At 72.0% G+C, this 40,538-nt stretch carries 37 protein-coding genes and 1 pseudogene (1 of these 38 running past the window's edge); 17 read left to right on the top strand and 21 right to left on the bottom strand.

What is annotated here, in order from left to right; translation table 11 throughout:
• Window positions 1-546: 546 nt before the first annotated feature.
• Complete coding sequence (locus C2865_RS38465; RefSeq protein WP_232836053.1) at window positions 547-1,248, top strand: nitroreductase family protein; 702 nt, start codon at window positions 547-549, stop codon at window positions 1,246-1,248.
• Between the two features lie 4 nt (window positions 1,249-1,252).
• On the opposite strand, the gene C2865_RS38460 is transcribed toward C2865_RS38465, so the two are convergent.
• Together C2865_RS38460 and trxA are read right to left on the bottom strand one after the other, a co-directional pair.
• Window positions 1,253-2,074, bottom strand: a complete 822-nt coding sequence (locus C2865_RS38460; RefSeq protein ID WP_106403715.1) for a putative RNA methyltransferase — start codon at window positions 2,072-2,074, stop codon at window positions 1,253-1,255.
• A gap of 20 nt (window positions 2,075-2,094) precedes the next feature.
• A complete protein-coding gene (gene trxA / locus C2865_RS38455) occupies window positions 2,095-2,451 on the bottom strand; it encodes a thioredoxin (protein ID WP_106403714.1) in 357 nt (118 codons plus the stop codon).
• A gap of 158 nt (window positions 2,452-2,609) precedes the next feature.
• Here trxA and C2865_RS38450 point away from each other — a divergent pair, with 158 nt between their 5' ends.
• Both C2865_RS38450 and C2865_RS38445 read left to right on the top strand, forming a co-directional pair.
• The gene (locus C2865_RS38450; protein ID WP_106403713.1) at window positions 2,610-3,623 is read left to right on the top strand and encodes a sigma-70 family RNA polymerase sigma factor; all 1,014 of its coding nucleotides are present in this window, start codon (window positions 2,610-2,612) and stop codon (window positions 3,621-3,623) included.
• 120 nt (window positions 3,624-3,743) lie between these two features.
• Window positions 3,744-5,090, top strand: coding sequence for a class II 3-deoxy-7-phosphoheptulonate synthase (locus C2865_RS38445; protein WP_106403712.1), 1,347 nt, complete (start codon window positions 3,744-3,746; stop codon window positions 5,088-5,090).
• Between the two features lie 76 nt (window positions 5,091-5,166).
• On the opposite strand, the gene C2865_RS38440 is transcribed toward C2865_RS38445, so the two are convergent.
• The 3 genes from C2865_RS38440 to C2865_RS38430 are packed head-to-tail and all read right to left on the bottom strand — an operon-like array spanning window position 5,167 to window position 7,031.
• Window positions 5,167-5,565: an ATP-binding protein gene (locus C2865_RS38440; RefSeq protein ID WP_106403711.1), complete on the bottom strand. Its 399-nt coding sequence runs from the start codon at window positions 5,563-5,565 to the stop codon at window positions 5,167-5,169.
• The gene (locus tag C2865_RS38435) at window positions 5,565-5,876 is read right to left on the bottom strand and encodes an STAS domain-containing protein (RefSeq protein ID WP_106403710.1); all 312 of its coding nucleotides are present in this window, start codon (window positions 5,874-5,876) and stop codon (window positions 5,565-5,567) included. Before C2865_RS38435 ends, C2865_RS38440 begins: the two co-directional genes overlap by 1 nt.
• 21 nt (window positions 5,877-5,897) lie before the next feature.
• Entirely contained in the window at window positions 5,898-7,031 is a 1,134-nt protein-coding gene (locus C2865_RS38430; RefSeq protein ID WP_232836052.1) for a PP2C family protein-serine/threonine phosphatase, read from the bottom strand.
• A 110-nt stretch (window positions 7,032-7,141) separates the two neighbouring features.
• Here C2865_RS38430 and C2865_RS38425 point away from each other — a divergent pair, with 110 nt between their 5' ends.
• The 4 genes and pseudogenes from C2865_RS38425 (at window position 7,142) to C2865_RS38410 (ending at window position 13,251) form a co-directional block, all read left to right on the top strand.
• On the top strand, window positions 7,142-10,693 hold the full coding sequence (locus C2865_RS38425) for a hybrid sensor histidine kinase/response regulator (protein ID WP_106403708.1): 3,552 nt from the start codon (window positions 7,142-7,144) through the stop codon (window positions 10,691-10,693).
• A 3-nt stretch (window positions 10,694-10,696) separates the two neighbouring features.
• Window positions 10,697-11,122, top strand: a pseudogene (locus C2865_RS38420) (response regulator); the annotation flags it as partial.
• A gap of 170 nt (window positions 11,123-11,292) precedes the next feature.
• Window positions 11,293-12,273, top strand: a complete 981-nt coding sequence (locus tag C2865_RS38415) for a DUF3616 domain-containing protein (RefSeq protein WP_232836051.1) — start codon at window positions 11,293-11,295, stop codon at window positions 12,271-12,273.
• A gap of 51 nt (window positions 12,274-12,324) precedes the next feature.
• Window positions 12,325-13,251: an urease accessory protein UreH domain-containing protein gene (locus C2865_RS38410; RefSeq protein WP_198653894.1), complete on the top strand. Its 927-nt coding sequence runs from the start codon at window positions 12,325-12,327 to the stop codon at window positions 13,249-13,251.
• A gap of 39 nt (window positions 13,252-13,290) precedes the next feature.
• Here the strand turns inward: C2865_RS38410 and C2865_RS38405 are convergent, their stop codons facing one another.
• Both C2865_RS38405 and C2865_RS38400 read right to left on the bottom strand, forming a co-directional pair.
• The gene (locus C2865_RS38405; protein WP_106403705.1) at window positions 13,291-14,001 is read right to left on the bottom strand and encodes an SGNH/GDSL hydrolase family protein; all 711 of its coding nucleotides are present in this window, start codon (window positions 13,999-14,001) and stop codon (window positions 13,291-13,293) included.
• Window positions 13,998-14,537: a TIGR03086 family metal-binding protein gene (locus C2865_RS38400; protein ID WP_106403704.1), complete on the bottom strand. Its 540-nt coding sequence runs from the start codon at window positions 14,535-14,537 to the stop codon at window positions 13,998-14,000. The genes C2865_RS38405 and C2865_RS38400 overlap by 4 nt, the downstream gene beginning before the upstream one ends.
• Window positions 14,538-14,619: 82 nt before the next feature.
• Between C2865_RS38400 and pdxR the strand changes: the two genes are divergently transcribed.
• Window positions 14,620-16,002, top strand: a complete 1,383-nt coding sequence (gene pdxR / locus C2865_RS38395) for a MocR-like pyridoxine biosynthesis transcription factor PdxR (RefSeq protein ID WP_106403703.1) — start codon at window positions 14,620-14,622, stop codon at window positions 16,000-16,002.
• On the opposite strand, the gene galT is transcribed toward pdxR, so the two are convergent.
• Together galT and gltX are read right to left on the bottom strand one after the other, a co-directional pair.
• On the bottom strand, window positions 15,999-17,057 hold the full coding sequence (gene galT / locus C2865_RS38390; RefSeq protein WP_106403702.1) for a galactose-1-phosphate uridylyltransferase: 1,059 nt from the start codon (window positions 17,055-17,057) through the stop codon (window positions 15,999-16,001). The two genes, pdxR and galT, sit on opposite strands and share 4 nt — an antisense overlap.
• Before the next feature lie 38 nt (window positions 17,058-17,095).
• On the bottom strand, window positions 17,096-18,481 hold the full coding sequence (gene gltX / locus C2865_RS38385; RefSeq protein WP_106403701.1) for a glutamate--tRNA ligase: 1,386 nt from the start codon (window positions 18,479-18,481) through the stop codon (window positions 17,096-17,098).
• Window positions 18,482-18,585: 104 nt separating this feature from the next.
• On the opposite strand from gltX, the gene C2865_RS38380 reads away from it, so the two are divergent.
• The 3 genes from C2865_RS38380 to C2865_RS38370 all read left to right on the top strand — a co-directional run bounded on the left by C2865_RS38380 (window position 18,586) and on the right by C2865_RS38370 (window position 22,409).
• On the top strand, window positions 18,586-20,661 hold the full coding sequence (locus C2865_RS38380; protein ID WP_198653893.1) for a DUF6421 family protein: 2,076 nt from the start codon (window positions 18,586-18,588) through the stop codon (window positions 20,659-20,661).
• Window positions 20,662-20,737: 76 nt separating this feature from the next.
• Complete coding sequence (locus C2865_RS38375; RefSeq protein WP_106403699.1) at window positions 20,738-21,358, top strand: SDR family NAD(P)-dependent oxidoreductase; 621 nt, start codon at window positions 20,738-20,740, stop codon at window positions 21,356-21,358.
• A complete protein-coding gene (locus tag C2865_RS38370; protein WP_232836050.1) occupies window positions 21,342-22,409 on the top strand; it encodes a threonine aldolase family protein in 1,068 nt (355 codons plus the stop codon). The genes C2865_RS38375 and C2865_RS38370 overlap by 17 nt, the downstream gene beginning before the upstream one ends.
• A gap of 6 nt (window positions 22,410-22,415) precedes the next feature.
• Here the strand turns inward: C2865_RS38370 and narI are convergent, their stop codons facing one another.
• From narI to C2865_RS38345, 5 genes are all read right to left on the bottom strand, one after another.
• The gene (gene narI / locus C2865_RS38365) at window positions 22,416-23,180 is read right to left on the bottom strand and encodes a respiratory nitrate reductase subunit gamma (RefSeq protein ID WP_106403698.1); all 765 of its coding nucleotides are present in this window, start codon (window positions 23,178-23,180) and stop codon (window positions 22,416-22,418) included.
• Window positions 23,177-23,857 (bottom strand): nitrate reductase molybdenum cofactor assembly chaperone, encoded by a 681-nt coding sequence (narJ, locus tag C2865_RS38360; RefSeq protein WP_106403697.1) that lies wholly within the window; start codon window positions 23,855-23,857, stop codon window positions 23,177-23,179. The genes narI and narJ overlap by 4 nt, the downstream gene beginning before the upstream one ends.
• Window positions 23,854-25,581, bottom strand: a complete 1,728-nt coding sequence (gene narH / locus C2865_RS38355) for a nitrate reductase subunit beta (protein WP_106403696.1) — start codon at window positions 25,579-25,581, stop codon at window positions 23,854-23,856. Before narH ends, narJ begins: the two co-directional genes overlap by 4 nt.
• Window positions 25,581-29,297: a nitrate reductase subunit alpha gene (locus tag C2865_RS38350; RefSeq protein WP_106403695.1), complete on the bottom strand. Its 3,717-nt coding sequence runs from the start codon at window positions 29,295-29,297 to the stop codon at window positions 25,581-25,583. Before C2865_RS38350 ends, narH begins: the two co-directional genes overlap by 1 nt.
• A 68-nt stretch (window positions 29,298-29,365) precedes the next feature.
• A complete protein-coding gene (locus C2865_RS38345; protein WP_198653892.1) occupies window positions 29,366-30,583 on the bottom strand; it encodes an MFS transporter in 1,218 nt (405 codons plus the stop codon).
• A 92-nt stretch (window positions 30,584-30,675) separates the two neighbouring features.
• On the opposite strand from C2865_RS38345, the gene C2865_RS38340 reads away from it, so the two are divergent.
• The 6 genes from C2865_RS38340 to hypF all read left to right on the top strand — a co-directional run bounded on the left by C2865_RS38340 (window position 30,676) and on the right by hypF (window position 35,795).
• A complete protein-coding gene (locus C2865_RS38340) occupies window positions 30,676-31,503 on the top strand; it encodes a 1-aminocyclopropane-1-carboxylate deaminase/D-cysteine desulfhydrase (protein WP_106403694.1) in 828 nt (275 codons plus the stop codon).
• A gap of 159 nt (window positions 31,504-31,662) precedes the next feature.
• On the top strand, window positions 31,663-32,049 hold the full coding sequence (locus tag C2865_RS38335; RefSeq protein ID WP_232836049.1) for a helix-turn-helix transcriptional regulator: 387 nt from the start codon (window positions 31,663-31,665) through the stop codon (window positions 32,047-32,049).
• Complete coding sequence (locus C2865_RS38330; protein ID WP_232836048.1) at window positions 32,046-32,597, top strand: D-sedoheptulose-7-phosphate isomerase; 552 nt, start codon at window positions 32,046-32,048, stop codon at window positions 32,595-32,597. Before C2865_RS38335 ends, C2865_RS38330 begins: the two co-directional genes overlap by 4 nt.
• Window positions 32,594-32,815: a HypC/HybG/HupF family hydrogenase formation chaperone gene (locus tag C2865_RS38325; RefSeq protein WP_106403692.1), complete on the top strand. Its 222-nt coding sequence runs from the start codon at window positions 32,594-32,596 to the stop codon at window positions 32,813-32,815. The genes C2865_RS38330 and C2865_RS38325 overlap by 4 nt, the downstream gene beginning before the upstream one ends.
• Window positions 32,812-33,483: a D-sedoheptulose-7-phosphate isomerase gene (locus C2865_RS38320; RefSeq protein ID WP_106403691.1), complete on the top strand. Its 672-nt coding sequence runs from the start codon at window positions 32,812-32,814 to the stop codon at window positions 33,481-33,483. Before C2865_RS38325 ends, C2865_RS38320 begins: the two co-directional genes overlap by 4 nt.
• Window positions 33,483-35,795 carry a carbamoyltransferase HypF gene (hypF, locus tag C2865_RS38315; RefSeq protein WP_198653891.1) on the top strand — a complete coding sequence of 771 codons (2,313 nt, stop codon included), beginning with the start codon at window positions 33,483-33,485 and terminating at the stop codon, window positions 35,793-35,795. The genes C2865_RS38320 and hypF overlap by 1 nt, the downstream gene beginning before the upstream one ends.
• Here the strand turns inward: hypF and hypE are convergent.
• The 7 genes in view from hypE to C2865_RS38285 are tightly spaced (at most 28 nt apart) and all read right to left on the bottom strand, a layout consistent with a single transcriptional unit that may run on beyond the window.
• Entirely contained in the window at window positions 35,760-36,833 is a 1,074-nt protein-coding gene (gene hypE, locus C2865_RS38310; RefSeq protein ID WP_106403690.1) for a hydrogenase expression/formation protein HypE, read from the bottom strand. The genes hypF and hypE overlap by 36 nt on opposite strands.
• Window positions 36,830-37,957 (bottom strand): hydrogenase formation protein HypD, encoded by a 1,128-nt coding sequence (gene hypD / locus C2865_RS38305; protein ID WP_106403689.1) that lies wholly within the window; start codon window positions 37,955-37,957, stop codon window positions 36,830-36,832. Before hypD ends, hypE begins: the two co-directional genes overlap by 4 nt.
• A gap of 28 nt (window positions 37,958-37,985) precedes the next feature.
• Window positions 37,986-38,258 (bottom strand): HypC/HybG/HupF family hydrogenase formation chaperone, encoded by a 273-nt coding sequence (locus tag C2865_RS38300; RefSeq protein ID WP_106403688.1) that lies wholly within the window; start codon window positions 38,256-38,258, stop codon window positions 37,986-37,988.
• A 5-nt stretch (window positions 38,259-38,263) separates the two neighbouring features.
• Window positions 38,264-38,377 carry a DUF6893 family small protein gene (locus C2865_RS41955; protein ID WP_408608353.1) on the bottom strand — a complete coding sequence of 38 codons (114 nt, stop codon included), beginning with the start codon at window positions 38,375-38,377 and terminating at the stop codon, window positions 38,264-38,266.
• Window positions 38,365-38,958: a DUF5947 family protein gene (locus tag C2865_RS38295; RefSeq protein WP_106403687.1), complete on the bottom strand. Its 594-nt coding sequence runs from the start codon at window positions 38,956-38,958 to the stop codon at window positions 38,365-38,367. Before C2865_RS38295 ends, C2865_RS41955 begins: the two co-directional genes overlap by 13 nt.
• Window positions 38,955-39,476: a hypothetical protein gene (locus tag C2865_RS38290; protein ID WP_106403686.1), complete on the bottom strand. Its 522-nt coding sequence runs from the start codon at window positions 39,474-39,476 to the stop codon at window positions 38,955-38,957. The genes C2865_RS38295 and C2865_RS38290 overlap by 4 nt, the downstream gene beginning before the upstream one ends.
• Window positions 39,469-40,538: the 3' portion of a nickel-dependent hydrogenase large subunit gene (locus C2865_RS38285; RefSeq protein ID WP_106403685.1), read on the bottom strand. Its footprint extends 727 nt past the window's final position; the window shows 1,070 of its 1,797 coding nt (coding positions 728-1,797); the start codon falls outside the window, past its right edge; its stop codon occupies window positions 39,469-39,471. The genes C2865_RS38290 and C2865_RS38285 overlap by 8 nt, the downstream gene beginning before the upstream one ends.

Here is a 40,538-nt window from a genome sequence, read left to right as displayed (position 1 = left end):
ACTTTTAGCACGCTGTTGAGTTCTCAAGAAACGGACTCGCTCTTTCGTCCACCCTCGCGGGCTTCCTCCGGAGCAACTCGTTTAACTTATCAGGTCTTTCTTCCCTGTCAAATCCGTTCTTTCGACCGGATTCCCTGGAATGGGACCCTCGCAGTTCGTTCTGCGCCTTTCGGCGTTTCCCTCGCTGCGATGTTTCTAATTTAGCAGGCCCTTCCGGAGTGTCAAATCAGCGCTTTCCCGCTTCATTTCCACATCCCAGCCCATTCCCACGGACAGCAGTAATCCCGAACTTCGAGGAGTTCGCGCTCTGCTGCTGAAGTGGAGTCCTACCGGGGCCGGCCGCCGCTGGCGTCCTGCATCCCCTCAACGGGCTGACCTGAACCAGGGTAACCCCGCGAACGAACATCCGCATGGGGTTTTCCGTAGTTCGGCTCACCGAGCGTACGTATGTTCCCCGAGGACGTCAAACCGGAAGCCCCTGTGGTGGCGGACGCCACAGGGCGTCCAGTAACTTCTACCGACCCAGTCGACGTTCCGGGAGGCACAGTGGCGACGCCGATCGTCGCGGGGGCCCTCAACGAGCACAACGCCAGCAGGTTCGTGGTCGCCGGAGCGCTCGCGCCCGCGCTGCACGACATCCGGGCCTCCCGGCTCCGGGCGCTGCCGGGGCTGGTGGAGGTGCACGCGGATCCGGTGCGGTTCCGAGCCGCCGCCGACCCCCGCGCCCGCGGTCTCCATCTGAGTTGCGGCGCCGCTCTCTTCAATCTGCGGTTGTCCTCGGTTCAGGTGGGTTACGAGCCCGTCGTCAGGCTGCTTCCGGACCGGGGCCATCCGACGCTGCTGGCGTCGGTGCGGCTGGCGGGCCCCAGGCGTTCCCGTCCTGAGGAGCGCCTCCTGTACGCGGCGAGTCTGCGTCCGCTTCCCGGCCGCCAGCCCTACGGGGACCAGCGCCCGCCGCTTCCGGTGCTGCAGGAGTTGCAGGAGGCGGCGCGGCTGGAGGGTGCCGCCCTCCATCTGCTTCCGCGGAGCGGCGGTCCTCAGACCGCGGTGCTCGTCACTTCGGGGGACGGGCCGTCCGCGTGGTTGCGTGCCGGCCAGGCATTGCAGAGCCTGTTGCTGCATGGAGCGGTCCGTGCGGTCTCCGTGTCCTTCCTTTACGACGTGACGCGGGTGCCGCGGGCGCTGGAGAGGCTCCATCCGGGTGAGGTCCCGCAGATCGCGGTGGAGCTGGCGCGCACCGGCCTGTGACCGTTCAGCGTTCGGGGAGGTAGACGGCCACCCTCACCTGGGCGGTGGCATCGATCTCCGTTCCCAGGCCTGCGAGCCGTTTCCGCAGTTCCCCTTCGGGTACGTGGTGCGCGCTGGGGGTCATCCCGACGAGGGTGGCGGCTTCTTCCGAGGTGAGCCGCAGGGCGATGGTCACCAGGTCGGCGGACTCCAGGCGGAAGGTTCCCGCGAACGTCTCGGCGAGCCGTTCGTCTTTGCGCTCGTCGACTGACAGCAGTCCCAGCGGCCCTACGAGTTCGGCGAGGTGGGCCGCGGTCGGCGTCGCCACCAGCAGGCGGCCGCCCGGACGCAGGACGCGGCGGAACTCGGGGGCGTTGCGGGGGGCGAAGACGTCGTAGACGGTGTCGACCACCGCGTCGCGCACCGGCAGGTCGCGCCACAGGTCGGCCACGACCGCGCCGATCCCCGGGTGGGCGCGTGCCGCACGGCGCATGGCGTGTTTCGACAGGTCCAGGGCCAGGCCCCGTTCGGCGGCGCCGGAGCGGAGCGCGGCGGCGAGGTAGTGCCCGGTGCCCGCTCCGGCGTCCAGCACGGTGCCGGAGGCCAGTTCCGCCAGGGCGGACGCCAGCGGCGTGTAGTGGCCGGCGTCGAGGAAGCCCGCACGGGCCTGGACCATGGCCGCGGTGTCCGCGGTGCCGGTGGCGGCGCCGCCCGCCAGCAGGCTGGCGTAGCCCTGGCGGGCGACGTCGAAGGAGTGCCCCGCGGGGCAGCGCAGCGCGCGCTCCCCCGCGGTGAGATCGCCCCGGCACAGGGGACAGGCCAGGAGGTCCTCGACGTCGCTCAGCACCCGACCAGGGTAGGGCGTGCTCAGCTCTGGCCGAGCTTGCTCCTGATCTCGTCCATGTCCAGCGCGCGCACCTGCTCGATGATGCTCTCCAGCGCCTGCTCGGGCAGGGCGCCCGGCTCGGCGTAGACGATGACGCCGTCGCGCACCGCCATGATCGTGGGGATCGAGCGCACGTCGAAACGGGCGGAGAGGCCGGGCTGGTCCTCGGTGTCGACCTTGGCGAAGGTGACGTCGGGGTGGAGCTCGGAGACCTTCTCGTAGACCGGACCGAAGCGCATGCACGGGCCGCACCAGGAGGCCCAGAAGTCGATCAGCACGATGCCTTCGCCCTGCGCGACCTCGTCGAAGGTGTCCTCGGTCAGCTGGACCGTCGCCATGCCTGGGTTCTCCCGTTCTGCAACGTATTGGAAGCCTGTGAAATGGGCACCCCGTAGAGCAACGGAGCGGCTACGGCTATTCCCCGGCCGATCCGGGAATCACAGAGCCGTAATTAACGTTGGCAGTGTAGGGAACCCTCGACCGGAGAAGGGGCAGGATGGCTGCAACTCGTGGCGCGATCGCGGACCACCCCGACAAGGATCTCGTCGGCGCCTACCTCGACAGGATCGGGCGCCGGCCGCTCCTCGACGCCGTCGAGGAGGTCGAACTGGCCAAGGCCATCGAGGCGGGCCTGTACGCCCGGCAGCTGATCGAGACCGGTGAGCTGCCCGAGGGGGTGACGCCGGCGGAGCTGCGGGAGATCGCCGAGCAGGGGCTGGCCGCCAAGGAGCGGTTCGTCGAGGCCAACCTGCGGCTGGTGGTGTCGATCGCGCGCAAGTACCCCACCGAGTCCCTGCCGCTGATCGACCTGATCCAGGAGGGCAACCTCGGCCTGATGCGGGCGGTCGAGAAGTTCGACTACCGGCGCGGCTACAAGTTCTCCACCTACGCCACCTGGTGGATCAGGCAGGCGATCGGCCGGGGGCTCAGCCACACCGCGCGCGCCATCCGGCTGCCGGTGCACGTGGAGGAGGAGCTGTCCCGGTTGCGCCGGGCCGAGCGCACGCTCGGCCGGGAGCTGGGGCGCGACCCGCTGCGCGAGGAGCTGGCGGCCCTGCTGGACACCACGCCCGAGCACGTGGACGAGCTGCTGGGCTGGCGGCGCGACCCGGCCAGCCTCGACGCCAGCGTGGACGACGAGGGCGAGACCCCGATGGGCACCCTGCTGCAGGACCCGGAGGCGATCACGCCGGAGACCGAGGTGGTCGCCGCCGACGACCTGGTGGGCCTGGCCCGCATGCTGGAGCGGCTGCCCTCCCGGGAGCAGGCGATCCTGCGCGCCCGGTTCGGCATGGAGAGCGGCGAGCCGCAGTCCTACGCCCAGATCGGCGCCCGCTACGGCCTCTCGCACAACCGGGTGCGCCAGATCACCGACCGTTCGCTGCGGCGGCTGCGCCAGCTGGTGCTGGAGTCCGACGCCGAGGGCGGGATCCCGGTGCAGGCCGCCGCCCCGGTCGGCGCCCGCAAGGCGCCCGAGCGCGCGAGCCGCGCCACCCCCGCCGCGGCATGATCTTTTCCTGTCCGCCCGGTGACGGGATTCTGTCGGCCGGGGCCTGACCTCGGCCGACATGAAAGATCTCCGCGGGTGGACGGTGCCTTCATCCCGCACACTGTTCTACTCTGATATGTCGTGAGCACCCAGAGCAGCACCTCGTTGGATCTCGACGCCTGGCGCGGGCTGACCGCCCTTCAGCAGCCGGAGTGGGCCGATCCCGCCGAACTCCAGACCGTCACCACCGAACTGGCCCAGCAGCCGCCGCTGGTCTTCGCCGGCGAGTGCGACCAGCTGAAGGACCGGCTGGCCGCGGTCGCCCGCGGTGAGGCCATCGTGCTGCAGGGCGGCGACTGCGCGGAGACCTTCGAGGGCTCCAACGCCGACGCCGTCCGCAACAAGATCAAGACCCTGCTGCAGATGGCCGTGGTGCTGACCTACGCGGGCAGCGTCCCGGTCGTCAAGATCGGCCGGATGGCCGGCCAGTTCGCCAAGCCGCGCTCCAAGCCGACCGAGACCCGCGACGGGGTGACGCTCCCGGCCTACCGCGGCGACATGGTCAACCGCCTCGAGTTCACCCCCGAGGCCCGGCGCAACGACCCGCAGCGCCTGCTGCGCGCCTACTACTCGGCGGCCACCACGCTGAACCTCACCCGCGCCTTCACCAAGGGCGGGTACGCCGACCTGCGCCAGGTGCACGCCTGGAACCAGGACTTCGTCGCCGGCAGCCCGGCGGGCCAGCGCTACGAGCTGCTCGCGGGCGAGATCGACCGGGCGCTGACGTTCATGCGCGCCTGCGGGGCCGACCCCGAGGAGTTCGCCGAGGTCGACTTCTACTCCAGCCACGAGGCGCTGATCCTCGACTACGAGCGGGCCCTCACCCGCATCGACGCCCGCACCGGCCTGCCCTACGACGTGTCGGCGCACTTCCTGTGGATCGGCGAGCGCACCCGCCAGCTCGACGGGGCGCACGTGGAGTTCCTGCGCCACATCCGCAACCCGATCGGCGTCAAGCTCGGCCCGACGACCACGCCGGACGACGCGCTGGCGCTGGTGGACAAGCTCAACCCCGAGGGCGAGCCCGGCCGCCTCACCTTCATCACCCGGATGGGCGCCGGCAAGGTGCGCGACGCGCTGCCGCAGCTGGTGGAGAAGGTCAACGGCTCCGGAGCGCCGGTCGTGTGGCTGTGCGACCCGATGCACGGCAACACCTTCGAGGCCGAGTCCGGGCACAAGACGCGGCGGCTGGACGACGTGGTCGACGAGGTCGCCGGCTTCTTCGAGGTGCACCGCGCGCTGGGCACCCACCCGGGCGGCGTGCACCTGGAGTTCACCGGCGACGACGTGACCGAGTGCATCGGCGGCGGGCACGAGATCGCCGAGAGCGACCTGCACGAGCGGTACGAGACCGCGTGCGACCCGCGCCTGAACCGCCAGCAGTCCCTCGACCTGGCATTCCTGGTCGCGGAGATGTACCGGGGCTGAGACCGGCCGTGACATGTGCGAGGGGCGCGCCGCGGCGCGCCCCTTCTCCCGTTCCCGGTGTCCGGCGGGCCGGCCCTCAGCCGGCGATGGCCGCCCGGGAGGTGACGTCGATCTCGGCCCAGACCATCTTGCCGCCGTCCGGGGCCGGCTCGGCCCCCCAGGACCTGGCGTAGCAGTCGACCAGGAACATGCCGCGGCCGCCGTCGGACAGCGGGTGGAGATCGCGCAGGACGGGCAGCCGGTGGTCGCGGTCGCGCACCTCGACCCGGACGTGTCCCTCCCCGCGCACCAGCCGCAGCTCGAACGGGGTCGCGGCGTGGGTGACGGCGTTGGCGACGAGTTCGGCGACGATCGCCGTCACCGGCTCCTCCCCCGCGCTCATGTTCCAGGCGCGCATGGTCCTGGCCACCAGCCTGCGGGCCTGCTCCACCGCCTCGGTCAGCGGTGCGGCGCGCAACGTGGTCTCGTCGTACATCACAGCTCGCGTATCAGGTATTTGTCCAGACCGGTGGTGCGCAGGACGTTCTCCACCCGCCCCTGGGCCCCCGTCACGACCAGGGCGGCGTCGGTCACCCTGGCGTGCTTGTAGGCCCTCACCAGCACGTTCAGCCCCGAGGAGTCGCAGAAGTCCACCGCGGCCAGGTCGACGACGATCTGGCGATCGCCTTCGTCGAGCAGGCCGATCAGGTGGGTCTGCAGGCTCTCGGAGGAGTGCAGGTCGATGGAGCCGCGGGCGGTCACCAGCGTCCGGTCTTCGTCTCGTCTCGTGTCCAGGGCCAGCCTCACCAGACAAACATAACCCGAGCGTCAATCCAGTGCGCGCAGCACGACGATGGCCATGTCGTCGTGGCCGGGCTCGGCGGAGAAGTCCCGGACGGCCTGGTCGACGGCCGCCGCCACCGCGCCGGCGCTGAGCCCGGCGCAGGCGGCGAGCAGCTCCTCCAGGCCGTGGCCGTCCCCGAGCAGGACGTCACCGTCGCGGCGCTCGGTGACGCCGTCGGTGCAGGAGAAGAGCACGTCGCCCGGCTCCAGCTTGGTGGTGTCGACGGTGAAGTCGATATCGTCCACCACGCCGAGCAGCGGCTGCGGGGAGGCGCACTCGGTCACCTTGCCGTCGGGCGAGAGGATCAGCGGCAGCGGGTGCCCGGCGCACACCAGGGACAGCTCGCCCTGGTCGGTCAGCTCGCCGTGCAGGAGCGTGAGCAGGCGGCCGCGCTCGCCCTCGGCGAGGATCAGCCGGTTCAGGCGCTCCACGACGTCCGGCAGCGGCATGCCCTCGGCGCCGAGGATGCGCAGGGCGTGGCGGGCCAGGCCGGTGACGGCGGCCGCCTCGGGGCCGGTGCCGCAGACGTCGCCGATGGCGAACCGCCAGCGGGTGCGGCCGTCCTCACCCGGCGGGCAGGCGAACACATCGTAGAAGTCACCGCCCACCTCCGCGCCCTCGCCGGCGGGCAGGTAGGTCACCGCCAGATCGAATCCGGGGAGGTCCGGTAGTTCCGGGGGCAGGAGGCTGCGTTGGAGCGCTAGGCTTGTGGACTTCTGTTCCGCATAAAGCCTGGCATTGTCGAGCGCCAGCGCCGACCGCCGGACGAGCTCCTCCGCCAGCTCGAAGTAGTCTGGTGGGAACCGTCCGGCCCGGCCGATGGCGATCGCGCCCAGCTCCCTCCCCCGGGCGACCAGGGGAATCGTGCAGGCCAGGTCGTCGCCCCACGGAACGGGCGGCCCCGACGGTGGCCGCCCCTCCAGCTGCAGGAGGTGTTTCAGGTCATCCGAACAGTCTTCATCGGTGTGCCAGACATAGACCGGCGGCTGATCCTCGTCAGTGTAGGCCGCGCACCAGGTGGCGAGCCGCGGTACGACCAGTTGCGCGGTCAGCGCCAGGATCCCCTGGGGATCCAGGGTTCCGGCGAGCAGCTCGCTCGCCTCCGCGACGAAGGTCATCCACCCTCGCCAGGTCCTCTCGTTGAACTCAGCCGAAGAGGGCATTACTCGGTCCTGTCCGTTCGCTCGACCAGTGACAGACTCCCCACCGGATGTACTAGGAGCACCCTATGCCTAGAACGATAAGCGTGAATTCCAGACTGGACGGAAACCCACGTTACAGCGACGCCGATATGGAACCCCTGCTCCAGGCCCTGTCCAAGTTGCGCGACGGGGACTTTCGCCCCAATTCCCTTGAGGGTCAGGGTGCCGTGGCCACGGCGCTGCTCCTGGTGGACCAGATCAGGGAACGGGCCTCCCACCACCACCAGGAGGCCATCCGGGTGCGCAAGGAGGTCTCCCGCGAGGGGCGGATGGACGAGCGCCTGAACGCCGGGCCCGGCGCGGGCTCCTGGGCGGCGACCATCGACGCGGCCAACGGGCTGATGGACGCCTTCACGGGCCCGACCGTGGCGATGGCCCAGGTGGTGGAGGCGGTGGCGTCCGGCGACCTGTCGCGCAAGGTGGAGCTGCGGGCGGACGGGCGCGCGCTGCGCGGGGACATGTTGCGGATGGCCCGGTCGGTCAACACGATGGTGGACCAGCTGGACACCTTCACCGCCCAGGTCACCCAGGTGGCGCGGGAGGTCGGCACCGAGGGCAGGCTGGGCGGCCAGGCGCCGCTGCGGGGCATGTCTGGCCGGTGGCGGGACGTGACGAGCGCGGTCAACACGATGGCGGGCAGGCTGACCGCGCAGGTCCGGGACATCGCGGTGGTGACGACGGCGGTGGCCAAGGGCGACCTGACCCGCAAGGTCACCGTGGAGGCCACCGGGGAGCTGCAGGAGCTGAAGCAGACCGTCAACACGATGGTGGACCAGCTGTCGGCCTTCGCCGACGAGGTCACCCGGGTGGCCCGCGAAGTCGGCACCGAAGGCAACCTCGGCGGACAAGCCAACGTCCGCGGCGTCAGCGGCGTCTGGAAAGACCTCACCGACAACGTCAACGGCATGGCCACCAACCTGACCTACCAGGTCCGCAACATCGCCCAGGTCACCACCGCCGTCGCCCACGGCGACCTGTCCAAGAAGATCACGGTGAACGCCCAGGGCGAGATCCTGGAGCTCAAGGACACCGTCAACACGATGGTCGACCAGCTGTCGGCCTTCGCCGACGAGGTCACCCGCGTCGCCCGCGAAGTCGGCACCGAAGGCAACCTCGGCGGACAAGCCAACGTCCGCGGCGTCAGCGGCGTCTGGAAAGACCTCACCGACAACGTCAACGGCATGGCCACCAACCTGACCTACCAGGTCCGCAACATCGCCCAGGTCACCACCGCCGTCGCCCACGGCGACCTCACCCTCAAGATCGACGTCGACGCGCGCGGCGAGATCCTCGAGCTGAAGACGACCATCAACACCATGGTCGACACCCTGTCGTCCTTCGCCTCCGAGGTCACCCGGGTGGCCCGCGAGGTGGGCAGCGAGGGCCGTCTGGGCGGCCAGGCCGAGGTCGAGGGCGTCTCGGGCACCTGGAAGAGCCTGACCGAGAGCGTGAACGAGCTCGCCTCCAACCTCACCACCCAGGTGCGGGCGATCGCCGAGGTGGCCTCCGGCGTGGCCAGCGGCGACCTCACCCGCTCCATCACCGTGGAGGCCAGGGGCGAGGTCGCCGAGCTCAAGGACAACGTCAACCTGATGGTGGCCAACCTGCGCGAGACCACGCGGGCCAACCAGGAGCAGGACTGGCTGAAGACCAACCTGGCCCGGATCGGGCAGCTCATGCAGGGCCAGCGCGACCTGGCGCAGGTCTCGCAGCTCATCATGAACGAGCTGACCCCCATGGTCGGCGCCCAGCACGGCGCGCTGTACCTGGAGGCCGACGCGGAGCTGGTGCTGACCGCGGGCTACGGGCTGGCCCGGGACCTGGTGGGGCGGGTGCGGTTCACCACCGGCGAGGGCCTGGTCGGGCAGGCCGCCATGGAGCGCCGCACGATCCACGTCCGCTCGGTGCCCGACGACTACCTGAAGGTCAGGTCGGGGCTCGGCGAGTCCGCGCCGGCGAGCGTGATCATCCTGCCGATCGTCTTCGAGGACCGGGTGCTCGGCGTGGTCGAGCTGGCGGGCTTCGACGACTTCAACCCGGTGCACCTGGCGTTCTTCGACCAGTTCACCGAGACGATGGCCGTCACCATCAACGCGATCATCGCCACGACCCGCACCTCCTCGCTGCTGGAGGAGTCCCAGCGGCTCACCCAGGAGCTGCAGGAACGCTCCGACGAGCTGCAGCGCCAGCAGGCGGAGCTGCGCCGCTCCAACACCGAACTGGAGGACAAGGCGGCGCTGCTGGCCAAGCAGAACCGGGCGATCGAGATCCAGAACTTCCAGATCGAGCAGGCGCGGCGGGCGCTGGAGGAGCGGGCCGAGCAGCTCGCGGTGTCCTCGCGCTACAAGTCGGAGTTCCTGGCGAACATGTCGCACGAGCTGCGCACGCCGCTCAACAGCCTGCTGGTGCTGGCCAAGCTCCTGTCGGAGAACACCGAGGGGAACCTGACCTCCAAGCAGGTGGAGTTCGCCCGGACCATTCACGACTCGGGAACCGACCTTCTCCAGCTCATCAACGACATCCTCGACCTGGAGAAGGTCGAGGCGGGCAAGATGGACGTGCATCCGCAGCCGCTGGAGCTGGCGGCGCTGGTGGACTACGTGGACGCCACGTTCCAGCCGATGGCCGCGGACAAGGGCCTGGACTTCGACGTCCGGATCGAGCCCGGCACCCCCGAGACGCTGTTCACCGACGAGCAGCGGCTCGAGCAGGTGCTGCGCAACCTGCTGTCGAACGCGGTGAAGTTCACCGCCGACGGCAGGGCCGAGCTGGTGATCGCCTCCGCCGACGCCGAGGAGGTCGCCTCCCCCGCGCTGCGGGACGCCGGGCCGCTGGTGGTGTTCCGGGTGATCGACACCGGAATCGGCATCGGCGAGGACAAGCTGCAGCTGATCTTCGAGGCGTTCCAGCAGGCGGACGGCACCACCAGCCGCCGGTACGGCGGCACGGGCCTGGGCCTGTCGATCAGCCGGAACATCGCCCACCTGCTGGGGGGTGAGATCCAGGCCGAGAGCGAGCTGGGCGCGGGCAGCGTCTTCTCGCTCTTCCTGCCGGTGGAGTACCGGGGCACGGGCGCCTCCGAGCCGGCCGCGCCGCCCTTCCCGCAGCCGCCGACGCCGGTCGTGGAGGACCTGTCGCTGATACCGCCGGCGGAGCCGGACGAGCCGCCCGCCGAGTACCTCGACCGTGTCCTGTCGGGGCGCAAGGTGCTGGTCGTCGACGACGACGTGCGCAACGTGTTCGCGCTCACCAGCGTGCTGGAGGGCTACGGCATGGACGTGCTGTACGCCGAGGACGGGCAGGCCGGCATCGACCTGCTGCAGCGCAACCCCGATGTCGCGGTCGTCCTGATGGACGTGATGATGCCGGGCCTGGACGGCTATGCCACCACCGAGGCGATCCGGAACATGCCGCAGTTCGCCGAGCTGCCCATCATCATGATCACGGCCAAGGTGATGCAGGGGGACAGGGAGGCGGGGCTGGAGGCCGGCGCCTCCGACTACGTCGCCAAACCGGTGGACGTCGACCACCTGTTGAGCGTCATGCGCACCTGGCTCCAGCAACCGGAGGTGGACTGACCGATGGACGACAAGGTGAAGATCCTGCTCGTGGACGACCGCGAGGAGAACCTCATCGCGCTCGAGGCCATCCTCAGCTCGCTCGACCAGGAGCTGGTCCGCGCCCGTTCGGGGGAGGAGGCGCTCAAGGCGCTGCTCACCGACGAGTACGCGGTGATCCTGCTGGACGTGGTGATGCCGGGCATGGACGGCTTCGAGACGGCCCGCGACATCAAGCGCCGCAAGAAGACCCGCGGCATCCCGATCATCTTCCTCACGGCGCTCAACAGCGATCCCGACTACGCCTTCCGCGGGTACGCGGCGGGCGCCGTCGACTTCATCGCCAAGCCGTTCGACCCGTGGGTGCTGCGGGCGAAGGTGTCGGTGTTCGTCGACCTGTACAACAAGAACCTGCAGCTGGAGCGGCAGGCGGCGGTGATCAGGGAGCAGACCGCGCTGATCCGGGAGCAGGCCGAACTGCTGCGCGAACACGGGCTGCCCGCCGAGGAGAGAACCTGATTCCTGTGCCACCATCTGGAGATATGTTCGTCGAACGGCAGATTGAGCTAGTTTTCGGCACCCTGAGCCGGGAATCGCAGACGCATACGAACCTCTCGGCGGTGCGCAGGGAGGGCCGCTGCCTGTGGGTGGCCGGTGACGAGACCGCCACCATCGAGCGGCTCACCGAGGTGCACGGCGCCGACGGCGCGCTCACCGGCTACTCCGACGAGGTGACCTACCGGCTCGCCGACTTCGTCGACCTGCCCGCGGGTCCCGACGAGGAGGCCGACCTGGAGGGGCTGGCCAGCGCGGACGGCTGGCTGTGGGCGGTCGGCTCGCACAGCCTGAAGCGCAAGCGGGTCAAGCCCGAGCACTCCGGCCGCAAGTCCCGCCGCCGCCTGGCGACGGTCGTGCGCGAGGAGAACCGCTACATCCTGGTGCGGCTGCCGCTGGAGGAGGGCCCCGACGGGCTCCCCGCACCGGTCCGCAGGGCCGCCGACGGGCGCACCGCCGCGGTCCTGGGCGGGCGCGGCGACTCCCTGGCCGACCTGCTGCGCGACGACCCGCACCTCGCGCCGTTCCTGTCGGTCCCCTCCAAGGACAACGGCGTGGACATCGAGGGTCTGGCCGTGCACGGCGACCGGCTGTACGTGGGGTTCCGCGGGCCCGTGCTGCGCGGCTGGGCCGCGATGGTGGAGATCTGGCCCGAGACCGACCCGGACGACGAGCACCGGCTGCGGCTGCGCGCCCTGAACGGGACGTGCTACCACTCCCACTTCCTGGACCTGCGCGGTCTGGGCGTCCGCGACCTGTGCCCCGACGGGGACGACCTGCTCGTCCTGGCGGGGCCGTCGATGTCGTTGAGCGGGCCGGTGCGCCTGTTCCGCTGGAAGGACGCCGTCACGTGCGCGGCCCCGGAGTTCGTGCACGACCTCGTGCACGTCGGCGACCTGCCGCACGGCGACGGGGAGGACCACGCCGAGGGCATCGCCGTGGTGGACGGCAGGCTGCTGGTCGTCTACGACAGCCCCGCGGCGGCCCGCCACACCCCGGGCGGGGGCATGCTCGCCGACCTGCTCCTCTTCCCGCGGGAGGGATGACCTCACCCTCGGGAACGGGTGATCTCCTGCCCTTCCGGGCACTGACCATGCGTGAGCACGGCGACCTCCTTCGTGACCGGCGCGGGCATGGGCCTGCTCGCCGGCCTCACCACCTGCGCCGCACTGCACACCGGGCTGCTGGCCGGTGCGGCGAGCCGGCCCGGTGCCCGGCCGGCCCGGCTCGTCACTGCCTTCCTCGCCGGGAAGTTCGCCGCCCACACCCTGCTGGGGGCGCTGCTGGGCGCTCTCGGCGCCGCCGTGCAACCGGGCCCGCGGCTGAGGGCCCTGCTTCTGGTGGCCGCGGCGGCCGTCCTGGCCGTCTTCGCACTGCGCCTGGTCCGCGCCCGTCCCGCTCCCGAGAAGTGCGCCCCGCCCTCCCGGGCGGGCCGTCCCCTGCTGATCGGCGCGGCGACCGTCCTCGTCCCCTGCGGGCTCACCCTCTCGGCCGAGCTGCTGGCCGTCGCCTCCCGGTCCCCGCTGACCGGCGCTGCCGTCATGGCGGGCTTCGTCCTGGGCACCGCCCCCATGACGGGGGTGCTGGGCCTGGGCCTCTCCCGCCTGCGCGGCCTGCCCTCCCGCCTGCTGGGCGCGGCCCTGCTGGCCGTCGCCGCCTGGACCGCCCTGAGCGGCCTGCGCCTGGGCGGCTGGCTGCCCGACCACCGCGCCCCGCCTCCGGTCGACGCCCGCTTCGTCACCGTCGACCCCTCCTCGGGCGTGCAGACCGTCACCCTGCACGTCCTGGACCGCGGCTACCGCCCCGCCCTGCTGTCGGCCGACGCCGGCGTCCCGACCGTGCTGGTCCTCAGCACCCGCGGCACCACCGGCTGCACCCTGGCCTTCACCCTCCCCGACCGCGACGTCTCCCTCGCCCTCCCCCGCACCGGCCGGACCCGGATCGGCCTGGGCGTCCCCTCCCCCGGCCGGCTCCGCTTCCTGTGCTCCGCCGGCCACTACTCCGGTTCCCTCACCTTCCGGTGAATCGGGCAGTTCCCGAGGAGGAAGGGGGACGCGGCGTCCTCACAGCGGGACGGGACGCTTGGCCGCGCGACCGTCGCCGGAGGAGCCGCCGCGCAGGCGCCGTCCCAGCCATGGACCCAGGTGCCCGGCCGCCCACCTCCAACCGGACCTGTCGAAGGGCCCGGCAGGCCGTTCCGGCGGCGGTGCCGGCGCCCCGGTCAGCGTGTTCAGCACCCGTGCCGCCACATGCCGGTGGCCCGCGGGGTTCAGGTGGATCCGGTCGTCCAGCCACAGGGCGGGCGAGTCCAGGGCGGGGTCGTCCGACAGGTCCGTGACGAGCGCCCCGTGCCGGGCGGCGAGGTCGGAGATCGCCTCGTTCATGCCGGTGATCCGGCGTCGCAGGACCTGCGGGAAGGGCAACCGCAGGCTCAGGTCGGGAAAGCGGAACAGCAGGACGTCGGCCTCTTCCGCCAGCCGCTCGACCGCCTCCTCGAACCCTTCCATCACGGCGTCGAGGTCGAATCCGGGCCGCAGCGCGTCGTTCCCGCCCGCCGTCAGCGACACCAGGTCGGGGGCGAGCGCCAGCGCGGGCGCCACCTGCCCGGAGGCGATCTCCTTCAGCCTTCTTCCCCGCACCGCGAGGTTGGCGTATCGGGCGCCGAGTCCCGCCGCCACCAGATCGGCCCAGCCGCGCATGCTCCCGTCCGGCAGCGGGTCGCCGACTCCTTCGGTGAAACTGTCGCCGATCGCCACGTAGGTGCCCCACCTCATCGGGGGTCCCGGCCGGTGTGGGCGAGGAAGCGGGCGGCTGCGGAAGAGGTCTCGGGGAGGGGGACTTCGGGGGCGAAGGCCTTGCCCTCGCCGCGCGGGAGGGGGAAGGAGAGGGCGGTGGCGAGAGCGGCTTCGGCCAGGTCGGGGGCGGGGGTCCAGGGGCGGCCGAGGGTGCGGGCGACATCCCAGGAGTGGGCGATGTTGTCGATGAGGTGCATGTGGAGCGCCGTCTCCCGGGAGAAGGCGCCGAACGCTCCGACGGTGATCCTCTCGTCGAGGGGGACGGGGGCGGCGAAGGCCTCGACGACGGCGTCGGCGGTCGTGCGGAAGGTGGTGGCGGGGTCGTGGCCGAGGTCGCCGTCGCTCCAGGTGGGGGCGCCGGCGAAGCCGCGGTTCTCGGCGACGAGGTGGCCGAGGAGGGCGCGCAGGTCCCAGCCGGCGCAGGGGGTGGGGAGGGCGAGGTCGGCGGGTCCGGCCGTCGCGATGTGGGCGTGGAGTTCGTCGAGCGAGCGGCGGTGCAGGTCCCTGATATCCATGATCGTGAGATTAGGAGGGCGATCGGACCTGCGGCAGAGCCGATTCACCCGGGATCCCACTGGGCCGATCTAGGGTGGCGGTGTGGACGTGCACATCGGGCTTTCCGGGCGGCAGGACCTCGCGGGGCAGATCTACCGGCAGGTCAGGGAGGCGATCGTGGCCGGGCGGCTGCCGCCGGGGACCGCCCTGCCCGCCACCCGGCGGCTGGCCGCCGAGCTCGGGGTGGCGCGCAACACCGCGGGGGCGGCGTACGAGCGGCTGGCCGCCGAGGGGTTCCTGCGGACGAGGGTCGGCTCGGGCACCTTCGTGGCGGACGGGTTCGGGGGGCGGGCGCCGGACCCGGCTCCGGGGGTCCTGCGGCCGCTGCCCGTCTGGGAGACGATCCGGGAGCCGGTCTCGCTGGAGGGAAGGCCCCGTTACGACTTCCGGCCGGGGCATCCGGACGTCCGGTTCTTCCCGTGGGCGTCCTGGCGGCGGCTGCTCACCTCGCAGCTGCGGGCCGGAGCCGCCGGGAGCGGGATGTACGGCGATCCGGCCGGGCATCCGGAGCTGCGCGCCGCGATCGCCGAACGGCTGGCCGCGGCCCGGTCGGTGCGGGCCGACCCGCAGGACGTGGTCGTCACGGCGGGCGCGCAGCAGGCGATCGACCTGGTAGCCCGGGTGCTGCTGCCGCCGGGCTCGGCCGTGGCCGTCGAGGAGCCCGGGTACCCGCCGGTCCGGCACGCGCTGGCCGCCGCGGGGATGCGGGTCGTCCGCGTTCCCGTGGACGCCGGCGGCCTCGTCGTCGATGCGCTTCCCGACGACGCCAGGCTGGTCTTCCTCACCCCTTCGCACCAGTTCCCGCTCGGCATGCCGATGGCGCCCGCCCGGCGCGCGGCCGTCCTGGAATGGGCCGACCGGCACGACGCCGTCCTGGTGGAGGACGACTACGACAGCGAGTTCCGGTTCGCCGGACGCCCTCTGGAGCCGCTGCACGCGCTCGACGGCTCCGGCCGCGTCCTGTACGTCGGTTCCTTCTCCAAGACCATGCTGCCCACGTTGCGGCTCGGGTTCCTCCTCGCCCCGCCGTCCCTGCGCCGCGCCCTGCGCACCGCCAAGTACGTCTCGGACTGGCATGTCCCGCTGCCCGAGCAGGCGGCTCTGGCGGGCTTCCTCACCGAGGGCTCCTTCGCCCGCCACGTCCGCCGGATGCGCCGCGTGTACGCGGACCGCCGCGCCCGGCTGCTCGCCGCGCTGCCGCCGGAGCTCGCCCCGGTGCCCGCGGCGGCGGGCCTGCACCTCAGCGCCTGGCTGCCGCCGGGATCGGACGACGCCGCGATCGCCGCCGAGGCCGCCCGGCACGGCGTCGCGGTCTTCCCCCTGTCGATGTTCGGCGCCACCGCTCCGCCCGGCCTGGTCCTGGGTTTCGGCGCCGCCACCGAGATCGAGCCCGGCCTCGCCGCCCTCGCCCGGTCCCTCCGCTAGCCGCCGGTGCGGGGCAGGGCGTCGCGGAGCATCTGGGCCGCCTGCTCGGGCCGGATGTCGTTGATGAAGGCCCCCATCGCCGACTCCGAGCCCGCCAGGTACTTGAGCTTGCCCGGGGCGCGGCGGGTGGTGAAGAGCTGGAGGTGGAGGCGGAAGGTGTCGCGGGCCTGGTGGACGGGCGCCTGGAACCAGCCGGCGATGTAGGGCATGGCGACGTCGAAGAGCGCGTCGAAGCGGTGGAGGACGTCGAGGTACAGGGGTGCGAAGGCGTCGCGTTCCGCGTCGGTGAGGGCGGGGAGGTCGGGGATCTGGCGGTGGGGGTAGAAGTGGACCTCGAACGGCCAGCGGGCGGAGCGGGGGACGAAGGCCGTCCAGTGCTCGTCGGCGGCGACGACGCGTTCGTCTGCCTGCTCGCGGGTCAGGCGGTAGGCGAAGGCGCCGGGGTCGAACTCCAGGGAGTCGAGGATCTGGGCGACGTGCGGGGGGACGAACGGGTAGCCGTAGATCTGGCCGTGGGGATGGGAGAGGGTGACGCCGATCTCCGCGCCCCGGTTCTCGAAGGGGAAGACGTGCTGCACGCCGGGGAAGGCGGACAGCGCCTCGGTGCGGGCGGCCCAGACGTCCAGGACCAGGCGGACGTCCGAGGGGCTCAGCCCGGCGAAGGAGCGGTCGTGGTCGGGTGTGAAGCACACGACCTCGGCGCGGCCCTCGCCGGGGCGGATGCCGGGCATGGTGCGGCTTCCGGCGGTGCGCTCGCTGAAGGACGGGAAGCGGTTCTCGAAGGTCACCACGCGGTAGGGGCCGGGGATCTCCGAGTGGAAGTCCGGGGTGGAGGGGCACAGGGGGCAGCGGTCGCCGGGCGGCTGGAAGGTGCGCTCCTGGCGGTGGGCGGCCACGGCCACCCACTCGCCGCGCAGCTCGTCGAAGCGCAGCTCCGAGGCCGGCGGCGGCTCCGGGAGCTCACGCGCGTCGTGCTCCTGCCGGGGCGGGTCGTCCGGCAGGTCGAAGTAGATGAGCTCCCGGCCGTCCGCCAGCCGGATCGGAGTGGTCCGCATAAGGAGGATCTATCCGTTTATTTCCCAAACGGAACCGCTCAGGAGGTCAAGCGTGCCCGTGCCGCGGCGATACGGGCCAGGGTGCGCTCGCGGCCCAGCACCTCCAGGGACTCGAACAGCGGCAGCCCCACGGTGCGGCCGGTGGCGGCGACCCGCACCGGCGCCTGGGCCTTGCCGAGCTTGAGGCCGAAGCGCGCGCCGACCTCCTCGAGGCGGTTCTTCAGCTCCTCGGCCGTCCAGGGCGCCTGGCGGTAGGCCTCCTCGGCCGCGGCCAGCAGCTCGGCGGCGGGCTCCTTCATGCCCTTGTTCCAGGACTGCTCGTCGAAGACGGGCTCGTCGAGGAAGGCGAAGTCCAGCAGGTCGTGCAGCTCCGACAGGACGGCCACGCGGGTCTGGGCCAGCTCGGCGAGCTGGGCGAAGACCTTGCGGTCCCAGGCCGGGTCGAGGTACGGGTCGCTCTCGGCGATGAACCGCTCCAGCGGCAGCGCGCGGACGTACTCGCCGTTGATGGCGCGCAGCTTCTTGACGTCGAAGAACGCCGGGGACGTGTTGACGTTCGCGAGGCTGAACTCGGCGACCATCTCGTCCCAGGGCACGATCTCGCGGTCGCCCCCGGGCGCCCAGCCCAGCAGCATCAGGTAGTTGACCATGGCCTCGGCCAGGTAGCCCTCGGCCTGGTAGTCCTCCAGCGCCACCTTGTCGCGCCGCTTGGACAGCTTCTGGCGCTTCTCGTTGACGATCACCGGCACGTGCGCCCAGACCGGCGGGGCCGCGCCCAGCGCCTCCCACAGCAGCTGCTGCTTGGGGGTGTTGGACAGGTGCTCGTCGCCGCGCACGACCTGGGTGATGCGCATCTCGATGTCGTCGACGACGTTGGCGAGGATGAACAGCGGAGAGCCGTCGCTGCGGGCGATGGCGAAGTCCTCCATCGCGGCGTTGGGGAACTCCACCCGGCCGCGGATCTCGTCCTGGACCACGGTGGCGCCCTCGTCGGGGGTGCGGAAGCGCACCAGGCCGTCGGACAGGCCGCGGTCGCGGCAGTGGCCGTCGTAGCCGCGGTTGGGGTCGCCGGTGCGGGCGATCACCTGCTGGCGGTCGCAGTCGCAGTGGTAGGCCCTGCCCTCCGCCAGCAGCCCGGCCACCGCGGCGCGCTGCTGGGCGTCCTGGTCGGACTGCATGAGCGGGCCCTCGAAGTGGGAGGACTCCTTGTTGATGCCGATCCAGGCGAGCGCGGAGATGATGCCCTCGGTCCACTCGGGCCGGTTGCGGTTGGCGTCGGTGTCCTCGATCCGCAGGACGAAGGTGCCGCCCGTCTGCTGGGCGATGGCCCAGTTGAACAGGGCGGAACGGGCTCCCCCTACGTGGAACATGCCGGTGGGGGAAGGAGCGAAGCGTACGCGGACCTCGGAAGACGCAGATGACATGGGACAAGCCTAGCGGCGCCCGGGGCAAACAGAAGAACATTTCGAGTGTTAGGCTTTTTGCCATAAATTTTTCACCGATGGAGCGGTCTTTCGGGAGGTTTGCCGTGAAGGGCTTTGCACAGGTGCTGTTCGACGAGGCGCATCGGGAGGCCTGGAGCATCCGGCCCGAACAGGTGCGGGTGATGAACCCCGGCCACCCCGCCGACGCGGGCTACCTCCGCGCGGCCGAACTGCTGCGCGGGGCCGGGCACCGGGTCGACGCCCACACCGCCGGGCCCCTGGACGCCGGAGCCCTGTCCGGGCGGGACGTCCTGGTGATCGCCCATCCCTCGGAGGACCGCTGGGAGCGCACCACCGGCCTGGGCGAGCCGCGGTTCGCCCCGGCCGAACTGGACGCGGTCGAGACGTTCGTGCGCGCCGGGGGCGGGCTCGTCGTCCTGACCGAGTGCGAGCAGGACAAGTACGGGACGAACCTGGACGAGCTGCTGGCCCGGTTCGGGATCGGCGTCTGGAGCGGAACGGTCCAGGACCCCCGGAGCAACCACCGGGACGTCGCCCACTGGGTGATGGCCGAGCCGCAGGAGCCCGGCGGTCCGGAGGACCCGCTGGCCGGGATCCGGGACGTCTGCTTCTACCGGGCGGGCGCCCTGGAGGCGCCCGCCGGAGGCGCGGTGCTGCTGCGCTCCTCGGCGAGCGCCGACCCCGCCGGGGCTCCCCTGGCCGTCACGGCGCAGGCGGGCGAGGGCAGGGTCGCGGTGTTCGCCGACTCCGACCTCTTCGGCGACGACTCCATCGGCGAGCACGACCACGCCGAGCTGTGGCGGAGCGTCGTCACCTGGGCGGCGGGCGCGCCCCGCGAGTCCGCGGGGGCCACCGCCCCCTCCCCCGCCCTGGCCCACCCCGCCTGGGCCGAACTGCGGGAGGCCGTCGAGCAGTTCCGGCCCCTGCAGGCCAAGGACGGCTCCGTCGCCGAAAGCGAGCGCGCCCGGGCCGGCAAGCTCCTCGACCGGGTCGCCGCCTGCGTCGAGGACCTGGCCCCCCTGTTCCCGCACGACGCCGGGTACCTGGCCGCCGTCGTGGCGGACGTGCGCCGCTGGTCGGCCGAGGGCCTGGGCGTCCCGGACTTCCTGGACTCCCTGCGCGCCTTCCAGCCGCAGCTGCGGCGCGAGGACGGCCTGGAGCACCTGGTCGTCTTCCCGATGTACACCCAGAACGGGAACCCCGACCGCAACCTCGAGGCCGTGCTGTGCCGGGTGGTGTGGCCGGACTGGCTGGCGCGGCTGGAGGCGGACCGGTACGACAACCCGATGTTCGTGCCGCTGGCCTTCACCGACTTCACCTCCGGCTACGACACCGACTCGGCGGTGCTGTTCCCCGAGACCGTGGCGGTGCGCGAGACGCCGCCGCGCTTCACCTGGGGCGGGATCTTCTGCGACCGGGAGGCCGCCCGGTTCCGCCGGGTGTGCGGCGCGGCCGTCGAGACCCTGCGGCTGCCGCTGCCCCCGGACGCCGCCCGGCTGCTGGCCTCCCGGCAGCTGGCGCAGGACACGTTCGCCCTGTGGGACCTCGTCCACGACCGCACGCACAGCCACGGCGAGCTGCCGTTCGACCCGTTCATGATCAAGCAGCGGATGCCGTACTGGCTCTACTCCCTGGAGGAGCTGCGCTGCGACCTCACCACCTTCCGCGAGGCCACCCGCCTGACGGACGTGCCGCACGCGCGGCTGCTGCAGTACGCGATCCTCTTCGACCGGTTGTTCCGGTTCCCGATCACCGGTCCCCGGGTGCGCAACTACGATGGCCTGGGCGGTCAGCTCCTGTTCGCCCACCTGCACCGGAACCACGTGGTCCGCTGGTCCGACAACCGGCTGTCCGTCGACTGGGAGCGCCTGCCCGACGCCGTCGTCGCCCTGTGCGAGGAGGTCGAGGCGCTGTACCGCGAGGGCATCGACCGGCCCAAGCTCGCGCACTGGCTGGCGGCGCACGCGCTGGTGGCCCGCTACGTGGAGCCGAACCCGGCCTCCCGCTGGGCGCAGGGGGTGCGGGAGCTGCCGACCGGGGAGCCGCCGAAGGCATGGGTGGACGCCGTGCTGCCGGACGAGTTCCCGCTGAGCATGTTCTACGAGGCCCTGGCCAAGCGGCTGGGGGATGTCATCGAATCGACGAAGGGGATCAGGTGACCGCGGTGAAGCGAGGATCCTCTGATCCCCTCACGGGGCCCGGGGGCCGTTCCCCGGGCGAAGGGACGCGTGCGGCGTGAAGACGATCGTGGTGGCGGGGGCGGGCGGCGCGGCCGGACCCCCCGCGGTGCGGGCGCTGGCCGAGGCCGGGCACAGGGTCATCGCCCTGGACGTGCGGGAGACCGGGTGGGAGCACCCGGACGTCGTCGGCAAGGCGATCGACCTGCTGGACCTCGACGCGGTGCGGGCGCTGGCCGCCGAGCTCGGCCCGGTGGACGGGCTGGTGCACCTGGTCGGCGGCTGGCGCGGCGGCAAGACCTTCGCCGAGACGAAGCTCGCGGACTGGGACTTCCTGAACGACATGCTGATCCGTACCCTCCAGCACACCACCCTGGCCCTGGAGTTCGCCGACGGCGCCCGCGTGGCCATCGTCTCCCAGACGGGGGTGCGCCGCCCCTCCCAGGGCAACGCCGCGTACGCCGCCGCCAAGGCCGCCTCCGAGGCCTGGACGCTCGCGCTCGCCGACTCCTTCGCCGGCACGGAGAGCGCCGCGGTCATCCTGGTGGTCAAGGCCCTGGCCACCGGGGAGCCCCGGCCCGGCTGGACGCCGGTGGACGAACTCGCCTCGAAGATCGCGGGTCTGTGGGACCTGCCCGCCCCCGAACTGAACGGAATCCGCCTTGACCTCACCGTCTGAACCGCCCGTCCTGCACGACGCCTCCAGCCGCGGCTTCGCCAGCGACAACTACGCCGGGATCCACCCCGAGGCCCTGGCCGCGATGGCCGCCGCCAACGGCGGCCACCAGACGTCGTACGGCGACGACGTCTACACCGCCCGGCTCCAGGAGGTCTTCCAGCGCCACTTCGGCCCGGCCGCGCAGGCCTTCCCGGTGTTCAACGGCACCGGCGCCAACGTGGTGGGCCTGTCCGCGATGACCAAACGCTGGTCCGCGGTGATCGCGGCCGAGACCGCGCACATCAACGTCGACGAGTGCGGCGCCCCCGAGAAGGTCGCCGGCATCAAGCTGCTGACCGTGCCGACCCCCGACGGCAGGCTCACGCCCGAGCTGGTGGACCGGCAGGCCTGGGGCTGGGGCGACGAGCACCGCGCCCAGCCGCACGTGGTGTCGCTGACCCAGAGCACCGAGCTGGGCACCGTCTACGCGCCCGAGGAGATCCGGGCGCTGGCCGACCACGCGCACGAGCGCGGCATGCTGGTGCACCTGGACGGCTCCCGGCTGGCCAACGCCGCCGCCGCGCTAGGCGTCCCGATGCGGGAGTTCACCACCGACGCCGGGGTGGACGTGCTGTCGTTCGGCGGCACCAAGAACGGCCTGATGCTCGGCGAGGCCGTGGTCGTGCTGAACCCCGAGCTCGCGCCGTCCATCAAGTACCTGCGCAAGTCGGCCATGCAGCTGGCCTCCAAGATGCGGTTCGTCTCCGCCCAGCTGCTGGCGCTGCTGGAGGGCGACCTGTGGCTGCGCAACGCCCGGCACGCCAACGCCATGGCCGCGCGGCTGGCCGACGGCGTACGGGGCCTGCCGGGGCTGGAGATCACCCGCCCCGTCCAGGCCAACGCGGTCTTCGCGGTGCTGCCGAAGGACGCCACCGAGCGGCTGCAGAAACGCTTCCGCTTCTACACCTGGGACCAGCACACCGGTGAGGTCCGCTGGATGACCGCTTTCGACACCACGGAGGAGGACGTGGACGTCTTCGCGGCGGCCGTCGCGGCGGACCTCACCGGCTGATCCCCGTCAGGTGGCGCGTTCCCACCCCCTGCGGGGAGTCCGGGTGCCCAGCTGCTCGTCCCTGCTGCGGTAGACGATGTAGGGGCGGGTCAGGTAGCCGATCGGCGCGGTGAGCATGTGCACCAGGCGCGTGAACGGCCAGATCATGAACAGGGACAGGGCGCTGAGGGCGTGCAGCTGGAACAGCAGCGGCACGCCCGTCATCAGCTCGGGGTCGGGCTGGAGCAGGAACACCGACCGGAACCAGGGCGAGACGCTCTCCCGGTAGTTGTAGCCGCCGTCGACGACGTTGGCCACGACGGTGGCGGCCAGGCCGAGCACGATCACCGTGGTGAGGAAGACGTACATCATCTTGTCGTTGCGGGTGGTGGCCGAGAACACCGGGCCGACGGTGCGCCGCCGGTAGATGAGGATGGCCAGGCCGCCGAGGGTGCAGAACCCCGCGATGGTGCCGAGCACGACGGCGATGACGTGGTAGGTGTGCTCGCTGATCCCGGCGGCGTCCGTCCAGCTCTCGGGGATGAGCAGCCCGCCGACGTGGCCGAGCAGCACCACCAGGATGCCGAAGTGGAACAGCGGGCTGCCGATGCGCAGCAGGCGGTTCTCGTACAGCTGGGACGAGCGGGTCGTCCAGCCGAACTTGTCGTAGCGGTAGCGCCAGACGTGGCCCAGGACGAACACCGCGATGGTGACGTACGGCAGCGCCACCCACAGCAGGATGTCCCAGACACCCGGTTCGACCGCTTCTGGGGCGGCGAGGTGCGGGATCATGCTTCTCCTCCTCGGGCGGTGCCCGCGGCCGTGCGGACGCGGGGTTCGGGCAGCATGACCGGCCCTCCGTAGGTCTGGACGCCCACCTCCTCCTCGGGAGGCCCTTCGGCGGCCAGGCGGTGGACGGCCTGGCGGTCGTCACCGGACAGCGGCGGCAGCGTCGCCGAGACCGCCTCCAGCACCGCCCCCCACGGGGAGCGGGCCTCGGTCAGCGCCAGGCGCAGCAGCTCCAGCCCGGCCCGGTGGCCGGTCAGCAGCCGGTGCCCCGTCTCGGGATCGGCGGTGGCGGCGAACTCCAGGACCACCGACAGGTGGTCGGGCAGCTCCCCGTCGTCCAGGACGAGCCCGGCCTCCCGGTAGGCGGTCTTGAAGCGCAGCAGCGCCCTGCCGCGTTCGCGGGTGTCGCCGTAGGCGTAGTACGTCAGGTAGAGGCAGCACCGCTTGCGGTGGTCGAAGGTGGCGACGTAGTCGGCGGCCAGCTCGGAGGGCGGTGCGGCGTCGAGGTGGTCGAGGAAGCGGCCCAGCGGTCCGCCCACGGCGCCGGGCAGCCCGGCGACGGCGCGCCGCAGCAGCGGGCGTTGCGCCAGGAGGCGTTCGTCGGGGTAGCCGAGCAGCAGCGAGGCCGCCTGCCAGGCGATGGTGCGCTCCGTCCCGGTGAGCGCGCGTCCGGTCTTCACGGCTTGGGCTCCGTCCTGCCGGCGCCGGAGTCGGCGGGCGGGTTGGCGTCCCCCGGGCCGGGGGCGTCGGTCCGGTCGGGGAAGAGGCCCGGCGGAGTGCCCTTGCCGTCCCAGTTGAGGAGGTTGACGCGGCTGCTCTTGTCGGCCGGGTCGGTGATCTGGTCGGCGGTCTGCCGCTGCTTGAGCATGTGGAAGTTCTCCACCGCGATCGGCTGGGCGCCTCCGGAGGACTCGCCGAACGGCCCCCCGCCGCCCATGCCGGGGCCGCCCTCGTAGTCGAGGCTGCACTCGGTGGCGAGTTCCTCGAGCTTGTGGGCCTGTTCGGCGTGGGCGGGCGGGATGACGTACCGCTCGTCGTACTTGGCGAGCGCCAGCAGGCGGTACATGTCGTACATCTCCTCGCCGGTCATGCCGACCCCGCCGGGGATCGCCTCGTCGGCGTCGCGGCCGAGGTTGATGTCGCGCATGTAGGAGCGCATCGCCGCCAGCCGCCGCAGGACGGCGTCGACGGGGGCTGTGTCACCGGCGGTGAACAGCTCGGCGAGGTACTCCACGGGGATGCGCAGCGCCTCGATCGCGGCGAAGAGGTTGCCCTTGTCCTCGGCGTCGTGGCCGGTGTCGCGCACCACGTCCACGACCGGCGACAGGGGCGGGATGTACCAGACCATGGGCAGCGTCCGGTACTCCGGGTGCAGGGGCAGCGCCACCTTGAACCGGTTGATGAGCGCGTAGACGGGCGAGCGCTGGGCGCCCTCGATCCAGTCCCGCGGGATGCCCGCCCGCTCGGCCGCCGCGGCGACCGCTGGGTCGTTCGGGTCGAGGAAGACCCGGCGCTGCGCCTCGTACAGGTCGGTGTCCTCGGGCGTGCCGGCCGCTTCGAGCACCTTGTCGGCGTCGTAGAGCACCAGGCCGATGTAGCGCAGCCGCCCCACGCAGGTCTCCGAGCAGACCGTCGGGATGCCGACCTCGATCCGGGGGAAGCAGAAGGTGCACTTCTCGGCCTTGCCGGTGCGGTGGTTGAAGTAGACCTTCTTGTACGGGCAGCCCGTGACGCACATCCGCCAGCCGCGGCAGCGGTCCTGGTCGACCAGGACGATGCCGTCCTCGCTGCGCTTGTAGATCGCGCCGGACGGGCAGGAGGCCGCGCAGCTGGGGTTGAGGCAGTGCTCGCAGATGCGCGGCAGGTAGAACATGAAGGTCTTGTCGAACTCCAGCTTCACCTTCTCGGACACCTTGGCGAGCTCAGTCAGTATCGGGTCCTGCGCCCCGTACTGCGGCATCCCGCCCAGGTCGTCGTCCCAGTTGGCCGACCAGGAGATCTTCATGTCCTCGCCGGTGATCAGCGACTTGGGCCGGGCGACGGGCGTGTGCTCCTGCAGCGGCGCGTTGGTGAGCGTCTCGTAGTCGTAGGTCCAGGGCTGGTAGTAGTCGTCCAGGGACGGCAGCTTGGGGTTGGAGAAGATCGTGAGCAGCTTGCGCAGCCGCCCGCCGGCCTTCAGCGCCAGCCTGCCGCGCCGGTTGAGGGTCCACCCGCCGCGCCACGTCTCCTGGTCCTCGTAGCGGCGGGGGTAGCCCTGTCCTGGCCGGGTCTCGACGTTGTTGAACCAGACGTACTCGACGCCGCTGCGGTTGGTCCACGCCTGCTTGCAGGTGACCGAGCAGGTGTGGCAGCCGATGCACTTGTCGAGGTTCATCACCATCGCCATCTGTGCCATGACCCGCATCAGTACGTCACCTCCTGGGAGCGGCGGCGGATCACGGTGACCTCGTCGCGCTGGTTGCCGGTGGGGCCCAGGTAGTTGAAGGCGAACGACAGCTGGGCGTATCCCCCGATGAGGTGGCTCGGCTTGACCAGCAGCCGGGTCAGCGAGTTGTGGATGCCGCCGCGCCGCCCCGTGGTCTCGGTGCGGGGCACGTCGATGAGCCGGTCCTGGGCGTGGTGCATGTAGACGGTGCCCTCGGGCATGCGGTGCGAGACGATCGCGCGGGCCACCACGACGCCGTTGCGGTTGACCGCCTCGATCCAGTCGTTGTCCGACACCCCGATCTTGGCGGCGTCCCTGTCGCTCATCCAGATCGTCGGGCCGCCGCGCGACAGGGACAACATGAACAGGTTGTCCTGGTACTCGGAGTGGATGGACCACTTGTTGTGCGGGGTCAGGTAGCGCACGGAGATGCCCAGCTCGCCGTTCTCGCCGATGCGCGGCTCGCCGAACAGCGCCTGCATGTTCAGCGGCGGCCGGAACACCGGGAGCTGCTCGCCGAGCTCGGTCATCCAGTCGTGGTCGAGGAAGAAGTGCTGCCGCCCGGTGAGGGTGTGCCACGGTTTGAGGCGCTCCACGTTGATGGTGAACGGCGAGTAGCGGCGCCCGCCCGACTCCGACCCGGACCATTCGGGCGAGGTGATGACGGGGACGGGCTGGGTCTGGGTGTCGGTGAAGGTGATCTGCCTGCCCTGGCTCTCGGCCGCCAGGTCCGCCAGCCGCGTGCCCGTGCGCCGCTCCAGCGTGCGGAAGCCCTGGGTGGCCAGGTGGCCGTTGGTGCTGCCGGAGAAGGCGAGGATCATCTCGCAGGCGTGGACGTCCCTGCGCAGCGCGGGCCGCCCGTCGGCGGGGCCGCCCCGGACGGTGCCGTTCTTGCCGCGCAGGTACTCCAGCTCGCGGGTCAGGTCGAACGTGACGCCCTTGGTGGTGGCGCCGAGCTCGTCGGCCAGCGGCCCGATCGAGGACATCTTCGCCGAGACCGCCCCGTAGTCGCGCTCCACCACGACGAGCTTGGGCATCGTCACGCCCGGGACCGGCTCGCACTCGCCCTCGGCCCAGTCGGCGACCTTCCCGTACGGGGTGGCCATCTCGTCGGGGGTGTCGTGCAGCAGCGGCATCGCGACGAGGTCCTTGCGCACCCCGAGGTGGGTGGCGGCGAGCCTGCTGAACGACGCGGCGATGGTCTGGAAGGCGTCCCAGTCGGTGCGGGTCTGCCACGGCGGGGCGATGGCGGGGCTGAAGGCGTGCACGAACGGGTGCATGTCGGTGGTGTTGAGGTCGTGCTTCTCGTACCAGGTGGCGGCGGGCAGCACGACGTCGGAGTAGACGGTGGTGCTGGTCATCCGGAAGTCCAGGTTGAGCAGCAGGTCGAGCTTGCCGGTGGGCGCCTCCTCGTGCCAGACGACCTCCTTGGGGCGCAGGCCGGGCGGGGACTCCTTGGCGCGCAGGTTGGAGTCGGTGCCCAGCAGGTGCTTGAGGAAGTACTCGTTGCCCTTGGCCGAGGAGCCGAGCAGGTTGGCCCGCCAGATCGTCAGCACCCGGGGGAAGTTCTCCGGCGCGTCGGGGTCCTGGCAGGCGAACTTCAGCCGGCCGGCCTTCAGCTCCTCGGGGACGTACGCCCCGGCGGGGCGGCCCGAGGCGGCGATCTCGTCGGCCAGGTCCAGCGGGTTGCGGTCGAAGGTCGGGTAGGAGGGCATCCAGCCGAGCCGCGCCGACTGGGCGATGACGTCGGCGGTGGTGCGGCCCGCCAGCCTCCCGGTGGAGGTGGCGGCCGACAGGGTGTCGGCGGTGAACGGGTCGTAGCGGAACTGGTCGGTGTGCAGGTACCAGTAGGCGGTCTGGATCATCTGGCGGGGCGGGCGCGTCCAGTCCAGCGCGGACGCCAGCTGCGCCCAGCCGGTCACCGGGCGGCACTTCTCCTGGCCGACGTAGTGGGCCCAGCCGCCGCCGTTCACGCCCTGGCAGCCGGTCAGCGTGGTCAGGGCCAGGAAGGCGCGGTAGATGGTGTCGGAGTGGAACCAGTGGTTGGTGCCCGCACCCATGATGATCATGGAGCGGCCGCGGGACTCCTCGGCGTTGGCGGCGAACTCCCGGCCGATGCGGGCCGCGGCCTGCGCCGGGACGCCGGTGAACGTCTCCTGCCAGGCGGGCGTGCAGCCCTCCTCGGCGTCGTCGTAGCCGGTCGGCCAGCGGCCGGGCAGCCCGTCGCGGTGCACCCCGTACTGGGCGAGGGTCAGGTCGTAGACGGTGGTGACCAGGTGCCCGCCGACCCGGCGCACCGGCACGCCGCGCCGCAGCAGGCCCGGGGAGCCGTCGAGGGTGTCGAAGCGCGGGAGGTCGATCTCCACCGGCGCCTCGCCGCCGCCCTCGGCGCTCAGCAGCGGGTCGGCGTCGCCCAGGTCCAGGTTCCAGCGGCCCTCGCCCGATTGGCCGTAGCGGAAGCCCAGCGAGCCGTTGGGGACCAGCGGCCTGCCCGTGGCGGCGTCCAGCAGGACGGTCTTGAAGGCGGCGTTCTCCGCCTGCGCCTCGGCGCCCGGAAGGTCGGCGGCGGTGAGGAACTTGGCGGGGACGTAGGCGTCGCCCGCGGCGTTGGGCTCCAGGCGGACCAGGAACGGCAGGTCGGTGTAGCGCTTGGTGTAGTCGGTGAAGTAGGGGGTCCTCCGGTCGACGAAGAACTCCTTGAGGATCACGTGGCCCATCGCCATGGCGAGCGCGCCGTCGGTGCCGGGACGGGCCGGCAGCCACTCGTCGGCGAACTTGACGTTGTCGGCGTAGTCGGGCGAGACCGCGATGACCTTCTGGCCCCGGTAGCGGGCCTCGGCCATCCAGTGCGCGTCGGGCGTGCGGGTCACCGGCAGGTTGGAGCCCCACATGATCAGGTAGGAGGCGTCCCACCAGTCGCCCGACTCGGGCACGTCGGTCTGGTCGCCGAACACCTGCGGGGAGGCGACCGGCAGGTCGGCGTACCAGTCGTAGAACGACAGCATGGAGCCGCCGATCAGGGACGTGAACCGGGCGCCCGCGGCGTGCGAGACCATCGACATCGCGGGGATCGGGGAGAAGCCGGCGACCCTGTCGGGACCGAACCGCTTGATGGTGTGCACGTGGGCGGCCGCGACCAGCTCCACGGCCTCCTCCCAGGTGGCCCGCACCAGGCCGCCCTTGCCGCGCACCGACTTGTAGCGGCGGGCCTTCTCCGGGTCGGAGACGATCTCCTCCCAGGCCGCCACCGGGTCCCCCGTGCGGGCCTTGGCCTCCCGGTACATCTCCAGCAGCACGCCGCGCACGTACGGGTAGCGCACCCGGGTCGGCGAATAGGTGTACCAGGAGAACGCCGCGCCCCTCGGGCAGCCGCGGGGCTCGTACTCGGGGCGGTCCGCGCCCACCGACGGGTAGTCGGTCTGCTGGGCCTCCCAGGTGATGATGCCGTCCTTGACGTACACCTTCCACGAGCAGGAGCCCGTGCAGTTCACGCCGTGGGTGGAGCGCACCACCTTGTCGTAGGACCAGCGGTCGCGGTAGAAGGTGTCGGCTCCGCGGCCGCCCTTCTTGTACGTCGCCCGCAGGTCCGGGGAGACCTCCGAACGGGTGAAGAACCGGCGGGTGCCCACCAGCGCCTGGACCAGCGGGCCGTCCAGCTCTGGACGCTCCGCCCTCGATCCGGTCTCGGTGCTCATCTGTCGCCTTCCCGGGACGCCCTCGGGGCGTCCTCTCCGTGCTGCTCTCGGTCCTTCCGTTCGCCCGCTCAGACGGGCGCCGACGCGGCGCGCCGCCGCTCCACCTCCCGCCGCACCACCGTGGCGGTGAACACCGCGCCGCTCGCCGCGACGAGGCACAGCAGCACCAGACCGAAGGCGTAACCGCCGTAGGCGCTGTAGATGGCGCCCATCACCAGCGGCGGGACGAAGCCGCCGAGGCCGCCGGCGGCGCCCACCACACCGGTGACCGAGCCGACCCTGTCCTGCGGCGCCAGCAGCGCCACCAGCGCGAACACCGCGCCGCTCCCGGCGCCCAGGGCCGCGGCCATCGACAGGAACGCCAGGGTCCCCAGGGGCATGAGGGGCGGGGTGAAGGCCTGCAGGGCGGCGCCCGCGGTCACCACGGCCAGGCTCGCGACCAGGACGCGCACCGCGCCGAAACGGTCGGACAGCCAGCCGCCCAGCGGGCGCATCAGCACCGCGAGCACCACGAAGCCCGCCATCCTGTTGGCGGCGTCGGCCTGCTCCAGGTCGTACGCCGACTTCAGGTAGGTCGGCAGGTACACCGAGAAGGCGACGTAGCCGCCGAAGGCGATGGCGTACAGCGCGGACGCCTGCCAGGTGACGGGCAGCCGCAGGGTCTCGGTCAGGCGGCTCATGGCCGAGCCGGCGGGGGCCCGCCGGCCGGGTGCCTCCCGCAGCACCAGGTAGGAGACCACGGCGTAGAGCGCCAGCAGTACCGCCGTCAGCACGAACGGCATCGCCATGCCCGACATGTCGACCAGCCGCACCGTGGTGAGCGCGCTGATCGCGGTGCCCCCCATGCCCGCGCCGAACACCCCGATCGCCAGGCCCCGCCGTTCGGGCGGGAACCAGGCGTTGACGAACGGGACGCCGACCGCGAACACCGTGCCGCCCACACCGAGGAAGAACCCGCCGACCAGCAGCGCGGCCAGCGAGTCGTGGCCGAACAGGCCGAGGTAGAGCACCGGGACGACGGTCGCCGCCGAGACCAGGGGGAACATCACCCGGCCGCCGAACCTGTCGGTCAGCGCGCCCACGGGGATCCTGCCCACCGAGCCCACGATCACCGGGACCGCCACCAGGAGCGCCTGCTGCAGCGCGCTCAGCCGCAGCTCCTCCTGGAAGCGGGGACCCAGCGGGCTGAGCAGCGCCCAGGCCCAGAAGTTCACCGCGAACCCGACGGTGGCGACCACCAGCATCACCACGGGACGGCCGGCCGGCCGTCCGTTCTCCGCGCTCATAGCACCACGCCCATCCGACGGCCCCCCTGGTGTAGATCTTGATCCCCGGCCACCGGGCGGGGAAAACCGCGGCTGCGGCTACGCTGGGGCGGGTGGAGCTCCTCCTGCCCTCTCCCCTGGTCGAGATCGCCGACGAGCGGCTCGGGGACGTGCGGCTGTTCCTCAAACGGGACGACCTCATCCACCCGGAGCTGCCGGGCAACAAGTGGCGCAAGCTCAAGTACAACCTCGAGGCCGCCGTCGAGCAGGGGCACGACACCCTGCTGACGTTCGGCGGCGCCTACTCCAACCACATCCGGGCGACGGCCGCCGCCGGCCACCGCTTCGGGTTCCGCACGGTCGGGGTCATCCGGGGCGAGGAGCACCTGCCGCTCAACCCCGTCCTGTCGTTCGCGGTGTCGCGGGGCATGCGGCTGGAGTACGTCTCGCGCACCGCCTACCGCGACAAGCCGGTTCCTCCCGGACGCTTCTACGTCCTGCCGGAGGGCGGCTCCAACGCCCTGGCCGTCCGGGGCTGCGCCGAGCTCGCGGCGGAGATCACCGAGCCCTACGACGTCCTGTGCTGCCCCGTGGGCACCGGCGGCACGCTGGCGGGCCTGGCGCTGGGCCTGCGCGAGGGGGCGCGGGCGCTGGGCTTCTCGGTGCTCAAGGGAAGCGGGTTCCTGCGGGACGAGGTGGTCCGCCTGCAGCGGGAGCACGGACGCGAGAACTCCGCCTGGTCGATCCGGACGGAGTTCCATTTCGGCGGTTACGCCCGCCGCACGGCCGAACTCGACGCCTTCGTGGCGGACTTCGCCGAGCGCCACGGAGTCCGGCTCGATCCGGTCTACACGGGGAAGATGCTCTGCGGCCTCTTCACCCTGGTGCGCCTGGGCGAGTTCCCGCCGGGCGCCCGGATCATCGCGGTGATCACCGGTTAGGCCCGTTCGGGTCTGGAGGGGGAGCGATCGCATGACTCGATGATCGATCCGAGTCGTATGCCGGGCTTAGGGCCGATGGTCCCTTCTCCCGGAGTCCACGGTCCCCGCGATCTTCGTGTTTTCCCCTTTCCGGAAACAGGTAGGAGACAGTCACGGAGAGTGCTCACCGAGCCGGGAGGGGACGTGGTCGAAGGCAACGAGATCCGGAGCCTGCTGCGTCCTTTTCTCCTCCTGCTGCTCTACGAGCGGCCCGGGCACGGTTACGAGCTGATCGAGCGGCTGGGCGAGCTGGGGGTGCCGGGAGTGGAACCGGGCCACGCCTACCGGGTGCTGCGGGACCTGGAGCGGGCGCGCCTGCTCAGGTCGGCCTGGGAGCCGTCGGGGGCCGGACCCGCGCGGCGCCGCTACGAGCTCACGCCCGAGGGCCGGGGAGACCTGGAGGGGTGGGTTCCGCGGCTGGCCGCCTTCTCCCGGATGCTCGACTCCTGCGTCGCGCGCTGGACCGAGGTCTCCCGGACCGGAGAGCTCATGCGCGGTGCCCGGTGAAGGGCGACACCCCGCATCCGGAGGCGAACCGGGTCGTCCGTGCCTGCCACTCCATGGCCGTGCGGTTTCGCCGCGGCGGCACCCTCTTCACCTTCGGCGACGGCGTGGCGGCCGCTGACGCCGCGCACCTCGCGGTCGAGTTCGTGCATCCGGTGATCGTCGGCAAGCCCGCGCTGCCCGCCCTCTCGCTGAGCTGCGACGCCGGGGCGCTGAGTGGAGCCGTCACCGGGGACGGTCTGGCCGAGGTGTACGCGGCCCGTCTGGCGTCCTTGGCGGGACCGCACGACATCGTCCTCGGGCTCTCCTCCGGTGAAGAGAGCACGAGCCTGCCGCGTGCTCTGGCCGCGGCGCGAGAGCGCGGTGCGCTCACCGTCGCGCTGACCGGCCGTGAACGGCCCGAGCCGGTCGCGGACCATGTGCTCGCCGTCGCCTCCGACGACCCCCGCATCGTGCGGGAGACCCACGTGACCGTTTACCACGTGCTCTGGGAGCTGGTTCACGTCTTCCTCGAACACCCTGGACCGCTGGAACAAGAGGTGCCCGCATGACGGGAACGGAACCGCACTGCCCCGACGACGTCTGCGTCACCTGCTCTGACGCCGCCGTCGCGATGCGGGTGCGCGAGGTGCTTCCCGGAGGGCTCGCGCTCGTCGACACCGCGGACGGACCGGCTGAGATCAGCGTGGCTCTGGTCGACGCCGAACCCGGCGACCTCGTGCTGGTGCACGCCAAGGAGGCCATCGCACGGGTGGAGGAGCCGTCATGACCACGGGCGGGGAGTCCGGCCTCGGCCTGGAGGCGCTGTACCCGTTCCTGTACCCCGCACGGGACGATCTCGACGCCCTGCTGGCCGACGCGGAGAGTTCCACGGCCGAGAAGTTCGCCGAGATCGCCGTATTGCGCGCCTCCCTGACCGCCCGTTTCGCCGCCGCCCTCAGTCGGTGCGCGCAGGCCGTCGCGGAGTCCTTCGCCTCCGGAGGTCGGCTGCTGGCGTTCGGCAACGGCGGCAGCGCCACCGACGCCCAGGCCTTCACGACCCTGCTGGCCGCCCCTCCCCCGCCGGACCGGCCGCTGCCGGCCTTCTGCCTGCCCCAGGACACGGCGTCCGTCACGGCGCTGGCCAACGACGTGGGGTTCGAGGTGGTCTTCTCACGGCAGATCGCCGCGCTGGGGCGGCGCGGGGATGTGGCCGCCGGGTTCTCCACCAGCGGCGGCTCGGCCAACCTGCTCCGCGGCCTGGAGGAGGCCGCGGGCCTCGGCATGGTGACGGTCGGGTTCGCCGGATACGACGGCGGCCCGATGGCCGGATCCGGCGCCGTCGACCACCTCTTCGTCGTCCCGTCCGCCTCCGTGCACCGCATCCAGGAGGCGCAGACGACCCTGTACCACGTGCTGGGGGAGCTCGTCATGGCCGACCTGCGGGACCCCCGGTGATGGACGCGCCGCCCCGGTCCAGGATCAGGATCCGGGTCGAGGGCATCGTCCAGGGTGTGGGGTTCCGGCCGTTCGTCCACGAGCTGGCCGGACGCTACGGGCTGGCGGGTTTCGTCGGCAACGACGGCGACGGCGTCTTCGCCGAGGCCGAGGGGGAGGCGTGCGCGCTGGACGCCTTCGTCGCCGACCTGGAGCTGCGGGCGCCGCCCCTGGCCCTCGTCGAGCGGGTCACCACGTGCCCGGCCGAGCCCGCCGGGGAGACCGGGTTCCAGATCGTGCCCAGCATCCCGCTACCGGGGCGTTCGACGCTGGTCTCCCCCGACATGGCGCCCTGTGCCGATTGCCTGGGAGACCTCACCGATCCCGATGACAGACGGTTCGGTTATCCCTTCACCAACTGCACCCATTGCGGGCCCCGGTTCACCATCACGACCGATGTGCCCTACGACCGGCACAACACCACGATGAGCGGCTTCGCGTTGTGCGCCGGTTGCGAGCGGGAATACCGCGATCCGGCGGACCGGCGCTTCCACGCCCAGCCCGTGTGCTGCCCCGGCTGCGGGCCTTCGCTGCGGCTGCTGGACGCGGACGGCGCGCCCGTGCCGGGGGACCCGGTCGCGAACGCCGCCGCGTGGTTGCGGAACGGCAGGATCCTGGCGGTCAAGGGGCTCGGCGGCCATCACCTGGCCGTGCTCGCCGCGCACGAGGACGCCGTCCGCCTGCTGCGCGCCCGCAAGCGCCGGGAGGCCAAGCCGTTCGCCGTGATGGCGCCCGACCTCGCCGTCGCCCACACCCTGGCCGTCCTCGACGAGACGGCCGTCCGCCTGCTCACCGGTCCCCGCCGCCCCATCGTGCTCGCGCCGCGCCGTGCCGCCGCCCCGGTGGCCGAGGCTGTCGCGCCCGGCACCGGGGAGCTGGGCGTGATGCTGCCGTACACGCCCCAGCACCACCTGCTGGCCGTACGGCTCGGCGAGGCGTTCGTCCTGACCAGCGGCAACCTCGCGGACGAGCCGATCGTCCACCGGGACGACGAGGCGCTGGAACTCCTCTCGGGGCTGGCCGACGGATTCCTGACGCACGACCGCCCCGTCCACGTGCGCGTCGATGACTCGGTGGTCCGCGCCTTCCGCGGCCGGGAGCTGCCGCTGCGCCGTTCGCGCGGTTACGTCCCGGCCCCGCTGGCGGTGCACCGCCCCTTCCCCCGTCCCGTCCTGGCCTGCGGCGCCGGGCTGAAGAACACCTTCTGCCTGGCGAAGGGCGTGCGGGCGTTCCCGTCCCAGCACATCGGCGACCTGGAGAGCTACGGGACGCTGCGCGCGTTCACCGAGGGAATCGTCCATTTCCGCCGCCTGTTCGGCATCGATCCCGAGGTCGTCGCCCACGACCTCCACCCGGAGTACCCGTCCACGAAGTACGCGCTGGACCTGGCCGACGCCGAGGGCCTGGCGCTCACCGGCGTCCAGCACCACCACGCCCACCTCGCCGCCTGCCTGGCCGACAACGGAGCCGACGGCCCCGTGATCGGTGTCGCCTTCGACGGGCTGGGCCACGGCCCCGACGGCACCCTGTGGGGCGGTGAGCTGCTCGTCGCCGACCTGGCCTCCTACCGGCGGGCGGGCCACCTGGAGCCCGTTCCGATGCCGGGCGGCACGGCCGCGATCCGCCGGCCCTGGCGCATGGCCGCCGCCCACCTCCAGGCCGCCTACGCCGGCGACCCCCCGGAGCTCGCCCTCTCCCGGCGCCACGCCGACCGCTGGGAGGCGGTGACCGCCCTGGCCCGCACCGGTCCGAACGCCCCGCTCACCTCCAGCGCGGGCCGCCTCTTCGACGCCGTGGCCGCCATCGCCGGCATCCGGGACGAGGTGTTCTACGAAGGCCAGGCCGCCATCGAACTGGAACGGCACGCCGACCCGCACGAACGCGCCGCCTATCCGGCGGCGGTGCGGGACGGCGACCCTCTGGTCATCTCCTGCGCGGACCTGGTGCGCTGCGCCGCCGAGGACGTGCGCGCGGGCGTCTCCGCCGCAACGGTCTCCGCCCGTTTCCACAACGGCCTCGCCGCCGCCGTCGTCCGGGCCGCGGGCGTCCTGCGCGACCGCACGGGCCTGACGACGGCCGCTCTGTCCGGCGGCGTCTTCCAGAACCTCACCCTGCTCACACTGGTCGTGACCGGCCTGGAGGAGACCGGTTTCCGCGTCCTCACCCACACCCGGACCCCGCCCAACGACGGCGGCATCTCCTTCGGCCAGGCCGTGGTGGCCGCGGCCCGCGACCGGTCAGCAGATGCGGGGCAGCGGATCGCCGACGAGTAGGTCGATGATGCGGGTGCCGCCGAAGGCGGTCTTGAGGAGGACGAGCCCGGAGGGCGCGGCCTCCACCCGGCCGATCAGGGCGGCTTCCTGGCCTTGGGGGTGGGAGCGGAGTGCGGCGAGGGCGGTTTCGGCGCGGTCCCCCGCCACGAAGGCGACGAAACGGCCTTCGCACGCCACATAGAGAGGGTCGATGCCCAGGAGTTCGCAGGCCCCGGTGACCGCGGGGCGGACCGGCACGGCGGACTCGTGCACGATCATCGCGACTCCGGCGCCCCGAGCGACCTCGTTGAGGACGGTCGCCGTGCCGCCCCGGGTCGCGTCGCGCAGCATGCGCACCTCACCGGGGAGGGCGTCCAGGAGGGCCGCGGCCAGGGTGTGCAGGGGCGCGGTGTCGGAGACGAGGTCGGCGGCCAGGTCCAGCTCGCCTCTGGCCAGCATGACGGTCACGCCGTGATCGCCGACGGGGCCGGAGACGAGGATCGCGTCGCCGGGGCGAACGTGGGCGGCGCCGAGTACGGCGGGGCGGTCCAGGACGCCGACGCCCGTGGTGGTGACGTAGCAGCCGTCGCCCTTGCCCCGCTGGACGACCTTGGTGTCGCCGGTGACGATCGCGACGCCGGCGCGCAGGGCGGCGGCGGACATGGACGCCGTGACGCGCCGCAGGTCCTCCACCGGGAAGCCCTCCTCCAGGATGAAGCCGGCGGACAGGTACAGCGGGCGGGCCCCGGAGACGGCCAGGTCGTTGACCGTGCCGTTGACGGCGAGGTCTCCGATGTCTCCGCCGGGGAAGAACACCGGGGAGACGACGTAGGAGTCGGTGGTCATGACCATCCGGGACGTTCCCAGCTCCAGGACGGCGCCGTCGTCCAGCGGTTCGAGGGCCGGGTTGCCGAACGCGCCGACGAAGACGTCCTCGACGAGGGTCTGGGTGGCCTTGCCCCCCGCTCCGTGCGCGAGCGTGATGTGCTCCTCGCGCACTCTGGGGGCGCGCCGCCGTGCGCGTTCGATGCGGTCGAGCACCTGCTGTTCGGTCGTCATGCGCGTGTCGCCTCCCGTACCCGTTCCCTGGTGAACCGTCCGTAGTTGTAGTAGGCGGCGCAGGCGCCCTCCGAGGAGACCATGCACGTGCCTATGGGGGTCTCCGGGGTGCAGGCGGTGCCGAACACCTTGCACTCCCACGGTTTGATGGCGCCCTTGAGCACCTCGCCGCACTGGCACGCCTTGGGGTCGGCGACCCGGACTCCCGGCAGGTCGAAGATCCGCTCGGCGTCGTGGGCGGCGTACTCCTCGCGCAGCCGCAGCGCCGAGTGGGAGATGAAGCCGAGCCCGCGCCACTCGAAGTGCGGGCGCGGTTCCATGGTCCGCCCGATGGCCTCCAGCGCCCTGCGGTTGCCCTCCCAGGGGACGACCCGCGCGTACTGGTTCTCCACCTCGCAGCGGCCCTCGGCGAGCTGCCGCAGCAGCATGTGCACCGACTGCAGCACGTCGAGCGGCTCGAAGCCCGCGCACACCAGCGGCCTGCCGTGGTCGCGGGCGATGAACCCGTACGGGCGGCAGCCGATGACGGTGGAGACGTGGCCGGGGCCGAGGAAGCCGTCCAGGCGCAGGTCCGGCGAGTCCAGGATCGCCTTGATCGCCGGGATGATCGTGACGTGGTTGCAGAAGACCGAGAAGTTGGCGACGCCCTCGGCCGCGGCCCGCAGCACGGTCACCGCGGTGGACGGCGCGGTGGTCTCGAAGCCGATCGCCATGAACACCACACGGCGGCCGGGGTTCTCGCGGGCGATCCGGAGCGCGTCCAGGGGCGAGTAGACCATGCGCACGTCGGCGCCCCGCGCCTTGGCGTCCAGGAACGAGCCGGCGCCGCCGGGCACCCGCATCAGGTCACCGAACGACGTCATGATCACGCCGGGCTCGCGGGCGATGGCGACGGCGTCGTCGATCCGGCCCATCGGGATCACGCACACCGGGCAGCCGGGTCCGTGCACCAGCTCCACCTGCCTGGGGAGGAGGTCCTCCAGGCCGTGCCTGTAGATGGTGTGGGTGTGGCCGCCGCACACCTCCATGAACTTGTAGTGCCTGCCGGGCTCGCACAGCGCGGCGATCCGCGCGGCCAGCGCCCTGGCCCTGCCGCCGTCCCGGTACTCGTCGACGAACCGCATGCCGGTCCTTCCTCGTCGTTGTGGCCCGTCAGGTGATGTCGGAGTCGGCGAGCGCCTCGAGCTCGTCGGCGTACGCCCGGCCGAGCCCTTCGAGCAGGGCCAGGGTCGCCGCCGCCTCCGCCTCGTCGATCCGCGACATGGCGAAGCCGACGTGCACCAGCACCCAGTCACCCGGGCGTACGCCCTCCGGTCCGAGCAGGCCGACGCTGATCGGCCGCCGGACGCCGGCGACCTCGACCGTGGCGAGGTCGCCGCGGCCGGGCAGGAGCTCCACGATCTCTCCGGGGATACCGAGGCACATCCCGGTCACATCCGCCGGATGCGCAGGTAGCGCCGGATCGCCGGCAGGTTCTGCCAGAACAGGAACGCGGCGAACGCCCCCGCGGGCACGAGGAGCGTGGACTTCCTCACGTGCGGCATGACTCTCCTTCCGCGAGGCGCGTGAAGAACGCCTCGATCTCCGGCCACACCCGGGTCCCCCCGGACAGGCCCTTCCAGGACCCGCGGATGATCGCCACCAGCCGGTAGCAGTCGTCCACGGGCACCAGCCACCGTTCGTCGGCGTCGCGGACCGCGTTGACCAGCAGCGCTTCGACGCCCGGGGCCAGGGTCTCCAGCGGAGGGCAGGCCGCGACCGCCGCCGCCCAGACCGCCGGTTCGACCGTCCAGCCGGTGGTCCCCATCGGGCTCGGGTAGTGCGCGGTGACGGCGCCCTGCGCGTCGCGGGTGAAGAACGCCAGCCCGACCGGGACGCCCAGGTCGTCGGGACGCACTCCGGTGAGCCGGATCCGGCGGCTGGGCACCCGCCGGTAGCGGCCGTTCTCCTCGGGGAACAGCACGGAGCAGGCCCGGCAGACGCACAGCAGGGCGCCGCCGCGCTCGTCCAGGAGATGGGTGTGCTCCTTCTCCACCGGGATCCCGCACATCCCGCACGGCTCGGCCCTCTCGCGGGCACGGGACTCCGCGCGCCGGATCACCCGGCCGAGCGCCGTCGAGTTCACGGCGCCGCCTTCGGAGCCATGCCGCCCAGCAGCGACTCGACCGGGATGAAGGCGGGCTTCCGGCGCGGCGGGCTCACCCGGACCTCCGTCAGTTCCGGCGCGATCGCCAGCACCGCGTCCCGCACGACGTCCGCGGCCCGGCCCGAGCCGCCGCAACCGCCGCCCGAGAGCACGACGCGGGCGACGGCGCCCTCGACGCCGTCGAACCGCGCCTCGCCGCCGCGCAGGAGCGGGCCGAGCCGTTCCAGCGCCCGTTCGACCCGCCGCTCCAGCGGTTCGGGGTGGAGCTCGTGCAGGACCAGCAGGTGGCCGACGAGCTCGTCGTCGGCCGGCTCGCCGCCCTCGGCCGCCCGCTCCAGGATCCGCGCCAGGGCCTCCCCGTACACCTCGGTGAGCAGGGTGACGGCGTCGAGCGCCTTGGCGGCGGTCGCGCCGGGGATCGACTCCAGTTCGCCGAGGAGGCCCTCGAGCCGGGTCAGCCGGTCGGCGACGGCCGGCGCGTCCAGCCGCTCAGCCATGGGAGGCCCCGAACATCGGCGAGTGCAGCTTCTCCAGGGTGCGCCCCTTGCCGAGGTACATGTGCACCCCGCAGGGCAGGCACGGGTCGAAGCTGCGCACGGCGCGCATGATGTCGACGCCGCGGAAGTCGTCCGGCCCGTTCTCCTCGAAGATCGGCATGTCCTGCACCGCGTCCTCGTACGGGCCCGGCGTGCCGTGGATGTCGCGCGGGCTGGCGTTCCAGGGCGTGGGCGGGTACGGGTGGTAGTTGGCGATCTTCTTGTCCCGGACCACCAGGTGGTGCGACAGCACGCCCCGCACCGCCTCGTGGAAACCGGCGCCGATCGCGTCGTCGGGGACGTCGAACGGCTGGAACACCTCGCAGTCCCCCGATCTGACCAGGCCCAGCGCCTGCTCGACGAAGTGCACCGCCATCGCGGCGGCGTAGGCGATGAAGTAGGTGCGGGCGCGGTTGCGCTCGATCGCGTTGGACCACGGCGGGATGCGCCACTCCAGCGTCGTCTCCGGCAAATCCTCGCCGCGCGGCAGCGAGATCCGGACGCTCGAGCCGGTGGACTTCACGTACGGCGTATCCACGAGGCCGGCCAGGGCGGTGGTGTAGAGCCGGGCGAAGGCGCCGCCCCCCGTGTCCAGGGCGAGGTGCTGCTCGGAGGCCGGGTCGTACCAGCGGGGGCTCATCACCCAGCTGTACTTGTCCTCGAAGTCGCGTTTCTGCGGCACGGGCAGCGTGGTCTGGTTCCACGGGTGGCGCATGTCGACGGGGTTGCCGAGCGGATCGGTGGGGACGAACGGCTCGGTGTTGACCCAGTCGTCGTAGTAGGAGCTGCCCAGCAGGATGCGGATGCCCAGGTTGATGTCGACGAGGTCGGTGGTGAGCAGCCGCCCGTCCACGACGATGCCGGGCGTCACGAACATCGATCTGCCCCAGCCGCTCATCGTCTCGTAGCGGTAGTCGACGACGTTCGGGTCCTGGAAGGCGCCCCAGCAGCCGAGCATGACGCGGCGGCGCCCCACCTCCTCGTAGCCGGGCAGCGCCTCGTAGAAGAAGTCGAAGACGTCGT

The organism is Actinocorallia populi (assembly GCF_002995495.1).
In the GTDB taxonomy this organism is placed as follows: domain Bacteria; phylum Actinomycetota; class Actinomycetes; order Streptosporangiales; family Streptosporangiaceae; genus Actinocorallia; species Actinocorallia populi.
The sequence above is the reverse complement of the archived record's forward strand: the minus strand, read 5'-3'. Positions and strand labels throughout refer to the sequence as shown.

Coding starts and splice junctions, on each gene's coding strand:
- trxA (WP_106403714.1), bottom strand. CDS start 2,451: ATGGCGACGGTCCAGCTGACCGAGGACACCTTCGACGAGGTCGCGCAG.
- C2865_RS38450 (WP_106403713.1), top strand. CDS start 2,610: ATGGCTGCAACTCGTGGCGCGATCGCGGACCACCCCGACAAGGATCTC.
- C2865_RS38440 (WP_106403711.1), bottom strand. CDS start 5,565: ATGTACGACGAGACCACGTTGCGCGCCGCACCGCTGACCGAGGCGGTG.
- C2865_RS38430 (WP_232836052.1), bottom strand. CDS start 7,031: ATGACCTTCGTCGCGGAGGCGAGCGAGCTGCTCGCCGGAACCCTGGAT.
- C2865_RS38425 (WP_106403708.1), top strand. CDS start 7,142: ATGCCTAGAACGATAAGCGTGAATTCCAGACTGGACGGAAACCCACGT.
- C2865_RS38405 (WP_106403705.1), bottom strand. CDS start 14,001: ATGAGGTGGGGCACCTACGTGGCGATCGGCGACAGTTTCACCGAAGGA.
- C2865_RS38400 (WP_106403704.1), bottom strand. CDS start 14,537: ATGGATATCAGGGACCTGCACCGCCGCTCGCTCGACGAACTCCACGCC.
- galT (WP_106403702.1), bottom strand. CDS start 17,057: ATGCGGACCACTCCGATCCGGCTGGCGGACGGCCGGGAGCTCATCTAC.
- gltX (WP_106403701.1), bottom strand. CDS start 18,481: ATGTCATCTGCGTCTTCCGAGGTCCGCGTACGCTTCGCTCCTTCCCCC.
- narI (WP_106403698.1), bottom strand. CDS start 23,180: ATGATCCCGCACCTCGCCGCCCCAGAAGCGGTCGAACCGGGTGTCTGG.
- narH (WP_106403696.1), bottom strand. CDS start 25,581: ATGCGGGTCATGGCACAGATGGCGATGGTGATGAACCTCGACAAGTGC.
- C2865_RS38350 (WP_106403695.1), bottom strand. CDS start 29,297: ATGAGCACCGAGACCGGATCGAGGGCGGAGCGTCCAGAGCTGGACGGC.
- C2865_RS38345 (WP_198653892.1), bottom strand. CDS start 30,583: ATGAGCGCGGAGAACGGACGGCCGGCCGGCCGTCCCGTGGTGATGCTG.
- C2865_RS38325 (WP_106403692.1), top strand. CDS start 32,594: ATGACGGGAACGGAACCGCACTGCCCCGACGACGTCTGCGTCACCTGC.
- C2865_RS38320 (WP_106403691.1), top strand. CDS start 32,812: ATGACCACGGGCGGGGAGTCCGGCCTCGGCCTGGAGGCGCTGTACCCG.
- hypF (WP_198653891.1), top strand. CDS start 33,483: ATGGACGCGCCGCCCCGGTCCAGGATCAGGATCCGGGTCGAGGGCATC.
- hypE (WP_106403690.1), bottom strand. CDS start 36,833: ATGACGACCGAACAGCAGGTGCTCGACCGCATCGAACGCGCACGGCGG.
- hypD (WP_106403689.1), bottom strand. CDS start 37,957: ATGCGGTTCGTCGACGAGTACCGGGACGGCGGCAGGGCCAGGGCGCTG.
- C2865_RS38300 (WP_106403688.1), bottom strand. CDS start 38,258: ATGTGCCTCGGTATCCCCGGAGAGATCGTGGAGCTCCTGCCCGGCCGC.
- C2865_RS41955 (WP_408608353.1), bottom strand. CDS start 38,377: ATGCCGCACGTGAGGAAGTCCACGCTCCTCGTGCCCGCGGGGGCGTTC.
- C2865_RS38290 (WP_106403686.1), bottom strand. CDS start 39,476: ATGGCTGAGCGGCTGGACGCGCCGGCCGTCGCCGACCGGCTGACCCGG.